Below are 57,671 nucleotides of genomic sequence, written 5' to 3' on the forward strand. Positions count from 1 at the left end.
GCAGCTGCTACGGGTGACCTTTGAGCGTGTTATTGCACAATATCGATCAGCACACTCTTGAAACGCAAATTCGCTTCGAACGCTTCGCGCCCAAGATCCTTGCCGATGCCGGAGCGTTTGTAGCCGCCGGTTGGCAGGATGTAGTCGTTGCTGCGCCCGTAACGGTTGACCCACACCGTGCCCGCTTCCAGACGCCGGACCAGCCGCAACGCACGATTGATGTCAGCGGTGTGCACCCCCGCCGCCAGGCCGTAGGTGGCGTGTGCGGCCAGGCTCAATGCCTGCTCTTCATCATCGAACGCCTGCACCGTCAGCACCGGGCCGAAGATCTCTTCGCAAACCGCCGGGTTCTGGTTGTCCAGACCCGCCAGCAAGGTCGGCTGGTAATAAGCCCCACCCAGCCCTTCGAACAACCCGCCGCCGGTCAACACCTCGGCCCCGGCCTGACGCGAACGCTGGACGATGCCGTCAATACGGCTGGCCTGCAACCGGGAAATGATCGGCGACAGCGTGCTCTCGGAAGACCAGGTCGGCCCCGGGCGCAGCTCTTCGAAATACGTCTGCAAGTGCGCAATGAACGGTTCCATGATCGAACGTTCAATCAACAACCGCGAACCGGATACGCACACTTGCCCGGCGTTGCCGGTAATGGCCAGCGCCACGGTGCGCGCGGTTTTCGCGATGTCCGGCACGTCGGCGAACACCAGTTGTGGGCTCTTGCCGCCCAGCTCCAGCGTCACCGGTTTCGGCCCCACCAGCGCGCAGGTGGACATGATGCTCGACCCGGTCGCCGTGGACCCGGTGAAGGTCACCTTGCCTACGCGCGGATGACGGCACAAGGCATCGCCAGTGATACGGCCATCGCCTTGGACCACGTTGAAAATCCCCGCAGGAATGCCCGCCTGCACCGCCAGCTCGGCAAAACGCAGGCTGGAGAACGGCGTCAGCTCCGACGGCTTGAGCACCACGGCATTGCCTGCGGCCAGCGCCGGGGCGACTTTCCAGGAAGCCATACTCAACGGGAAATTCCACGGCGCGATGGCGGCAATCACGCCGTACGGTTCGGCGATCTGCATGCCCAGCCGATCAGTCTGGGTGGCCGCGACATGGCCGCCGTGTTTGTCCGCCAGTTCGGCAAAAAAACGAATGCCTTCCGCCACATAAGGAATATCCCAGGCGATCACATCTTTATGCGGACGAGTCGAACCCACCGCTTCCAACGGCGCCAGGACGGCGGCATCGGCTTCGATCAGATCGGCCCAACGGCGCATGACTCGCGCCCGTTCCCGAGGTGGACGGCTGGCCCAGTCGCTGCGATTAAACGCCTGCCAGGCATCATTGACCGCCTCATCTACCAGGTCGGCATCGGCGATCGGCAACTGGGCATAGGCCTGGCCGTCCGAAGGCCGGACCACTTCCAGTCCCGGTCGGGCATCGCGGTATTGACCGGCAATAAAGTGAGCGCTGCGCACAGCGATAAGGCGAGGATCGAAGCTATCCATGGAGCACTCCAAAAAGGGACGGCGAGTCGTGAACTCAGGCCTCCATCGTAGAAAAAAAGCCCAAGCATTTGCTGCCGACCTTATGGGGCAATTAAGTAGTAAGTGTGGTCTGTACGCCTTCGACGTGAGGAATCTGCCGAATCTATCCGGCCCCCTTGCCAGGCCTTCACGCAGATGGGATACAGGCACCCTAGCGCCGGAAAACCGGTTGATCGCGCACACTGAAAACGGAGACTCGCCATGTCCGCCTCGCACCCTTCCACTTATGTCTATCGGCCGATGACTGCCGCCGATCTGCCCTCGGCCCACGCCTTGTCCGTGCAGTTGAAGTGGCCCCATCGCCTGGAAGACTGGGCGATGTTGCAGCGGGTCAGCGAAGGCTTCGTGGTGCTCGATGGCGAGCGATTGATCGGCAGCGCGTTCGCCTGTCCGCAAGGCAAATACGCGACCATCGGCCTGGTGATCGTCAGTGATGACTATCAGGGCAAGGGCATCGGTCGCCGGTTGATGGAGCTTGCGCTTGAGGCTTGCCAGTCATGCACGCCGATGCTCAATGCCACCCTCGCCGGCGCACCGCTTTACGCCAGTCAGGGTTTTGTCGAATTCGGCCGGGTTCAGCAGCATCAAGGCCAGGCGCAAGCACCCGCGCTTGAAGCGCTGGCGGACGGTGAAGAATGTCGCCCGCTGCGCGCGGCTGATCAGGTTCGTCAACTGGAACTGGCCAACGCTGGCAGTGGGCTCGACCGCCAAGCGGTGCTTACGGATCTGTTTGATGTGGTCGAGCATTCGGTGGGCATCGAACGCAACGGTCAGTTGCGAGCCTTCGCCCTGTTGCGCCCCTTCGGCCGCGGTCGTTGTATCGGTCCGGTCATCGCCGAAACCCCCGAGCAGGCCAAACGCATGATCGCCGTGTTGTTGGCTGAGGTGCCGGACGCCTTCGTACGGATCGACATTCCAGCGGACAGTGGCTTGGGCGAATGGCTGGAGCTGGCCGGCCTCAAACAGGTCGACACCGTGGCACAAATGGCACTCGGTACACCGCCGCAAGCGGTCAGCGGCGTTCGCCAATTTGCCCTCGTCACCCAAGCCATTGGTTGACTCCGGCGCGCGATGAAACAAGCGCCATCCAACACCTTCTCCCCCCCATTTGCAGGGAGCGTCACCCGCATGTCTCAACCTACCGTTCTGCTGTTGGCTCGCGCCGACGGCAGCCGTATTTCTACGCCTTTCAAAACAGCACCCTTGAGCTCCATCGATCCGTTCATGGACGGTCGCCAGGTCGCCTACACCGGGCCCGACGGCGTATCGGCGGGCATTGTTCACACCAGCAAAACCCTCGATATCGATGACTTTCCGCACACCGAAGTGATCGTGGTCCACGCCGGGCATGTCGTGCTGCAATCCGCGGAGCAGATGCTGGAACTGGGGATCGGTGCCAGCGCCGTGATCGGTCGCGGTACGGCGCTCAAGCTTCAGGCACAACCCGATACCTGCTGGGCCTTCTGCGCCGTCACCAACCCCACCGCCAAACCGACGCCGGGGCTGACCGCACTCGACCCATTGGCAATGCTGTCCCCTTCGGCAGCCCCGGAACCGCAAATACTGATCGGTCCTACGCCGCAGTGCCGCTCCCGCAATGCCTTCGAAGACGACGCCACTGATCTGCGCGTCGGTGTCTGGGATTCGACGCCGTACACTCGCCATGGCCGAGCGCACAAACTCAACGAGCTGATGCACCTGCTCGAAGGCAGCGTGACCTTGCAGGCGCCGGATGGAACCCGCGTAACCGTCAACCCCGGCGATACCGTGTTCGTACCGCAAGGCGCGCCATGCGCCTGGAGCAGTGCGCGGTACGTGCGCAAGGTTTATGCCGTCAAATAGCGCTCACTAGTAGCTCTCGTAGGTGCAGAACCTGTGGGAGCGGGCTTGCTCGCGAAGGCGGACTTACATTCAACACGGATACTGAATGTTATGGCCTCTTCGCGAGCAAGCCCGCTCCCACATTGGATCTGTGGCGTTCGCAAAAAAACGGGCTCACAGCAAATCCTTTGTGGGAGGCTCAGGAGCTCGGCAGCGGCTACAAGGCTGTGCCTCAGAACTTCCCACCCAGCGGATATTCAATCGCCAGACGAATCTGATCGGCATCCAGCTCGGCCTGCGCCGAATTCCCCCGATGGACCGCATGCCGCAGGGTAAACCCAAGGTTTTTCGCCGGTCCCGACTGCACCACGTACTTGGCTTGCAGATCTCGTTCCCAATGTTTGCCGCCCTGCCCGTAACCCAGCCATTTGTAACCACCGCTCGGGTCCATATGACTGCCATCGATGCCGCTGCCGCGCACATACAGTGCGCCAAAGGTCAGGCCGGGAACGCCGTAGCCGGCCATATTCAGATCGTAGCGGGCCTGCCAGGACGCTTCCTCGGGTGCGTTGAAGTCGGACAGCGCCACCGCGTTGCTCAGGTAGATCGCGCCACGGGTCACGTAGTCGTAGGGCGTGTCGCCATCGACCTTTTGGTAACCCAGGCCGAAGCTGTGGGAGCCGACCTTGTAGGTGGAAAGAAAACTCCAGGTGGTGTTGTCGATACGGCCGGACAAGGCTTTGCCGGTGTCTTGGGTTCGATACAGATTGAGGTCGAAGATCAGGTCCTGGCCGGCGGCCAACGGTTGCGTGTACACCGCGCCCAGATAGTGCTGACGCCATGTCTCGTCGTACTCCGCACTGAACAGGCTGGCATTGAGCCCTTTGATCGAGGTGTTACGCACGCCGATCAAATCGAAGCTGTTGCCCTGTTTGCCGTTGGAGTAATTGACCACGAAGCCCTGGTCATGGCTGGTGGCATTACGGTCGGTGCTCTCATTGAAGTGCCCGCCATACAACGTTGTGCCGGGCAGTTCGCGGCTGGTCAGCAGCCAACCGGTGGCGGTCTCGGGCAACAAGCGACTGTCTGATGAACCGAACACCGGGGTTTTCACTCGCTGCTCGCCGTAGCGTAATTCGGTGGAGGAAAAACGCAGCTTGGCCACCGCGCCGCCTCGGCTGAACTCGTCTTTGGGGTGACCTTCGTTGTCGACGCCCAGCAGTCGGGCCTTGCCGGCGCGCCCGCCTCCGCTGTCCAGTTGCCAGCCGGAATACAGGTGCGCGTCCAACCCAAAGCCTACGGTGCCGGTGGTGAAACCCGAGGCCACATCGGCCATCAAACCATAAGCCCATTCCTCCGCCAGATCACTGCGCTGGGCCCTGGGTTTATAGGCATTGCGCGCGCCATTGCTGAGCGAGCCGTGTTCATAATCGCGACGGTCATAGACGCTGCGATTGAGCAGGTTCCATTGGCCGTCCTCTAAAAAACCTTTGGCATTGTCTTGTTCCGAGGCCTGAGCGAGCAGGCTTTGCCCTCCCAAGGCCAAAAGCAGGGCGTGCGTGGTCAATGTCTTCACAGTTTGACTCCTGGAAAATCAGTCGTACGTAGCGGGTCTGCAAGGTGTCCCGCCGAATGGGGGACACCGAAGGGCAATCAGAGGTATTTGAGAATCGCGATGTCGCGACGGCGCTGTTTGAGGTTGGCGAACCAACGCGTCGGGAAGAACAGCAACACCCCGAGAATCACGCTCCACAGCCAGACCATGGGCAGGTCATCGAAGCCGTAATAGGTGCCCTGATTGGCGCCCCAGATGGCGACGGCTACCAGGTACATGGCCTTGAGTACGTACAGGTGCAGCAAATAGAAGAACATCGGCGCACCGCCGTAGATCGCCAGGGTCGCGGTGGACCAGCGATCCTGGGCCTTCTCGAACAACGCCAGAAGGATCAGCCCCAGGCCGAGGGTCGGCATCAGGAACATCAGCGACGGCGGGTACTTCTTCGCGCTCATGAAGCTCATGAACGTGCGCAGGGAGTCACCGGTCTGCACCCAAGGCTTCTCGCCGTAGACGTTCAGGTAACGAATGAACACGAACGCCACCAGCAGGCCGACACCGACTTTCAGCAACCGGGAAATCCGCTCGGCCGGTTCCATGTCCTTGCCGAACCACGGCCCGATGGCCCAGCCCAGCAGAATCACCCCGATCCACGGCAACACCGGATACGTGGTGCGAGCCCGGGTGAACTCGGTGATGTCGATGAACACCCGCTGATGCAGGATCGACCACGGCACGTAGAACGGCGACTCCGGCCCCACGGTCACGCCGTCGAGCAGGTTGTGCCCGACGACAATCGCCACCCCGAGCACGATCAGCCAACCGCGCTTGAAGTGCAGCAACCCGGCGAGCGCGATCATGCAGATGCCGATGCACCAGATCACTTGCAGCCACAACGTTTTGGGTGGGAACTCGGCGTTCCACGCAAAGCAGACGAATGTGAGCTCCAGAAACACCAGGAACAGCCCGCGTTTGAGCAGGAACACTGACGTCTCGTTGGCCGTGTGTTTCTGGCTGTAGAGCCAGGCCGACAAACCGGTGAGGAAGATGAACACCGGAGCGCAGATGGTGCTCAACAATCGGGTGAAGAACAGGTCCGGGGTCACGCTCAAGGCGTCGATCGGGTCGGTCACCTGGCGGTGCAGCAAAAAGGTTTCCCGCACATGGTCGACGAGCATGCAGAGCATGACGAAGCCGCGCAGGGCATCGATGGCGAGCATCCGGGTGTTGGCTTTTGCAGCGCTGGAGGCAAGCGCAGGGGAAACACTTCCCGCCTGCCCTGCCACGCTTGTGAATAGGGTCATATCAGTCACTCATGTCGTGGTCAGTGGACTACCGCTGGCTCAGCCCTGTTTCTTCAGCCTGGCAACTTCCGATGCCGGCAGCTGCGACGGCGCCCGCGGCAAGGGTACCTGACCTTCCTTTCGATAGAACGACAGCGTCGAACTGAAGCTCTTCACGTCAAAGGGTTCGGCCTGGCCCTGGGCATTGATGCGCTCGCCGGCGGTGTGGTCCTTGTATTCGACGGCCACCACATAGGTGCCCTGCCAAGGCAGCTCGAAACTGACCTTGCCAGTCGCATCGGTGCGCCGGGTAAACACTTCACCGGAGCCGGTTTCCAGTACCACGTCTTGATCCGCCAAGGGCTTGTGCGCGTAGAACACCTGGAACTGCGCCTTGCCGGCATCGGCGACACCGGTAGGCACGATATCCAGCGTCAGTTCCGGTGTGCGGGCACGCAAGTCACCGACCCAACGGGTGGCGGGCGTCCAGTAAGCCTTTTGGGTTTTATCGCCTTCATGAAGGTCGAAGATCGGGTAATGCGCGTCCTCGGCCAGCAGCGAGTCATCCACTTTGGTTTGATGTGCCACGGCAAACGCCTGGCGCTGTAAGGTCAGGCTCAACGGCTGAGACTTGTTGCTGATCGACCAGCCCTTGAGTTGCCGGAACCGGTCCATCCCGCCCGGTGTGACTTCCAGCATGTTCTTGTCATATTCCCCGTAGTACAACGCCAGGGGTTGCCCCGGTGGCTGCTCGTACCAGATTTGATGCGCCTCGCTGCTGCTTGCCAGCAGGAAGACGCCGTAACCCAACAGTGCTTTTTTTGCGTGGCTCATTCGCATTTTTTGCGCTCCGATTGGTGTTGTTCAACGGATCGTTGCAGCCCTGCAACGATCGGCCCCTCTCTCTGAACGCATTACAACGCAGGCTATTTTGCGCTTCGTCCCGAATTCATTGCTCATTACGCAAATGAAGACTGTTTTTGCCGCGTAAACAGCTCTTTATGCGGCCTGCGCCAGTGTGAAGCGTGCAGAGAGACTCTGCGGCCCTAATGTCCAATCGAGGTGCACGCCCCGTAGCAGCTGCCGAGCAGCGCGAGGCTGCGTTCGGCTGCGCAGCAGTCGTAAAATCAGGCACCGCGGTCCGTCAGGCACACCGTGCATTCAGGATTCACGACTGCTTCGCAGTCGAACGCAGCCTCGCAGGCTCGGCAGCTGCTACAAAAGGTGCGCCCCAGAGCGGCATCAGCCCGTCGCGCGCCTTTAAAAAAGGCGCGGCAGGCTGCAAGGGCATGGAATGGACGATGGATGTGTTCGCGGAGGGAGTTTCAGTGACGCAGTAATTTGCGCAGCGGCACGCCGTCCTTGAGCACGGGTGATTTGATGACGATGTAGCTGAAGTACTTGGAGATGCCGATGTTCTTGTCCAGCAGGCTTTCGATCACTTCCTGATAATGCTGGATGCTGCGGGTCATGAAACGCACCAGGTAATCGTAGCCGCCACTGATCAGGTGACATTCGAGCACTTCATCGACCAGGCGGATATTGGATTCGAACTTGGCGAAGTCTTCGCGCTTGTGGTCGCTCAAGGTGATTTCGGTGAATACCGTGACCGAGTCGGTGATCTTGGCCAGGTTCAGATGGGCCTTGTAGCTGGAAATGTACCCGGCCGACTCAAGCCGTTTGACCCGTTGCAGGCAGGGGCTGGCCGACAGGCCCACGGCATCGGCCAGGCTGACGTTGGTCATGCGCCCATCCTTTTGCAGCTCAACCAAGATGCTGATGTCGATCCGGTCCAGTTTTACTAAACCTTCCATTGCGTACCTCTTGACTGCCGTTTGTAAGACAATCTTCTAGCAAAATCAGCGCCGTAAAGACAGCTGATGCTGAGCCACCAGATCCGCCATGCTGTTGATGCAGTAATCCGCCGCGCACGGCGTCGGGTGTTTGCCCCGGCCGCGACAGATCAGGCAGACAGCGCCCGCCCCCTGTGGCCGGGCGGAAGGCCGGGTCACCTGGAGGATGGTTTTGGCATCAAGCTCATTGGCCGCCAGCCAATCGTGATCCCGCAGCGGATCGCTGGCCAGAGAAATAAAGTCGTCGGGCATGATTCCCAGGCGCTCGCACAGCAGGCCCCGATCCTCGGCATCGCGATCGCCATGCACCAACAGGCGATAGAACTTGCGCAGGTACAGCATGGCGCCGGGTGCGTCTTCGAACAACGACCAACCCGCCACCGAGCGGGCAAAGCTCATGCCCTCCTCCCAACTGGCTTTCAGCCCCCAGCGCTCGGCCAACTGACGGTGGGCGAAACACAGCAAGCCGCTGAACCCCAGCTCGCCGAAGCGCGGGTACAGCGCATGCACCACCTCGCTGAATTCGGCCAGTATCTGTGCCTTGTCCGGGTGGCCGCCACGGCTGTCGAGCAGCGGCTGCAACGCCGTCCAGACCCCGGAATCGCGATCCACCAGGACCTCATCGCAATCGATCAACAGCGCTCGATAATCAGTCAGCCCCATGGTGTGTAAAGCCTCCGATGATGCATTCCATCAATCCATGCTCCATAAATGCTCACGGGCGATGCCATGTGGCACCGCCCGGAGCAGGCGTGAGCTCAGTTCAAGACTCGTGCCAGCGCCGCGTCGAGAATCTGCAGCGCTTCGTCGACCTGCGCTTCGGTGGTCACCAGCGGCGCGAGGAAGCGCAGCACGTTGCGGTACACGCCACACTTGATCACCAACAAGCCACCGGCTCGGGCTTCGTCGATCAACCGTTGATTCAGGTCGGCATCCGGGGTGCGCGCGTCATCATCTTTGATCAGCTCGATCGCCAGCATGAAGCCGCTACCGCGTACGTCGCCGATACGCGGGTAACGAGCCTGCAAGCTCAACAAGCCCTGACGCAGACGTTCGCCCAAAGCATCACCACGGGCCAGCAACTGCTCTTGCTCATAAGCCTCGATCACCGCCAGCGCCGCCGCGCATGACAGCGCGTTACCGCCGTAAGTGCCACCGAGGCCGCCGGGTAACGGCGCGTCCATGATCTCGGCTTTGCCGACCACACCGGACAGCGGCAAACCACCGGCCAGGCTTTTGGCGACAGTGACCAGGTCCGGCTGAATGCCGGCGTGCTGAAAGCCGAACCATTTACCGGTGCGACCGAAACCGGTCTGGATTTCATCAAGGATCAGCACAATGCCGTGCTTTTCAGTCAAGGCACGCAGGGCCTGGAGAAATTCCGTCGGTGCCGAGAGGAAACCGCCATCGCCCTGCACCGGCTCGATGATGATCGCCGCGACCCGCTCGGGCGCCACTTGGGTGGCCAACAATTCGTCCAGTGCCTTGAGCGCCATGTCGCTGGTCACGCCGCGATAGGCATTCGGATACGGAGTGTGGAAGACCTCCGGCGCGAACGGCCCGAAGTTCTGCTTATAGGGCTGGCTCATGCCGGTCAGCGTGGTGCCGAGCAAGGTCCGGCCGTGGAACCCGCCGCGAAAGGCGATCACCGCCGAGCGGTTGGTGTGGGCGCGGGCGATCTTCACCGCGTTTTCCACGGCTTCGGCGCCGGAGGTGAAGAACGCCGCTTTATAGGATTCCTGACCGCCGATCATTTCGCACAGGCGCTGAGCCAGATCGAGATAAGGCTTGTAGGCCACCACCTGGAAACAGGCGTGGGAGACTTTTTGCAGCTGCGCCTGCACCGCCGCGACCACCTTCGGGTGATTGTGACCGATGTTCAACACACCGATACCGCCGACAAAGTCCAGGTAGCGCTTGCCGTCCACGTCCCACAATTCTGAACCTTGGGCCCGATCGATCACCAACGGGTGCGCGGTAACCAGGCCACGTGGCACGAATTGATCGCGCTGACGGAGCAAATGAGGGGTTTCGTCGACTTTGCTGTTCATGGCATTTCCCATCGTGAGTCCGGCAACCGGGAAGTGGTTGCGATGGTGTTCAGGTTAAGGCTTGCGCGAAACGAACTACGCCGAACTTGCCCCCTGAGAAATTCGGATCGACTGTTTTCACCCCGCCAAACGGCAGATTCCTTCAACCCGCCGAATCTGCCGGTGGATGGCCGATAGAACCTCACACAACGCGTTAACCCCGGTGCTTTCGACAGATCCTGCGCTGGCGTTGCGCGATGATGGGCAGCACCTTCACCTTTCAGGAAATGCCCATGGCCCTGCTGTATAAAGCTGACCCTGTGCGCGGCGAACAGTGGAAAGCGCTGTTCGCCGAACACGCCCCGGATATCGAATGGCGCGCGTGGCCGGACCTCGGCGACCCGAAGGACATTCAGTACCTCGCCGCGTGGCAGGCACCCGACGATCTCGAGGTTGTGCTGCCCAATCTGCAAGTGCTATTTGCCTTGTCCGCTGGCGTCGATCAACTCGACCTCAATCGCCTGCCGGCGACCTTGCCGGTGGTGCGCCTGCTGGACCCCGGCATCACCCGTGGCATGTGCGAATACGCCAGTTTTGCCGTGCTCAGCCTGCACCGGGACATGTTGCGCTATCGCCAGCAACAAATGGCCCGCTGCTGGCAAGCGCACTTGCTGCAACCGGCCGCCAGGCGTCGGGTCGGGGTCATGGGGCTCGGCGCTCAGGCGCAGCAGATTCTGACAACCTTGCAGCCGCTGGGCTTTGCCTTGTCAGGCTGGGCGCGCAGTGCCCATCACATTCAGGGGGTCGATTGCTATGCCGGCAACCAACAGCTGCCAGCGTTCCTCAGACAGTGCGACATTCTCTTGTGTGTATTGCCGCTGACCGAACAGACCCTGGGCATTCTTGATCGCAGGCTGTTTGAGCAACTGCCCCGAGGCGCGGCGCTGATCAACATGGGCCGTGGCGGGCATTTGGTGGAGGGCGATCTGCTTGAGGCATTGGACAGCGGGCATTTGAGCGGCGCGGTCCTTGATGTGCTGCAGCAGGAACCGGCACCGGTGGATCATCCGTTCTGGCACCACCCACAGATTCTGCTGACACCGCACATCGCGGCGATGACCCAGCCAGAAAGTGCCTTTGGTGTGTTGCTGGAGAATATTCGTCGACATCAACGGGGCGAGCCGATGTCGGGCGAGATCGATCGCACGCAGGGTTATTGATAGCCTAATGCCGGTTAGCCACGCCACGACGCACTCTTTGTAGCAGCTGTCGAGCCTGCGAGGCTGCGTTCGGCTGCGCAGCAGTCGTCAAACCCGAACTTGCGGTGTATCAGGCAAATCGCATCAGCCGGATTTACGACTGCTGCGCAGCCGAACGCAGCCTTCGGCAGCTGCTACAGATCGCATTACGGCTTAACTAACCGGCATTATGCTCAGGGTCACCCGTTATGCTCAGTGAGTTCCCAGAATATTGTTATCGCAGGAAAAGGACTGCCCTCCTTTCAGCATCAGTCGTTCCTGCATCCTCTGGCAACGCTCCCGTTCCTGCTGCATCGAACGATCGATACTGATATTGCCGGTTTTCTCCGGTTGTTTACCGTCGCCCAGGCGCACTGTCACCCAGGGCTGTTCCGGCTGGATTTGAAAGCGAGTTTTTTCTTCGATGGGTTTGGCAGGTTTGGCGGCTTCGATCGCGGCCGGTTTTGGCAGTTGATCGGAGGTGACCCCGTAACGGGTCAGAATCGAGCTCTGAGGCAGTTCTGCGGCGGCGGTTGCCGATAACAAGGCCAGCGCCAGACCGAAGGTGTACCTCTTGCTGTTACTCACGTTGCAAAATCTCCTGTACTCAATGGCAGCATGCAGCACCGGCGTTATAGGGATAACGCGTGGATGGGCTGATGGTTTAGTGCCAGATTCCTGTTGGTGCAGGTATTGGAGTTCGAGAGTGACCGGCGGGTCACGTAGACAGGCAGGTTTACCGCGTTATCGTTCATCGCGAGCAGGCTCGCTCCCACATTGGATTTCATTGTTCAATCCCTGTGGGAGCGAGCCTGCTCGCGATAGGGCCCTTACCGGCGCCGCATCACCCTCAAGCGATCACAATCCCCCCACTGGACAAACTGTCCAGCCCGACACCCACCAGGGTCACCGAATCACTGCCAAACGTCAGCAACGTATCCTGCCCCACCGCCGTGGCATGGGCCCGGTAGTCATCGTTCGGCGCAACGCCCTGAATGCCGAGGAACACCAGTTTGTCGTTGGCTTGATAACCCACCACCCGATCCTGGCCAAACGCGCCGCTGAACAGGAACGTATCGACCCCGCCGCCCGACTCCATCAGGTCATTACCCGCCCCGCCGACAAATACGTCGTTGCCGGTGCCGCCGATCAAATGGTCGTTGCCGTCCAGGCCAAACATCCAGTCGCCGGTTGCGTGCGCCTTGAGCGTATCGGCCCCGGTCGTACCCTTCATGCTAGAGGCGTACTGGGTCAGGTTACTGCCGACCGCAAGGCCATTGGCGGTGACGCTGTGGGTCACGTCATCCTTGAACACCCCCCATAGAAACCCCGGCTCCTTGGTGACGATGCTGCCGATATCGCGGGTGATGCTGATGCCGCCATTGGCGTCGCGCACGTACAGGTTGCCAGCACCGTCATTGGCAAAGGTGAAGTTCTTCACCGACTGCTGCAGGTCCAGCACGTTGCTGCCCTTGCCGCCCAACAGGATGTTGTAGCCGCCGCCATCCCTGAAGGTGTCATTACCGTCGCGGCCTTCCAGGTAGTCGTTGCCCTTGCCGCCCTGGATCAGGTCATTGCCGTCGCTGCCGATGATGAAGGTGCTGCCTTTGTGGGTTTCGGCGTTGCGGTTCAAGTCCTGGACCCAGGTGTTGCTGCGCGCCGGGTCCGAGAGGTTGGCGACGATGATGGTCGAGTCTTTGCTGGTCAGGTCGTAGAACTGCGACTCCAGCACCCGGGTCATGCCGTCGCCGTAACCGGTGGGCAAATGCGAGATCCAGGTGGGGATGTTGAGGATCGAATACGGCAGCACGTTCCACGCCGTCGAGGCGTAGTGGTCGTTGAAGCTGACAATGTTATCGGTCGTCGAATCCTTGGCGGCATCGTGCACACCTACCGAGGCCAGGTTGAATGTCGAGCCATCGAGGGCGCGGAACACCGGGTCGTTTTCATAACCGATGTTCAGCACTTTGTCGCTGCTGCTTTGGGTCGGTGAGGCGTAGGCGATGTAGTTGGAATCCTGGTAAAAACCGGACCACTTATCGCTGCTCAAGTCCGCCAGGCTGTTGACCGCCAACCCTCCGAGGCTGTGGCCGCTGACCAGCACGTCCTTGCCCGACAGCCCATTGGCCTGGGCAAACGCTGCAACGTCACTGAGCAGATTGCCGAAGGCTTCACCTACGTAGTTTTTCGCATAATCCTTTGGTCCTAGCGCTGCCATCAGGTCGTTGATCACATCACCGATGGAGTCACCGATCTGGATTTCTCGTGGGCCGCTGGTGCCGCGAAAAGCGATGCCGATTTCGGTGAGATGACCCTGGGCGTCGTACTTGCCGAGGATCTCCACTTGGGCGCTGGTGTAACCGTCCTTCTCGCCGAAGAAGGTTCCGCGAGCGTCGGTCTTGCCGTCATAGCCCAATTGCGCGGCGGTGATCGGCGTCCAGCCGGCTTTTTGCACGGCTTCCAGAGCAGCCTTTTCCGAATCGGGGTTCCAGGGAATGCCGGGAATGACGCCCTGGGAATCGGTGCCGCCAATCAGCGCGGTGACCAGGGTTGCCGGCAAGCCCAGGCCGAAGCCGTTTTGCTGGTAACCGGTGGCGAAACCGTTGTCGAGGTTGTGATAGGAATACAGCGTGATCGCCATGGCGTCGCTGAACAACGCCTTGGAGTCTGCTGTGCCGAAGTTTTTGTAGTCATACACACCCATTGGTATTGCCTCTCTCTTTGTTGGAATTGTCAGAGATAGCTCACAACCAGGACGCCTCACTGACGAGGCGCCCCGGAGCCTTTAGTGCATGCAGCCTTTACGCGAAGGTAATTCCCGAAGCCGAGAGATTATCCAGACCCACGCCCACCAGCGTTACGGCGTAATCGCCAATCTTGAGCACAGTGTCGTTGCCGGCCTGGGTCGCGTACTGGGCGTAGTCATAACCCTGCCCCGCGCCCTGGACGCCCATGAACACCAGTTTGTCGCTGCCCTGGTAGCCATTGATCGCGTCGAATCCGAAGGCGCCGCTGAACAGGAAGGTGTTGTTGCCGCCCCCCGAGGCCTGCATCACGTCATTGCCCGCGCCACCGACGAAGGTCACGTGGCTCTTGTCGCTGCGCAGCAGGTCGTCGCCGGCGTTGCCGAACAGCCAATCGCCATCCAGCGTCGCCGCCAGCGTGTTGCTGTAGCCATCGCCGTTGAGCGAGTGGTTGTAGTGGGTCAGTTCCGTGCCATTGAGCAAGCCATTGGCGGTGACGTTGTAGGTCACCTCCTTGCTGCCCCACCACGAGCCCGATTCCTTGCTCACCAGCGCGCCAATATCGCGGGTCAGGCTGATGCCGCCGTAGGCGTCGCGCACGTACAGCGTGCCGTCGCCATCGTTGGCAAAGCTGAAGTTCTGCAACGGCTTCTGCAGCTCGAAGGTGTTGCTGCCCTTGCCGCCCAGCAGCAGGTTGTAGCCACCGTCATCGCGGAACCGGTCGTTACCGTCTCGGCCTTCGATGAAGTCATTGCCCGCGCCGCCCTTGAGCCAGTCATTACTGTCTGTGCCGATGATGAAGGTGCTACCGGTGTGCGGCTCGCCGCTGCGCCCCAGGTCTTCGACCCAGGTGCTGCCTCGGGACGATTCCGACAGGTTCGACACGATCAGCGTCGAGTCCTTGTCGGTGAGGTCGTAGAAGCGCGAGTCAATCACCCGGTTCAAGCCGTCGGCATAGCCCAACGAACCGTGGGCCGACCAGTTCAACGGATTGAGAATGCTGAATGGCACCAGGTTCTGCGCGGTGGAGGCGTATTGGTCATTGAAGTTGACGATGTTGTTGGTCGCCGACTCCTGATGACCGTCGTGCTTGCCCAGCGAGCCACTGCTAAACGTGGTGCCGTCGAGCACTCGAAACACCGGGTCATTCTCATAGCCGATGTTCAGTACGTTATTGCCGGTGGCGCTTTGGGTCGGCGAGGCGAAGGCGATGTAGTTGGCGTCCTTGAAAAAACCGCCCCAATTATTGCCGCTCAACTCCGCCAGGCTGTTGACCCCTAACCCGCCAAGGCTATGCCCGCTGACCACTACGTCCTTGGCACTCAGGCCATGGACGATGGCAAACGCGGCGACGTCTTTGAGCAAAGTATCGAAGGCGTTTTTCGCGTAGTTCGTCGCGTAATCCACCGGGCCGACCGCGGCCAGCAGATTGTTTTTCATGTCGCCGAAGGTGTCGCTGTACCCCAGGCCGCCGGTGCCACGGAAGGCGATACCGATGCCGATCAGCTTGCCTGCCCCGTCGTATTTACCGAGCACTTCGGCTTCGGCGCTGGTGAAGCCGTCCTTCTCGCCATAGAAAGTGCCTTGCGCCCCGACGTTACCCTGATAGCCCAACGCTGCCGCGCCAATCGGCGCCCAAGCGGTCGCCGGCAGTGGCTGGCCGGTTGGCGTGTAGGCGTAGAGCGTCAGCGCGATCGCGTCGGAGTACAGCGCTTTGCCGGCTTCACTGCCGGCATTTTTATAATCAAACAGTCCCATGTGCTTGCTTCCTTTGCGTCAAATCAGAACTGCCAGTCCAGGGTCAGGCCCACGCCGTGGTCTTTTTCCCGGGAGCCGAGCAGCCCGTTGTAATCCAGGCTCAAACGGGTATCGCGGCCCAGCGCCAATCCGGCACGGGCACCGACCACCGCGGCATCGCGGTCCATGGACACGCTTTGCACGCTGAACGCGGTGTTGCCGTTGACGAAGGCCAAGTGGTCTTCGGAACGGGTGTTGCTCAGGTTGTGCTGCCAGCCGAGCGTGCCGGACAGTTCCAGCTGTTGCTGGTCGGACAGCGCAATGGTTTTGCTCGCCCGCAGGCCAAGGGTCGAAAGCACCACGTCGCGGTTGTTTTCACCCCCCTTGAGTGCGGCGGCGTCACCTTTTTCGCTGAAGCTTTCAGTGTTCAAGTGCACGTAGGCCAGATTGACGAACGGCTCCAGAGCGACCGGTTGCAGGTCCAGGCGATACGCCGCTTCGGTGAACAGTTGCGCGGAGGTCGCATCGCGTTTGGATTTCTGCTTGCCGCTGACACCGTTAAATTGCAGATCACGTTTGACGTCGATGCGATGCCAGCTGTAAGCGCCACCGACGCTCAGGCGCAACGCGTCGATTTCATGGCCCAGGTACGCACCCAAGTGGTAGCTGTCGACCGAGGCCGACGAATGTGTGCCATCGCCCATGCTCAATGAACTGTCGCTATAACCGGTGACGAAACCCAGTCGCGTATCTTCAGTGATCAAGCCATCGACACCGGCCAGCAACCCGCCAATGGAGCTGTTGGAACTGGCGTTGTCATGCCCGCCATCGCTCTTGCCCCAGGCGCCGAGCACTTTGAGCCAGGCGTTGCTGCGGTCATCGGTGGGTGCCCCGGCGTCGAACAAATCGTGCTCACGCAGACGCTCGCCAACCGCATCGCGCAGGTAGCGGCTGTCGTTGATCAGCAGCGTGCCGATTGCCGGATGAATTTCCCCGGAGAGTTGCTGGAACGCTTGTTGCGCGACAGCGGCGGTCGGCGACAGCAGCAGGGTTTCGTAGAGCGGATTGCCTGCGCCCAACTGCTCGGCGGCAGCGGCCACGGCGCGTTGGTTCGGAGTTTGGCCAACGCTGGTGAAGGACGTTGCGTTGCGCACCACCGCCAGTTGAATGCCGCCAGCCGAGTAGTCGAGGGTGCCGCCGAGGAACAGGTAGTCCGGCACCACCGCACCGAAGCGCCCTTCGATCCCGCCGGCCGCTTGCAGGATATTGTACTGATTGCCGAGCAGGGATTTCGCTTCGCTGGTGGTCAGCAATGTCGGGCTGTTTTCCAGAGACAGGCTGACCGTTGCGCCCTCAATGATCGCCTTGCCGCCGGCAATGATCTGGTCGCTGCTGGTGGGTGACAGCTCTACGGCGTAGGTCGAGCCAGGCTCGAAAGTCACGTCGCCCGCCACCTGCAAGGTACCGATGGAATTGCCGGGCGCCACGGTACCGCCGCTTTTCGCGGTCAGCGCCGCGATGCTGCCGTTACCGCCGAGGATCCCGCTGTCATTGACGGTGACGGCCGACAGCAGCGAACCGTTGATAGCCAATCGGCCCTGATTGACCAGGGTCGGGCCGGCGTAGGTGTTGGCGCCGGTCAGCACCAGCGTGCCGATGCCCTGCTTGGTCAGGCCACCATGACCGGAAATGTCATTGCGCCAAACGTCGAGCCCGCAATGCACGTCATTGCACACACGCTCGGTGGGTTTGCCGGCGTCGATGATCGCGCCGATACCCGGCAAGTCCGCGACAAACTGGCTGGAGCCGTAGGCGCCGTCGATGCGGAATTCCTCGGGAATGTCCTGCTCGGTCACGAACATCGCCGGGCCATCGATGCCTTTGCGCAGGTTGATCATGCCCCAGCCGTACAGCGAGTCGACGCCGGGTGCGCCGAGGTCGGTGGCAGTGGTGCGCAGTACGCTGGCGACTTGCGCGCCGGTCATGTACGGGAAGCGTTCCATCAATACCGCCACAGAGCCCGCAACGTGCGGCGCCGCCATGGAGGTGCCGTTGTAATTGGCGTAGCCGGTGGTCAGGTCATCGGCATTGGTGCCGCTGATAATCGAGCTGTAGATGCGGCTGCCTGGTGCCGACACGCAGAAACTCGCGGTGTAGCCGCAGCGTGACGAAAACGTACTGATGTTGTAAGGGTCGGGGCTGCTGGTGTCCGGATTTCTCTGCAACGCGGCGACGGTCATCCAGTTCGGCGCGATCTCCGGGACGAAGTAACCGAGGCCGGCGATGGCGTCCGGGTTGTTGAGGTTGTAGTCGTTGCCGGCGGCGAAGATCGTCACGATGCCACTGCGGGCCGCCGCGATGGCGCCGTCGTAGGCACCGCCGGGTTTGGTCCCGAGCAAGGTCTGGATCTCGTTGAACTGCAGTTGCGCGTCTTGCACGGTGAAGTGCGGGTACGCCGGGTCGCGGCCACCGAGGTCGAAGCGATCCGTGATGCCGATGCCCCAGCTGTTGTTGATGATCCGCGCACCGCTGGCGATCAGGGCATCCCAACCGGCCTTGTACACCGCGCCGTCGTTACCACGAATGATCCCGTCTTCCGGGCCCGGGTCGCCGTTGTCGGCGCTGATGATTTGCGCACCAAAGGCGACGCCGTGCATCGGCCCGCCATCGCGACTGCCCGCGGCGATCCCGCCAACGTGAGTGCCGTGGGCACCGAGTTTGCCGTTGGAGCCCACCGAGGGCGAACCGTCATACAAAAAGGCATCCCCGGCTTTGACCGGAATGTACGGGTCGGTGTATTCGCGGATGCCGCTGGTGACCAGCGTGATCACTTTATTGGCCCCGGAAAACTCCGGGTGCAAGGCGTAAACCGGTTGATCGAAAATCCCCAGTTTCACGCCTTTGCCGGTGTAGCCGGCGGCGTAGGCCTCCTGAGCATTGATCGCCCCCAGGCCCCAGTCAGCGTTGAACTCTGTGCTGCGCCAGCTATCGGGATCGCCTGTCCTGCCGTTTTCCACGTAGGGCGCCGCGTGTGCGGTGCCCAAGGTGGCCAATGCGCAGAGCAAGGCAAGGTTGTTGTACTTGTTATTCATCGAGCTACCGTCCTTAGTTGTGTTGCAAAAATCTTTGTGGCCGCCTTGTCCTGCTGATACACCACGCGTTAGCGCGATCTGTAGCAGCTGCCGAGCTGCGCGAGGCTGCGTTCGGCGGCGCAGCCGTCGCAAACCCTGCCTGCAAGGTCTTCCTGACACACCGCGACAGCTGACTTCACGACTGCTTCGCAGCCGAACGCAGCCTCGCAGGCTCGGCAGCTGCTACAGACAACGCAGGCTTCGGCAGCCGCTACTAAAACTGCCAATTGAGACTCAGCCCGACGCCGTGGCTTTTCTCGCGGCTGGCCAGTTGGCCGGTGTAATCGAGGTTCAACCGAACATCCCGGCTCAAGGCCAGGCTGGCATGGGCGCCCACCAGCGCCGCATCGCGAACCAGTGGCGAGCTTTGCACCACGAACGGAGTGCCGCTGCTGGCAAACGCCAGGCGTTCCTCGGAATCGGTGTGGCTCAGGTTGTGTTGCCAGCCGAGGCTGCCGCTCAGGTCCAGTTGTTGCTGGCCGGACAGCGTCACTGTTTTCAGTGCGCGTACGCCCAGGGTGCTGAGTACCGCGTCACGCCGGTCGCCACTGCTTTTGAGCGCGGCGGCGTCACCTTTCTCGGTGAAGCCCTCGGTGTCGAGGTGCACGTAAGCCAGGTTGGCGAATGGCTCCAAGGCCAGTGCTTGCAGGTTCAGGCGATAAGCCGCTTCGCCGAACACCTGGGTGGTCCCGGCGTCGACCTTGGTTTTCTGTTTGGCACTGACGTCGCCGTATTGCAGGTCACGTTTGACGTCGGCTCGATGCCAGCTGTAGGCGCCGCCGGCACTCAGACGCCAGGCGCCCAGTTCGTGGCCGGCATAGGCGCCCAGGTGATAGCTATCGACTTGTGCTGATGAATGAGTTCCGGAGCCCATGCTGACCGAACTGTCGCTATAACCGGCGACCAGGCCGACACGGGTTTCGTCATCGACAGCGCCATCGACACCGGCCAACAAACCGCCAATCGAGGTGGTGTAGTCGGCGGTATCGTGACTGTCATCGGTCTTGCCCCAGGCGCCCAATGCCTTGATCCAGCCGTTGTTTCGGGAACTGTTGGCGTTGTTGAGACGCTCACCCACTGCGTCGCGCAGATAACGGCTGTCATTGATCAACACCGAGCCCAGCGCCGGGTAGATTTCCCCCGACAACTGCTGGAAAGCCTGTTGCGCGGAACTGGCGGTCGGCGACAGCAGCAGGCTTTCGTAGACTGCGTTACCCGCGCCAAGCCCTTCCACTGCGGCGGCGACAGAACGCTGATTCGGCGTTTGCCCGACGCTGGCGAAGGTCGTGGCGTTACGTTCAACGCTGAGCTGAATACCGGTCGCGGCGTAATCGAGGCTGCCGCCGATGAACAGGTAGTTGGGCAACACCTCGCCGAACTGGCCTTGAATGCCGCCCGCCGCTTGCAGGATGTTGTACTGATGGCCCAGCAGGCTTTGCACTTGTTGGGTGCTGAGCAAGGTCGGGCTGTTTTCCAGGGACAGGCTCACGGTGGCGCCGCTGATCGTGGCCGTTCCGCCGGCAATAATCTGGTCGCTGCTGGTGGGGGACAGTTCGACGGCATAAGTCGAACCCGGCGCAAACGTCACATCGCCGCTGACTTGCAGCGTACCGATGGAATTACCGGGCGCCACGGTGCCGCCGGAATGGGCGGTCAACGCAGCGATTCGTCCGTTACCGCCAAGGGTGGCACTGTCATTGACAGTCACCGCCGACGTCAGCGAGCCGTTCACCGCCAGCAAACCGCCGTTGACCGTGGTCGGGCCGCGATAAGTGTTGTCACCGGTCAGCATCAACCGCCCGGCACCGGACTTGATCAGGCGGCCTTCGTAGACTCGGTTGGCGGCGGCGGAATCGCGAGTTGTGCCCACTGCGTAATCGGTCTGATCCTGCTGACTGGCGCCAACCGGAACGCCGCTCTCCCAGCCCTTGTCCTTCAACGTCTGTTGCCAGGCGCTGCGTTCGGCGGTGTCTTCGGCCTGACGCTGAATCAGCGCCTTGTCCGAGATGTCATTGCTCCAGACATCGCTTTGCCCTGCCCCCAGATTGGCGTCGAACGACCCGAGCAATTGCCCCGGCCCGCGCATCGCCCGTTCGAGGTTAGCCACACCCCAACCGGTGCGCGTACTCGGTGCCTCGGTGATCGAGCCGTCGAGCTGGGTCGCGGTGGTCAGCAGCACCTCCAGCGCCTGCTGATTGCTCATGTACGGATAGCGTTCCATCACCAGCGCCAGTGCCCCGGTGGCATGCGGTGCAGCCATGGAGGTACCGGACTTGATCGCGTAACCGCCGCCGGGAATGGTGCTGTCGACCTTCGCGCCCGGCGTGGTGATGCACCAATACTTGGCGATCCCGCACTGGTTGTATTTCTGCTGATTGCTTTGATCCAGTCCCGACACTGCCAGCCAGTGGCCTTCCAGGTCCGGCTGAAAATACGGCAAGGCTGAACGCACGCTGGCATTCGGGTAGCCGCTGTTGCCGGCGCTGAACACGTTGATCACGCCACGTCGCGAAACGTCGGCGGCGGCGTCGAGCCAGGTGCCTTTGTTCCAGTGCTGGGCGTAGGCAGCGTGCAGGTCGTCGAGGGTTCGGTAGCTGACGTCCGGCGGCTGACTGCCCCAGCTGTTGTTGATCGCGCGGACACCGGCATCCGCCAGGGCGTTATAGACCGCGGTGAAGTAGCGTCGGTCGGGGTTGGGGCCGAACAGGAAACTGTCGTTCTTGTTGGTGTTGCCGACGTAGATTTGCGCGTTGTACGCCACGCCGTGCATGCCAGTGCCATCCCGGGAAGCGCCCATGGTGCCGGTGACGTGGGTGCCGTGGGAGTCGTTGTTGGTGTTGAGCGTGCCGTCGACGTTGAACGCTGAGCCGTCAACATAGCTGCCGTTGGCCGTCACCGCGTGATAACGGTCTGCGGCAAATTCGGGATGGCTGGAATCGAAACCGGAATCCAGCGCGCCGATTTTCACGCCCTTGCCGGTGATGCCGGCGGCATAGGCTTGATCGACCTGCATGCGCGCCAGTCCCCAGTCGCGCTGAAACTCTGTCGAGCGCCAACTGGCGGGGTCGCCGGGTTTGCCGGTTTCCAGATAAAGCGCCTGGGCTGGGCCTGATACTGATGAAATCAGGAGCAATAGCGTGCCGACCGACATCGGCTTGATCTGTACGTCCATGTGCATGACATCTCGCTTTTCTTGTTTTTGTAGGAGCTGCCGAAGGCTGCGATCTTTTGATCTTGCGGCGTCTTGCTGACGCTAAAAGATCGCAGCCTGCGGCAGCTCCTACGGGGATATGCGATCTTCCTTGGTCTTACTGGGTCCTTGGGCCCTGGCCAAAGGCCTCATCCACCTTGGCCAGGTCCTGGTCGCTCAAGGTTCCGGCGTAGTAATGCAACTTGGTCCAGGCCATCAAATAGTCGTAGCGCGCCTGGGCCAGATCCCGGCGGGTGGTAAACAGTTGTTGTTCGGCGTTCAGCGCATCGAGGTTGACCCGTTCGCCGCCCAAAATGCTTTGTCTGGTCGAGATCACCAGCGCTTCGGCCGACACCAATGCCTTCTGATAAGCCCGCAATTTATTGACCCCCGACAGGCAGGCGCTGAACTGGCGGCGCAACTGGATCAAGGTCTCCCGGGTCTTGCCATCCAGCTCGTATTCGGCCTGTTCCATGGTGCGGCTGGCCTGCCGGGTCGAGGCCGAGACGCCGCCACCGGCATACAGCGGCACGTTGACTTCGATGCCGATGGTGTTGGTGTCATAACGCTGGTTATAGGTGTTGCCGCTTTCCGATTCGTTCTGGCGCACCGAGGCATAGGCGCTGACTTTTGGCAGATGACCGGCGCGGTTGCGTTCCACTTCGTAGCGCGCCACTTCCACCGCCTGGCGCTGGGAGGCCAGGTTCGGGTTGTTGGCCACCGCCATCTCGTGCCAGGTGTCGTAATTGGCCGGTTGCAGGGTGAAGGTCTGGAAGTTCTGATCCAGTGGCGTCAGGTCGGCAATATCGATGGCCGGCACGCCAATCAGTGCGCCCAGCTCACGCAAGGACGCATCCTGTTCATCGCGCGCCTCGATTTCCTCGGCGGTCGCCAGTTCATAACGTGACTCGGCTTCGAGGATATCGGTGCGCGTGCCTTCGCCTTGGCGGAACATCTGCTCGTTCTGCTGAAACTGCTGCTCGAAGGCTTTTTTCTTGGCCCGTGCGATATCGATCTGGTCCTGAGCGAACAGCGCTTTGGTGTAATTCTCCAGCACGCGAACCAGCAGTTCCTGGCTCTTGCCACGAAAGTTTTCGTCAGCGAACAGCGATTGCGCCACGCCTTTGCGGTACGCCGCATAAGCCTCGTAATCGAGCAGCGGCTGTTGCAGGGTCAAGGTCGAGCCGTAACTGCTGTAGTTGCGGTCCTCGGTGAAGTCTGGTCTCCCCTCATTAATTTGAGTGACCTTGGAGGTGTTACGCCCCTTGTTGTAGTTGTAACCGATCCTGGGTAGCAGCCCGGAGCGGCCGATGGCACGGTTTTCAAGGCCCGCGTCACGCTCCTTGATGGCGCCGAGAAACACCGGATCATTGCGTAACGCTTGCTCATAAATGTCGAAGGGCCCCATGGCCATCGCACTGTTGCACGTCAGCAACGCCAGGGTCGCTGCGAGCAGGGAAAGCTTATTCATACAGCCGAACATCCTTATTCCTCGGTCAACGCGGAGCCTGCCCGGTCGAGCAGCGGTTTGAACAGATAGTTGAGGAGTGAACGTTCACCGGTACGCACGAACATTTCCGCCGGCATGCCCGGCTTGATCACCAGACCGTTGAGTTTTTCCATGGCTTGGTCACTGACGCTGCTGCGCAGCACGTAGTACGGCACACCGGTTTTCTCATCGACCATCTGGTCGGCGGAGATCAGGCTGACTTCGCCGGGGACTCGCGGGGTACGGCTCTGGTTGAACGCGGTGAACAGAATGTCCACCGGCAAGTGCGTGCCGACCTTGTCGATCAAGTTGATCGGCAAGTGCCCTTCCACTTCCAGGCGGGTGCCTTGCGGGACAATCTCCAGCAGCGTGTCGCCCTGACGCACCACCGCGCCTTCGGTATGAACCCCAAGGTTGACGGCGATGCCGTCGGCGGTGGCGATGATTTCGCTGTGTTGCAGGTCGAAGCCGGCGGAAGTCAGTTGCTCTTCCAGGGTCACGCTTTTGAGTTGCGCGTCGGCCAGTTGGCTGCGGACTTCCTTCTGGTATTCCTCGCTGTGCTGTTGCAGTTTCAGCCGGGATTCCAGGATGCCCTGCTCCACCCGACCGCTTTCGCCGGTGTTTTCTGCCAGCTGTTGCTGCACTTGCGACAACTGACGCTGGTAATCCATCAAGCGGTTGCGCGGGATGTAGCCGTTGTCCGCCAAGGGCTGAAGATTACTCAGCTGTTGTTGCAGGGAACTGGCCTGGGCCGTCAGGTCTGTGCGCGCACGGCGCATGCCGGCCAGTTGCGCGCTGGCGCCTTCGATGTTCGCGCGCAGGGCCGCTTGCTCACGGGAAAAGGCTTCGCGACGGCTGCTGAATAATTGCCGTTGGCCTTCGAGTACCAAGGCCAGACGCGGGTCAGGATCGTTGCTCAGTTCGGCGGGAAAACTCACCTGTTTGAGGTTGTCCCGTTCGCTCTGCCACCGTGCCAGGCTGGCCCACGCCATGCGGTATTGCGCTTGCAGCGATTGCACGTCGGCCGCGACCTGGGTCTGGTCGAGGCGGAACAGCGGCTGGCCCTGCTTCACCACTTGGCCTTCGCGCACCAGAATCTGGCTGACCACACCGCTGCTCATCGATTGCACGGCTTTGCGCTTGCCCGAGACCACCACGGTCCCCTGCACCGGAATGCCTTGATCGAGCGGCGCGAGACTCGCCCACGTGAAGAAACTGCCGGCACCGACAATCGCCAGAATCCAGCCCATGCGGGCGAAGAAACGCGCGTCGCGCTCAGGGCGTTCGGCGATGTAGTCGTGTTCCATCGTCGCTTCGCTGTCGTCGTTCATGCGTGTGCTGCTCATACACCCGAATTCCTTGTCGTGGGCTGATACTGGCGGCTCATGCTGAGCCCGCCCGGTGCCTGTGCAGGTTTTTCACGTTGCTGCTCCTGAGCGCCGGACAGCGCCTTGAGCACCTCCTGGCTTGGACCGAAAGCCTGCAAACGACCTTCGTTGAGCACCAGCAACTTGTCGGCCTGGGCCAGGGCCGAGGAGCGATGGGTGACCAGAATCACGCTGGTGCCCCGGGCCTTCATGTGCGCGATAGCTCCGGCCAATGCCGCTTCGCCAACGGTGTCGAGGTTGGAGTTCGGTTCATCCAGCACCACCAGGCTCGGATTGCCGTACAGCGCGCGAGCCAAGGCCACACGTTGCTTCTGGCCACCGGACAAGCCACTGCCGTCCTCGCCCAGCACGGTGTCGTAGCCTTGCGGCATGCGCAGGATCAGTTCATGGACGCCGGCCTGTTGCGCGGCTTCGACGACTTTTTGCGGATCCGCCTCACGGAATCGAGCGATGTTCTCGGCGATGCTGCCGCTGAACAGTTCGATGTCCTGGGGCAGATAACCGATGTAAGGGCCGAGGTCGTCGCGGTTCCAGCGATGAATGTCCGCACCATCGAGCCGCACCGTGCCGCCCAGCGTCGGCCAGACGCCGACCAGCACCCGCGCCAGGGTCGACTTGCCCGAGCCGGAAGCGCCGAGTACGCCCAGCACTTCCCCGGCGCCCAGGTTGAAATTGACTATGTGCAAAGTCGCAGCCCGTTGCCCTGGCGGGCCGGCGCTGACTTGCTCGAAGGTGATCTGGCCTTTCGGCGCCGGCAGCGCCATGGTTTCGTCACTCGGCGGGAAAGCTTGTAGCAAGGCATCGAGACGGCGGTAAGCGAGTTTGGCGCCGCTCCACTGTTTCCACACGGCGATCAACTGATCGATGGGACTCAGTACCCGGCCCATCAAGATGGAACCTGCGATCATCATCCCGGCGGTCATGTCACCCTGAATCACCAGTAAGGCGCCCAGCCCCAGCACCAGGGATTGCAGGCACAGGCGCAGGGTTTTACTCAGGGAGCTGATAACCGCGCCGGTGTCACTGGCCTGATTCTGCAAGCCGAGAAAACGCGAGTGCACCTCAAACCAGCGCTTGCGCAAGACACCAAGCATACCCATGGCCTGAATGGTTTCCGCGTTGTGCAGGTGACTGGTGGCCAGTTGGCTGGATCTTTGGGAAAATCCCGCGGCTTCGCCCAAGGGCTTTTTGGTCATGGCCTCGTTGAGGCAGGCCAGCCCGATCAGCAGTACCGCGCCCGCGGTGGCCAATACGCCGAGCCAGACGTTGAACAGAAAGATCACAAACAGATACACCGGAAACCACGGTGCGTCGAAGAAGGCAAACAGCGCCGGGCCGGTGACGAATTGGCGAATATGGGTCAAGTCGCCCAGGGATTGCCCCGCGTTGCCCTCGCCCTTGAACAGGTTGCGCTCGAAAGCGGCTTGATACACCCGCAGGTTGAAGCGGCGCTCCAGTTGGCTGCCGATACGGATAACAATGAAGCTGCGCACGATCTCCAGCAAACCGATAAAAGCGAAGAACCCGACCACCATCAACGACAACATTGCCAAGGTGGTTTCGTTTTGCGAAGACAGTACCCGGTCATAGACCTGCAGCATATAAATCGACGGGACCAACATCAGCACATTAATCAGTGCGGTAAAACACCCGACACTGATCAGGATGCTCTTATAGTCGCCCAGTGCCTTGAATAACGGTGCAGTGGCCGGGCTCTTCGCCATCTTCATTGGTTTTTCCTGAGGTATTAATCCTCGCCTTACTTGACGAGGTTCCAATTAACTGTCCGCACATGGGTCGAGACATTCTTTTGCCGGTGATCGTTTTGCACATCAATAACAACCCTTTGAGTTCTTCAAAGAGTTCCGGCTATTGATTGGCTGCTTATAACGGCAATAACTATTTTTATATCCAGCCAGGCACTCTTTACTTAATGCGCAGTGCGCTCGAGCGTAATGATCAGACCTGACTTCAAGGTGCTTTTATAAAACCCCTCATGCTGTAGGCTGAAAAATACAATTTTCGAGCCTTCTTTACCGGTCACGGCAATGCCATCCGGTTCCGGGAACCAGCCAATCGCCGACTGGTTCAGCCAGGCACCGAGGCAGTCCGCCCCCTCACCCAGGGTCTGGTTCAACTTGAGCTCGATCGAGCAAACATTCGACGGTTTGTCTTGCAACGCCTGGGACTCGGGCGAGTCTTGCGCGGTGATCAAGGTGGCCTGCCATTTCCCGGCGAGTTCCGACGGGTCGGCTAATTTAAGACTGCGTGCCATGGCTACCTCTCCAAGAAACATCATCAGCGTCGCCAACAGCCACGCGGCTGCTTTGTAGGTAAAAGCGTTCTGGATCATAGGGCGTTTTACTCTGGGTTGTAGCCTTACTCATAACACTTGCCGTTCAAGGGACAGAGAGCGGCGCCTCAAGCGCCGCCCTCCTTTTTACCTTGAATCAGGCCACAATGTCCGAGAACGCCGCCTGGCCAACGGTGCTGACCAGGAAGTCAGCCACGCCGTGCCCGGAGAAGTCCACCGACAACAGGCTGTTACCGCCCGAAGTGGTCAACACTGCATCGCCTGCCGCACCGGTGAACGAGTTCACGAAATGCAGGCCCGCGCCGTTAGTGATGCCGGTCAGGTCGATCTTGTCCAGGCCACTGACAAAATCGAGGATCTGGTCGACCGCACCTGGCTTGGAGTCGCTGCTGGCCGCGAACACAAAAGTGTCCGAACCCGAACCGCCCCACAGTTTGTCCGAACCGCCCGCGCCGAAGAGGATGTCGTTGCCGGCACCGCCCTTCAGTTCGTTGGCCACGCTGTTGCCGATCAGCAGGTCGCTACCCGAACCGCCAATCGCGTTTTCGACGGTGACGCCCTTGGCAATGGACACGTTGCCCACCATGCCGCCAACATCGGAGAACGAGGCTTCATTTAGGTTGATCTTCTGGTTTTGGGTAAAACCGGAGAAATCCAGGGTGTCCTTGCCGCCCGCATCCCAGACCGAGAACACGACTTTGTCCGACGACGAAGACGCGCTCAGGAAGTCGCGACCGGCGTTGGAGTTGAAGCCGTAGGTGGTATCACCGGTACGGGTGGTGGTGTTGGCACCGTAGAGTTTCTGAATGGCGGCGATATCGTCCATCAGCGGGCCGGACGCATAGGCTTCCACACCACTTTTGCTGAAATTCTGGTCGGTATTGCTCTCGCTCCAGTAACTCATGACGCTGTAACCGCGGGTGTCTTCGCCGTAGGTCGCGTCATTGTAAGTAGGTGCGCCTTCACCAGCGTTGTAGTCGCCAGGGTGAGCGAGGCCCAGGGTGTGACCAATTTCGTGGGTCAGGGTCTGACGGCCGTAGTTGTTCAGGTCCGGCGTCTTGTTGACGTTATAACCACCCCCCGTCAGATACCACGACGTACCGTCATAACCCGCACCGGTGCCAGGCAGGTAGGCGAATGCTGCGGCGCCATCCTGACCACCACTGTAGTTACCGAAGGTCATGTGACCGTCACCGCCGAAGGACTTCTCGGTGAAGGTGACATTGGCCACGTCGGCCCATGATTGCATGGCGAGTGCGGCCTGTGCTTTCTGTTGCGCGCTGAACTGACTGAACCCGGTGATACCGTGCTTGTTCATGGTGCTCGACGACGCCGAGGTCAGGAACGTGTAGGTGAGTTCGATTTTGCCGCTGCCGTCCTTGTCCTGGTAGGCAGCGCCGTCGCGCAGCAACTGGGTAGCAGCCTCGTCGACGGAGAAGGAGGGTTTGCCATTGACCGTGAGATTGCCACCCCGATCATACTGATGGCTGAAACTATCGATCTGGTTGTAGGCGGAACTGGGGGCAGCCAGCGCTTGCAATGGCGCAAAGGCCTGTTCGGCAAGATCAATAGCGTTGTCTTTTACTTTCGACATAAACACACTTCCTTGTTTAGCAATGGAACAGTTTTTTGTCCGATACGACAATCTCTGGCGAGATCGTCCTATCACTCGCCCAATGAAGGCGTATAAAAACTGACACAATTTGAAATCAAACGTCTACATTTTTTTTGACGTCAAATTGAGTGGTTCCGGCGAACTCCAGTAAACAGTGCGTGTGCTGTCGAAATATAGTTTGTAGTTGAAGGTTTTGGCCGGATTGTCCGACAATTTGCTATTTAAATATTAAATATAAGTAAGTTGTTTTTCTGTAGATGAATTCGCATTTTTTGGACTTCTTAGTGTGAGTGCCAGTGTATCGCTATCAACTCCAGTTTTTATTGGATGGCCTATTGTCACGACTGCTGCGCAGCCGAACGCAGCCTTCGGCAGCTGCTACAGCGCCACGATTCTTGTAGCAGCTGGCGCAGCCTGCGTTCGGCATGGACATCACTGCGCAACGGCCTATTGTCACGACTGCTGCGCAGCCGAACGCAGCCTTCGGCAGCTGCTACAGGTCTGCGGTGCGCCACGATTCTTGTAGCAGCTGGCGCAGCCTGCGTTCGGCATGGACATCACTGCGCAACGGCCTATTGTCACGACTGCTGCGCAGCCGAACGCAGCCTTCGGCAGCTGCTACAGGTTTGCGGTGCGCCACGATTCTTGTAGCAGCTGGCGCAGCCTGCGTTCGGCTGCGCAGCAGTCGTAAAACATCACAGCCAACACGCATCCCACAGTGGATAATCATGAACACGTGTCACCAGTCCCGCTCGAACAGGATTGGCGACGACATATCGAGCTAGCTGTTTCACGTCCTCCTCCCGGCGAACCGCTCGATCGTGATAGCCCTTCTGCCACAAACGACCGCTTCGCCCCAGCGCCTGATTAATGGCCAGACCACTACGAGATTTGATTCGGCACATCAGCTCGGCCAACGTTTTACCCCGAAGCTGTACCAAACAGTGCATATGGTCTGGCATCACCACCCACGTCAAAAAGTCTGCCCAGTGCTCCTCCTGAGCCAGATGTAATTGTTGGGCAACCAGCCTCCCCATGCGCCAATCGGTAAAAATTGGCTGCCGTTCGTGAACGACGGCTGTTAACAAGTAGATGCGTCCAGGCTCCGAATAACGCCCAATGCGCAGATGACCAGCTTTCGAACAGACAGGCATTCCATTGCCTCCTTGTCTATTGACAGAAGGCATGGAATCTAAACCGTTGCAGTCAACCCGACCGGCGCCAATGGCTACAAGATATGACCGCTCAGCTACCCGTACGAATCTTGTTCCACACCCGCGTCCGCACGCGTTTCCAGCCACGGATAAACCTTGCTCAGTTTTGCACACAGGCTGGCAACATCAGAGCGTCGCCGTTCAGTGCATGAACCCTTCCATGAACCCCGCAACCCCACTGGCCAGTTTGCGACGCCAGGGCGCGGTAGTCGGGTTGGCCAGGGTCTGGTCTTCGTAGACGAAGCTGCGGATGATCGCGTTGTAGCCCAACCAGCGGCAGGGCTCGGGCTCCCAGGCTTTGAGCGCGTCGAGACCACCCTGAGCAATGACCCACGGCTGGCGGACCAAATCGGTGTCGCGCTGAAGAATCAGGTCGGCCAGCGTCCGCCCGCCGAGGTTGCTGGCACCGACGCCCTCCCCGCCATAACCGCCGGACAAGGCGATGCCGCTGACCTGATCGCAGAGCATGTGCGGCTTGAAGCGCCGGGACATACCCAGGTTGCCGCCCCAGGCATGGGTAATTCGGACGTTCTTGAGCTGCGGAAAAAGTTCGCTGAACAGGTAGCGACGCAACTCTATTTCGCTGGCGGTCAAGTCGAAGTCATGGCGCAACTTGCCAGCAAATTGATAGCCACCACGGGCACCGAACACCAAGCGGTTATCCGCCGTGCGCTGGCCATAGGTGACTTGTCGGCTGCTTTCACTAAAGGCCTGACCGTGGCTGAGGCCGATTTCGTCCCAGGTCGCGGCGGACAACGGTTCGGTCGCCACCAGCAAACTCTGGACCGGCAACTGGTAACGGTCCAACGGTGGCAATGTGGCCGCATACCCTTCTACCGCCGGCACGATCCAGCGGCTGCGAACCTGAGCCTTGGCCGTACGCAAACTGCCCGACTGCCATTGAATAACCGGGCTGTTCTCATAGATGTTGACCCCCATGCGCCCCACCGTCCGTGCCAGACCTCGGACCAACTTTGCAGGGTGAATGGTTGCGACATGCGGTGCATAGATACCGCCATAAGGTTTGGCAACTCTGATCTGTTGCGCCAATTGCTCGGGACTGAGCCAGCGATAGTCGCTTTCGGTCAGCCCCTGGCGGTAGAGCGTGTCCAGATAATGACGCAGGCTGGCTTCCTGCTCTGGATAGCGCGCAGCACAGTAAAGCACCCCGCCTTTGCGATAATCGCAGTCGATGCCTTCTCGTTCGATGACGATCTCTACTTCATCGGGGATGCCGTGCAGCAGTTCGAAAGAGGCGCGCCGTTGTTCGGCCGGTAAATCGGCGAGCAAGCGATCTTCGCCCAGCAGGTTGCCCATCAACCAGCCACCGTTTCGGCCCGAAGCACCAAAACCCGCGATGCTTGCTTCGACGATGGCAATGTTCAGCTCCGGCGCCAGGCGTTTGAGGTAATACGCGGTCCAGAGCCCGGTGTAACCGGCACCAATGATGGCCACATCGACGTCCAGATCCTGCTCCAGTGCCGGGCGTGCCAGCAATGGCTCCTCAAGTTGATCCATCCACAAACTGATCGTGCGCCACGCCGACATGCAAGACTCCGCTGCTCAAAACTTCGATGGTGTCGATCCTGGGGCGCGGGTCTGTCCAGATCCCGGTGTTTCCAGCGCAGGTGGTAACGCATCAGTGGCCTGGTTTGCAACGGGCCATCATCGGCGTGCGTAAAAGACTCTACGAGAAAAAACCGAGCTTGCCGAAGTTATCGCCAGGCTTCAATGGCCCCCGTGGAATGCCCCCGCCAGTATTGGCCTTTCGCCATAAAATCGGTGTCTCGTGATCTGCGTCAAAAGAAAATGAACCAATCGCTAAACGGACTGAAAAAATCCACATGACTTTCACATCTGGATGCTACTTTTAAAGACAGTCACCGGTTGAGCCATTGAAGGTTCTTCCCTCCTAACATGAGCTAAAGGAAGCGCTCGATGATTAAGGTGGGCAACACATGAATAAAGGTTCCTTCAGCAAAGTCACTTTTCCAAATGCCTGCCAGCTGATGCGCTGGCATTTTCATCCCATGGGTTTCGAAGCGACCATGGATGCGCCGGGCAGTATGGTTGCGCGGCTGTTCGACCGCGCCAGTGGTGAAACCATGATCGCCATTGCCGGCATTCCTTGCGCAACGGTCATGAATGCGGCGGACGTAGAACGAATCATTGAAGCTGTGGAAGATGAGCTGGAGGCGTTCATTCCGCCGCAGGCGCTCAGGAGTTATGCCTGAACGACCAGCGTTTCACAAAACATGTGGGAGCGGGCTTGCTCGCGAATGCGGTGTGTCAGGCAACATTAATGTTTACTGACACTCCCTCTTCGCGAGCAAGCCCGCTCCCACATTGATTGCGTTTAACCGATCCGCATGAACGCCTGAGCCAGATCGGCACGCAGGTCTTCGACATCCTCAACCCCCACCGACAAACGCACCAGCGCATCGCCGATGCCGAGTTGGGCCCGGGTTTCGACGGGGATACTGGCATGGGTCATGATCGCCGGGTGCTCGATCAGGCTTTCCACCCCGCCCAGGCTCTCGGCCAGGGCGAAGATCTGCACACTCTCAAGGAAACGCCTGGCACCCGCCAGGTCACTGTTCAAATCGAGGGAAATCATGCCGCCGAATCCACGCATCTGCCGCCGCGCCAGTTCGTGCTGTGGGTGCGATGGCAGGCCCGGATAGTAAACGCGCGCCACCTGCGGCTGACGCTCCAGCCATTGCGCCAGCTCTAGCGCGTTGCTGCAGTGGCGTTCCATGCGCAATGCCAGGGTCTTCACCCCGCGTAATGTGAGAAAAGCGTCGAACGGCCCGGCGATCGCCCCCACCGCGTTCTGCAGAAAACCCAGCCGCTCGGCCAGCTCTGCGTTTTGCCCAACTACCGCGATGCCGCCGATCACGTCGGAGTGACCGTTCAGGTACTTGGTCGTCGAGTGCAGCACGATATCGAAACCCAACTCCAACGGCCGCTGTATCCACGGGCTGGCGAAGGTATTGTCGGCCACACAGATGATGCCTCGCTGACGGCAGACACGCGCGACGGCGGCGAGATCCGTGAGGCTCAGTAAAGGATTGCTCGGCGTCTCGACCCAGACCATCCGCGTGTCGTCCTGCAGCGCCGCTTCGAAGGCCGCCAGATCGGTCAGATCGACAAAACTGAAACGATGCCCGGCACTGCGCCGTCGCACCTTGTCGAACAGCCGGAATGTACCGCCGTACAGGTCATTGCCGGAGACGATATGGGCGCCGACGTCGAGCAGTTCGAGGACGTTGGCGATCGCCGCCAGCCCGGAAGCGAAGGCGAAGGCCCGAGTGCCGCCCTCGAGGTCCGCCACGCAACGCTCCAAGGCGAAGCGCGTCGGATTGTGCGAACGCCCGTAATCGAAACCCTTATGCACACCGGGGCTCTGTTGCAGATAGGTGGAGTTGGCGTAGATCGGCGGCATCAGCGCCCCGGTGGAAGGGTCCGGTGTCTGTCCGGCATGGATCACACGGGTGGCGAAGGCACGTGGTTTGGCGGTTTCATCGTGCTGACTCATGCAAGGGATCTCCGCAAGTGATTGAGCATGTCGACGCGAGTAATCAGGCCGTGGAAGCCCGAAGTGTCGGCGATGATCGCCACCAACCCACGATCGAGCACCGCTTCCAGCTCAGCAAGACTGGCGCCGGGAGGCAGGGTTTCGAGCTTGTCGGTCATCGCGCTGGTCACGGTCATGCGAAAGTGCGTAGCGTCTTCGTGCACGCCAAACAGAATATCGGACTCGTCGATGACCCCGACCAGCCGCTGCCCATCCACCAGCACCGGCAGTTGCGATACATCCGCCAGGCGCATGCGCTGGAACGCCGTGAGCAAGGTGTCGTCCGGCCCCACGCTGACCACCCGGCCATCCTCGAAGCGCCGCGCAATCAGATCACGCAAATCGCCGTAACGCTTGCGCGCCAGCAGCCCCTGATCGTTCATCCACTGGTCGTTATAGACCTTCGACAGGTAGCGGGTGCCGGTGTCGCAGACGAAACTGACTACCCGCTTCGGCTCGGTTTGCTCGCGGCAGTAACGCAGTGCCGCAGCGAGCAATGTACCGGTCGAAGAGCCGCCAAGAATGCCTTCGGCGCGCAGCAGTTGGCGGGCATGATCGAAGCTTTCCTCGTCGCTGATCGAATAAGCCTTACGCACGCTGGACAGGTCGGCAATCGACGGAATGAAATCTTCGCCAATGCCCTCCACCGCCCAGGAACCGGGCGTACCCAAGGTGCCGCTGCGGCTGTATTCGGCCATCACCGAGCCGACCGGATCGGCCAACACCATTTCCAGATTCGGTTGTACACGCTGAAAGAAACGGGTCAGCCCGGTCAACGTGCCGGCCGAACCGACGCCGACAACGATGGCATCCACATCATGCTGAGTCTGCGCCCAGATCTCCGGAGCGGTACTGCACTCGTGGGCCAGCGGGTTGGCCGGGTTGTTGAATTGATCGGCGAAGAAGGCGTCGGGAATGTCCCGCGCCAACCGCGCAGCGACGTCCTGGTAATAATCGGGATGACCTTTGCCGACATCGGAACGGGTGATGTGCACTTCGGCGCCCATGGCCTTGAGGTGCAGAACCTTCTCGGTGGACATCTTGTCCGGCACCACCAACACCACCCGATAACCCTTGGCCCGGCCGACCAGGGCCAGGCCCAGGCCGGTGTTGCCGGCGGTGGCCTCGACGATGGTGCCACCGGGGCGCAAGCGACCATCGCGCTCGGCGGTGTCGATCATCGCCAGGCCGATGCGGTCCTTGATCGAACCGCCGGGGTTCTGTGATTCGAGTTTGAGAAACAGTGTGCATGGGCCGGTATCGAAGCGGCTGATACGCACCAGCGGCGTATTGCCGATCAGTTCGAGCACGGCGGGACGGGAGTCATTCGGCATGTCGTCACCTCGCTGCATGTATCCGCACTGGATGGACAGCGACCTGCGGCGAATCATTGCGCGCCAGTCGCAAGCAAAGCCTCGCTTTGGACCATAGGCCGGGATTGCGCCCCCCGCAACTTTTCGCAGCCAGTCGGTACCTCTTCAGCCATGCCTGCCTTTGTGGCGAGCGAGCTTGCTCGCGCTGGGTCGCGTAGCGGCCCCAAAAATTCGGCAAGCGCCCATTTTTTTGTGAGTGCTACGCACTCAAGCGGGAGCAAGCTCCCTCGCCACAGGTTTTCTGCTCAAGACTCTCTGAATGGTCAGGCAGACACTTTTCCCTGACGGTGATCAGCGAAGAACGCCTTACCCTTGCCAATCCGGTCGGAGGCCTTGGGCATATTCGCAGCCGAGGTATCCTGGCCATCGACATACCAGTAGCAATGGCTCACGGCCCGAGTGATGCCCACGTAGGCCAGCCGCAAGATCTCGTCTTTCTGTGCACTGTCGTAAGCTTCGCTGTCGCCGGCCTTGCCGAGTCCGGCCATGCGATAGACCTGGTTCTTGTAGGGTGAACTGGTCAGGTGCTGGCAATCGCCCAGCAGAAATACCGCATCAGCCTGCAGGCCCTTGGCGCTGTGATAGGTCAGTTGTTTGAGCCGTCGAGCGTCGTACGGCAAGCTGGAATCCACATTAACTACAGACTGAATATGCTCTTCAATCAATGACTTATCGCTGCTTTTTCGATAAAGCATCAAGATTGAATCGCCCTTTCTATAGTGCTCGATCAGGCGCTGGGCCATGCCTTGGTCATCCCGGTCGAGAATATTCACTGGCAGCAGCGCCTTGGGTTCACCGCTGGCCTTGGCTTTCTTGCCAGCGATCGCCGGAGCCGCGCGGACAATATGCTCCGCCGCGTCGATGATGTGCTGATGGCTACGGTAGTTGTCACTGAGCATCACTTTGGTCGTGCTCGGCGACGGGAATTCCTTGTTGAACTCCATGAAGTAAGTCGGCGAACTGCCGCGCCAACCATAGATGGACTGCCAATCATCACCGACACAAAGCAATGACGAACGCTGGGCGCCGCGCCCCACATGCATGGCCGGTCCGCGACTGCGGATTTCCGCCAGGCTGGCGCGAATCCACGAAACGATCTGCGGTGATACGTCCTGAAACTCGTCGATCATCAAGTGCGACATGGGCCTGAGCAGCTCATCGCTCAGCAGCTTGAGATTCTCCGGTGAATGTTCACTGAATAAGGCGAACATCCGGTTGTAGGTCATCACCGGCGGCGATTGATCCAGCAGATGATCTTCCAGCGCTCGCCAGAACAGGCTCAAGGCCTCGAAGAAGAACCGGTCCGGGTCATCCTTGGCGAAACTCATCTGGCCCACGGCATTCGGCACATCCAGGCCGAGGTTTTCAATAAACCCGGCCGCCGCAACAAAACAGTCCAGCAACGGCGCGGAGCCGAGCTCGCCCTTGACCTTGTAATCGAAGCCGGGCCCAGCGCTGGCGTCCCCGGCAAGCGAGGCCAAAACACGCTTTGAAGATTCATAACTATCTAGCCATATCAAAGGCTTACGGCAGAAAGCTTGAAACAGGGTGCGCTTTACCGCCCATTCTGCGCGCACTGAAAGTTTGGCATTTGGACGGCTGACCTGGGGATTTTCCCGGGGATCGAAACCCAGCACCACCCAGGCGTCCAGCGTCGGAATGTAGCCGTGACAATGAAAGGTCGAACCGTTGATATCGAAGGTCTGACGATTCGGCTCGATGCCCTTGATCGGCCAGGCGCCGGCGCGAAACCATAAGTCTTCGATTGTGTCGCACAGTTCTTCATCGCGCTTGGCGGCGAGTTCAGTCACCGCCATGCGCTTCTGCACGTCCGGGTGATCACGCTCCAGTTCCTTGAGCTGCAAGGCATGACGAGACAAAGGCTTGATCAACTCGCGGAAACGCTCATCGCGGGTGTGCAGGCTGTGATAGCAGGCGTTGAGTTGCTGGCGCTGGGCATCGTTGATGCGCAGGTCGAAGGGGTTGCTGTCGACCTCCTCATCGCCGCCTTGCACGCGGTGACTGAGGTTTTCGAACGCTTGCAGCCGCTCGAAACCCGGCAGGCTGCGAACCATCGGCAGGATGCGCGAATGGAAAGTGCGCACCAGATCGCGCGCTTCTTTAAGGCTGATTCCCCGGCCCCACACTGCAAACAGCTCGATCAGCTTATTGATGAAGTCCTTGCGCGATTCGCGGGTGAAGGTCACCACGGTCATCGAACTCAATTCAAACCCCAGGTAATGGCTGAGCAGCAGAATTCGCAGCACCAGGGTGGTCGATTTGCCCGCGCCCGCCCCGGCGATCACCGAGGTCGACGGTGTGTCGCTGAAAATCATCTTCCACTGGGCAGCGCTCGGCTGGGCATGCGCGGGCAGCAATCGCGCCACGTCGGCCTTCATGCGCTTCTTCAACTCAGCACTCAATGACAGCCGCCAATCGTCGAACAGATTGTCATCGACGTTGGGCGGTCGATGCTCGGTCGAGCGTGAGTCGCGAATCAACAGAACCTGCCGACCTTCCTCCAGCCCCTCGAGTTTGCCTTCCTTATAGCCGTAATCCACCCCGGCGCTGTGACCGCTGCGAAAACCGTCGGCTTGGCCGTGCAGCCAGGATGCACGGTGTTGCGCGCGCAGACGGGTAAGGCCGTGGCCAAAGAACCGGGCGGCCAGGCGCTTGAACAAAGGCATCTCGGCCAAGGGGCGAAGTTCGGGAGGAAGATCGGGGGTGTGTTGCGGCACGCGGACGGACTCCAGGGTGTGAGGCTGTTGAGGGCTATGGTGTCTGCATTTGCCGCTGAGTTCTAGTGAAATGCTTACAGGTCATTGGCTTATGCGATGAAGTGAAGGCTGGATGAGAATGTTTCGAGGTTATTTGATATCAACTAATTCGATTGTATTGAGGCATTTTTTACGCTTTTTATCGATTGGTGCCTGATAGATCATGCTCGCCATCAACCACCGGTTCTCGTCTGTGGCTCAGGCGCTCTGCCCCATGACGAACCTTTTCAGGAGACGATCATGCTTGAACTCAGACCCTTCAATTCGCTGGGCGGCGCGCACCATGGCTGGTTGGATGCCCATCACCACTTTTCGTTCGCCGAGTACTACGACCCCAAACGCATGAACTGGGGCAACCTGCGGGTATGGAACGATGATGTGATTGCTCCCGGAACCGGGTTCCCGCAACACCCACACCGGGACATGGAAATCATCACCTATGTTCGTGAAGGCGCGATTACCCACCAGGACAATCTCGGCAACAAGGGCCGCACCGAAGCGGGCGACGTTCAGGTCATGAGTGCCGGCACCGGAATCGCTCACAGTGAGTACAACCTGGAAGCGACCGAAACCCGGATCTTTCAGATCTGGATCATCCCCAACGAAGCCGGTTCGGCACCGTCGTGGGGTGCCAAGCCATTCCCCAAAGGCGAGCGCGAAGGTTTTGTGACCCTGGCCAGCGGCAAGGCCGGCGACGATCAAAGCCTGCACATTCGCGCCGATGCGCGCCTGGTGGCGGCGAACCTGAAAGCCGGGGAGTCTGCGGAGTATCACCTGGACAGCGGCCGTCGGGCTTATCTGGTTCCAGCCACTGGGGTCATTGAAGTCAATGGCTTGCGTGCACAAGCTCGAGACGGTGTCGCGATTGCCGAGGAACGGGTGTTGCGCGTTACGGCGATTGAGGACAGTGAAATTGTGTTGGTGGATGTGGCTTGATGGGGTAAATGCAGGACGAAAAAAGAGGTAACCGTTGATGGTTGCCCCTTTTTTCATTTTCATTTGTGGCGAGGGAGCTTGCTCCCGTCCGGCTGCGAAGCAGTCGTAATCCAACCGGCGACGTGTACCTGTTACACCTCGCCAACCGATTTGGGGCCGCTTCGCGCCCCAGCGGGAGCAAGCTCCCTCGCCACAGGGCCCTCAATCACTTCGCAGAAATCGCGCCATCCACCAGTGTCTGAGCTTCCGCCACCAACTGCTTGAGGTGGTCGTCACTGACAAAGCTTTCCGCGTAGATCTTGTAGATATCCTCTGTGCCCGAAGGACGCGCCGCGAACCAACCGTTCTCGGTCATGACTTTCAGACCGCCAATGGCCTGGTCGTTGCCCGGCGCATGGCTGAGGATGCTCTGGATCGCTTCGCCCGCCAGTTGAGTCGAGGTGACCTGGTCTGGCGACAATTTGCTCAGCAGCGCTTTCTGCTCAGGGTTGGCCTTGGCATCGACCCGTACCGAGAACGGTTCGCCCAGTTCATCAGTCAACGCGCGATAAGCCTGACTTGGGTCACGCCCGGTGCGGGCAGTCATTTCAGCCGCCAGCAGCGCCGGAATCAAGCCATCCTTGTCAGTGCACCAGACACTGCCATCCTTGCGCAGGAACGACGCGCCGGCACTTTCTTCGCCGCCAAAACCGAGGGAGCCGTCGAACAGGCCGTCGGCAAACCATTTGAAGCCAACCGGCACTTCGTACAGACGGCGGCCCAGGCGTTTGGCGACGCGATCGATCAAGCCACTGCTGACCACGGTTTTACCCACGGCCGCATCGGCGCGCCACAGCGGACGGTTCTGGAACAGGTAATCGATCGACACCGCAAGGTAGTTGTTGGGTGCCAGCAAGCCACCGGACGGGGTCACGATGCCATGGCGGTCGTGATCCGGGTCACAGGCAAAGGCCACGTCGAAACGCTCTTTCAGACCGATCAAACCTTGCATGGCGTGGCTGGACGATGGATCCATACGAATCTGCCCGTCCCAATCGACGGTCATGAAACGGAATGTCGCATCAACCTGTTTATTCACCACCTCCAGGTCCAGGCGATAGTGCTCGGCAATCGCCGACCAGTAGCGCACCCCTGCTCCGCCCAGCGGATCGACACCCAGACGCAGCTTCGCATCGCGGATGGCGTCGAAGTCGATCACGTTGATCAGGTCAGCGACATAGGTGTTGAGGTAATCGTGACGATGGGTGGTGCTGGCCTTCAGGGCCTGCTCGTAGCTGATGCGTTTGACGCCGGCGAGTTTGGCCGCCAGCAGTTCGTTGGCCTTGGCTTCGATCCACTTGGTGATGTGGGTATCGGCCGGGCCGCCGTTGGTAGGGTTGTACTTGTAGCCACCGCTTTGTGGCGGGTTGTGAGACGGGGTGATGACGATGCCGTCTGCCAGGCCCGAAGTTCGACCACGGTTGTAGCAAAGAATCGCGTGGGAAATGGCCGGCGTCGGCGTGTACTCGTCGCCTTCGGCGATCATCACCGTCACGCCGTTTGCCGCCAGGACTTCCAGGGCGCTGGCACCGGCCGGCGTGGACAGCGCGTGGGTGTCGATCCCGACGAACAATGGACCGTCAATGCCCTGGGCTTCGCGGTACAGGCAGATCGCCTGGCTGATGGCCAGAACGTGCCATTCGTTGAAACTCAGATCGAACGAGCTACCTCGGTGTCCGGACGTGCCAAAAGCGACGCGCTGGGTAGAAATGGCTGCATCGGGCTGGCCGGTGTAATAGGCCGTTACCAGTCGCGGGATGTCGACCAACAGTTCTGCCGGTGCCGGTTTGCCCGCAAAAGGACTGAGTGTCATGCAAAACCTCTGAGAAAGAGTGGTTCGGGAATAGAGCGCAGTTTACTGACAGTTTGCTCCGGGCGCGATGTTATCGATTGTCAGGTTCCGAGGAGGGTTTGCGCCTCGGCTCAGTCGATCGATTCCAGGCGCAAGGCATCCGCCAACAGACCCAACGCATCGGCGAGGTCGTGGTGACCACCGAAGGTGTGGCTCAGGCGCAAGTGCTGTCCGTGCAGGCCCTGCAGGCTGAACAGCTCCCCCGGCGCAATCACCACATGCTGCTTGAGCAAACGCTCGAATACTCGACGCACATCGACCTGGCGCAACGAACGAATCCAGATTGTCGCCCCGCCCCGGGGCTCAACGAAGTGCAACGCATCGGGCAGACGCTCTTCCAGCAACCGAGTCATCTGCACCATGCGTTCCTTGAGCAGTCGACGCAACACCAGCAGGTGTTGATCAATGCGTCCGTTGCTGTACAGCCGCGCAATGGCTTTCTGACGAATCAGCGACAAGCGAAACACTCGCAGCAGAAAGTGCCGTTGCAATTCGGCGCGCAGCTGTCGCGACAGCAGATAACCGAAGGGCGCCTCCGACCCGATGATTTTCTCGAATGTGGAGAACACGATCAGCCGATCCGGGTCCAGCAGATCACGAAACCGCAGGCCGCTCGGCTCGAATTCGAGCTCGCCGTAACAATCGTTTTCCAGCACCCAACTGCCGTGTCGCTCCAGCAACTGTGCGGTGATTTGCCTGTTGCCGTCAGGCGCCACACTGCCCCGGGGCATATTCAGCCTCGATGAAAGCATCACCAGTCGCACCTGCTCAGTCTCAAGCAGCTGCTTCAACTGCTCAGGATCCAGGCCGCCATGGGCTTGCAGCGGCAGCTCGACAACCTGCACGTCCGCGTCTTGAAACAGGCGCAAAATAGCCCAGTCGCACGGTGACTCGACCACCACCACAGCATCCTTGAGGCCAAGGACAGCGATCAATATTTCCAGTACGCCACGCAGATCGGCGCCGATATAGACGTCATCGGCATGCCAGCAACGGGTCGGTGAGGTGGTGTAGCGTGCCGCCAGGGCCGTGCGCAGTTCCAGCTCGCCGCAGGGTTGCGAAGACGGTTGCGGCTGGCGCGGATACTGGCGCAGCAATTCTCTCTCCAGTAACAGCAACGGGCTATCCAGGGGTTGTAATAACGCCGGTTCATCGGCGCTAAGCACCAGCATGCCGGGACGCCTGGCGTTGACGTAAACCGTTTCGAGCAGGTCCTTGCCGCTACCGGGCATGCCGATTGAGGACACGGGGAGTGCGTAGTAGCCTGATTTGGCCACTGAATAGACGCGCCCTTCCTTTTCCAACAGCGAATAAGCGTACTGAATGGTCGAGATCGACACACTCAGGCGGTGCGCCAACTGCCGCAATGAAGGCAGGCGCACTTGCATGTCACTGCCCGGCTCATTGATCAGGTTAGTCAGGTAACGGTACACCGCCTGATACGCAAAATCGGTATCTCGTGGTCCTTTCATGGGTAATGGCCGAACAGACTACGAACGTCGTGACGCATCCTTGCCGGATCCGTCGAACCAGTGACTTTCACCGGCCCGTCGACCATTCGCCAGACACAGTCGTTTCACTGCCAGGCTCCACGACTTCAGCTTGCCCACCCACCTCGACGCTTTCCAGGCCGAGAGCCCTGCCCTCATCCCGAACCACCGGCCCCATGCGGTAAAGCGTACTGATCAGACTCACGGGCAACCCGCTGACATCGACCATCCATTGCAGAACCTGCTCGGGAGCCGGGCCGCCCTGCATCGCCCGGTGCAAGTCCGGCAACGCGACGAGCATGCCGGGATGGCACTGACGGAGAAAATGCTCAAGCGCCGCGCCGTTATCGACAAACGGGGCAAACAGTAGACACACCAGTTGAGCCTCGCTCAAACCGAGGCTCTTTTGTGCTTCAGCCGATGCCAATGCGCGCTGATCGGTCATCGTCATCGGGTTGCCGAAGGTTTCCATAGCCTGTTCGCAAAAGCGCTCTGGAACATGTTTGCGGCGCATCATCACCAGCGCCCGCTGCAGGTACTCACCAATGCCTTCCTCGTAGCTGCGACCCTGTACAAAGCACGCTTGCAAGCCACGAAGATGCGCGGATATCGACAAGCTGACGTAGCCGTTATCACTGAGCTGGGCCGACAACTCGTCAGGTTGAAACCCGAGGAAATCGGTGAGCAGTGGCCAGCGCTCTTCCAGGTTGCTGACCAGCATGTCGTGAATATCGATGAAGGTCGTGCGGCGACAGGCTTCAAAACGTTCGGCGGGACGCCACGCCGCCTGGGCAGCCTCGGGATAAAACTCGCGGTAGCAATCGCTGCCCAATTCATCGAGTCGCGCGAACAGACACTCGTAGCCCGTTTCGTGACGGTCCGGCGCCTTGAGCCCGGCCTTGGCCGCCGCACGATTCAACCCCTCGAGAAACTGCTTCTGCAGACGGGGCGTATCGCTACTGATCAATGCGTCGACACCCTGGTCCCAACGGGCGATTTGTCCGTAAAACTCGCCGGTCGCCAGATACCCGTCATCCCACAGATCAAGCGGCCCGTCCCAGACTCGGCGGTGCCCGACCATCAGCAGATTGAGCCGATTCGACTCACGACCGGCTTCGGAGATCGGCGCCAGATGATTGAACGGCAGGACTTCGCGATTATCGACCATCAACACTTCGACCCGGGGATCGTCGTAGAGAAACAATGCACTGCAGCTGCGATGGATGTTTTCCAAGGCTGTCGAGGCCGCACCGTTCAAGCGCAAGGTCGCCACTCGCAGCTGAAACGTCGCCGGTGCCCGACCGGCAATACTCAGCTGAGCGGCACGCAGTAGCGCCAGGGTGTAGCAGCTGTCGCGGGACCCGGACTGGATCGACAGCACCTTGTAATCGCCGATACGTTCCAAACCTCCTGCGGACATCACCAGGCGCTGAATCAGCAATTGCAATGCCGTGCGCTCGGCGCGAGAGAAAAAACCCAGCAAGCGCTGCAGCATTTGCTGATAAACATAGTTCATTGCCTGATCATGGGTAGCGGTCATCATTATTTACCTGTGACTCAAAAGTGCGATGCCACGCAAATAACGAGGTGTATTGCGCAACAGGTTGTTTGTCATGAATGGAGTGCCGGCGCTGTTATTCAAATGCTAGCACTTAAGCATTGTGTAATTATTTGAAATGTTTGAACGCTACGGGTAACCCAGGGAGATCAATATCGGCGCGATGCCCCGCAGAACGGGCGCCTTGGGCTCTCGCGGGTTTTCCTAGGAAATTTCCGACAGCGTCCCACAGACACTTAGCACAAGAAATAAAGAAAGAAGTTGCCCACGAATGTAAGACAACTGAGCGACGCCGCATTATTTGTTGAGCATATATTGCCGGCGCGCATTGAGGAGTTTCAGGCTGATACTCGGCCATGACTCTTTCCTTGAGATGAAAGTAATCATTCAATTATCAGGGCTTACATAATGATTAGAAGATACAGATCGAGAGCAAAAACCAGTTCAGTTGCTGAACCGGCCCACCGACAGATCGATGGCACGTCTCATTTGGGAGTGACTGCCAGCAGAAGAGTCCGTATTCGCACGGACTCTTGGCAGAGGAAGGGCTCAGGCAGGCTCGACCTGAAGGGCGACCCGTTCGCGGCATGGGCATTCGTCCATGTAGCGGTGTGCTTCGACAAACTCTGAAAACGGGAAGACCCGGGTTTTGAGCGGCAGCAGCACGCGGTCTGCGGTCAACTGGTTGATGTCGCGCAGGGCACGCTGCAATGCGACCTGGTCCTGAATGATGCCCAGTTCCGGCTTGCCGGTGAAGTTACCGATGCAGTGCACGAAAAACTGAATGTTCTTCTGGAACGCCGCGCAGGCCGGGAACGGCGTCTGGTTACCTCCTTGCAGGCCATAGAGCACCAGGCTGCCCCGAGGGGCGAGCACATCGCCGAGCAGCGACATCTGCGGCCCGCCGAGGCCATCGAACACCACATCGACGCCGCGGTTATCGGTAATTTTGTTGATCCGCATCAGCAGATCTTCTTCTTCGGTAACGATGACTTTCTCGGCGCCCAGAGACAGCAGGTATTCACGCTCATCCGCGGTTTTGGTCGCAGCAATCACCCGCACACCAAGGGCTTTGCCCAGTTGCACGAACGATGGCCCGGCACAGTGGCTGGCGTCGGTCACCAGAGCGAATTGCCCGGGTTTGACTCGCGCCAGGTCGGCGTAGGCAAAATAAGCGATCAATAGCGGCGTGTAGTGCACGCTGGCTTCGATCGGGCTGAGCACGTCCGGGTAGCGGGTCAGCGCCGTGCGTGGCAGAACGATCTGTTCGCCGTAAACCGGGTAGTCGTTGGGGCTCTCGGCCGGGAAGCTGGCGACCTTGTCACCAACGGCCAAATCATCGACGCCTTCGCCGACCATAGTGACCACACCAGCCATTTCATGACCCAGGCCAGAAGGCAGACGAGCATGGGACGAAGCCAGGTTCTGGCGCCAGAGAATGTCATACCAGCTGATGCCTATCGCTTCGACGCGCACCTGCACTTCGCCCGGCGCAGGCAGAGCGGCCGCATGCTCTTCGCATTTGAGCACCTCGGCTGGACCAAACTTGTGAAAACGGATCGTGCGGGACATCGCAAACCTCGTCAAAGTAACCTCTAATGCCCTGAACTCTATCTGGGCTTTCTACCCAAGACCATCAGTGGCTATTAATAGTCGACATGCCTGTCATTGATTCCGCAGCGACGGCGACATCATCCAATGCCGTGAAAAACCGAAGCAGCCTTTCAGAAAAAACTGAATTACCCTGTGCAGAGTACCAGTCTTTCCCCGTAAGATTCATGCCGGCCATTGTTCTCATATGGCCGCTCACGTCAAGTTTGCTGAATCTGCCAGGACTCCAGATGAATCGTAATGACCTGCGTCGTGTCGACCTGAACCTGTTGATCGTTTTCGAAACACTGATGCACGAACGCAGCGTGACCCGCGCTGCGGAAAAATTGTTCCTCGGCCAGCCGGCCATCAGTGCGGCGCTCTCGCGCCTGCGCGGGCTGTTCGATGACCCGTTGTTCGTGCGTACCGGCCGCAGCATGGAGCCTTCCGCCCGAGCAGTGGAAATCTTCGCCCTGCTCTCTCCAGCCCTGGATTCGATTTCCACCGCGGTCAGTCGTGCGGCGGAATTCGACCCGGCGACCAGCACCGCGGTGTTCCGCATCGGCTTGTCGGATGATGTTGAATTCGCGCTGCTGCCAATGCTGCTCAAACGGCTGCGCGCGGAATCGCCGGGAATCGTGCTGGTGGTGCGTCGGGCCAACTACATCCTGATGCCAAGCCTGCTCGCCTCGGGCGAGATCTCCATTGGTGTCAGCTACACCGCCGACCTGCCGGCCAACGCCAAGCGCAAAGTGCTGCGCCGCAGCATGCCGAAGCTGTTACGCGCCGACACGGTACCGGGACCGTTGAGCCTGGATGACTTCTGCGCCCGCCCCCACGCGCTGGTTTCGTTCGCTGGCGACCTGAGCGGCTTTATCGATGAAGAGCTGGAGAAGCTGGGGCGCAAACGGCATGTGGTGCTGGCGGTGCCGCAGTTCAATGGGCTGAGCACACTGATCAGCGGGACTGATATCGTGGCCACTGTCCCGGATTACACCGCTGAAGCGTTGACTGCAGCCGGTGGCGTGCGGGCGGAAGATCCACCGTTGCCGGTGCGCAGTTTTGAGCTGCACATGGCTTGGCGTGGGTCGCAGGATAATGATCCGGGGGAGCGGTGGTTACGGTCGCGGATTCAGATGTTCTTTGGGGACCCCGATAGCTTGTAATGGAGTTCCAGTAAATTCCATAAAACTGTTTTATAACAATCGCTTATTGGTAATTTAGGTCCACTGCCGCCTGTCTAAATCCAATGGATTCCACGACTCATGGGGGCATAATTGGGGGCAAATTTCGGTTCCTTAAAAAGGATGCCCCCACCGATGCCCCCAGATAATGCGGTTGTTTTCAAACGAAAACTCAGCGATGCCTTGATCCGCTCGCTGACCGAACCCGGCAAACACGCCGATGGCGAAGTCCCTGGCCTCTACTTGGAGGTAAGGGTGTCGAGCAAGGTCGGCAAATCCCCTTCCAAGTTCTGGCGCTTGAAGTATCGGCTGAATGGCAAGGAAAACCGCTTCTCAATCGGCGCTTACCCCGAAATCGGCCTGAAAGAAGCGCGCGACATTGCCCGCGGCGCACGCCGCGACGTGGCTAACCACACCGCTCCGCTCAAGGCCAAGACCGCCAAAATCGAGGCGCATCTCCTCAACGAGGTGCGCACCTTCGAGTATGTCGCCAAGCAATGGTTGGCATTCAAGTCTGCCGAACTGGTGACTAAATCCATCTCAGGGTTTAGCGGAGCGCTGAACAACCACATCTTGCCTACCATTGGTAAAAAGCCGGTCACCGAGATCAAGCTGGAGCACATCACCACGATCATTACCGAGCTGCGCCGCCAGCGCACAATGGCGATGGCCCGGCGCGTGCGCACCATCATCCGTGCCGTCCTGGGGTTTGCTGAAGGGCGCGGCTGGGTTGAACGCAACGTAGCGCTCAGCAACATTGAGGAATTGAAGATCCGCCATGTCGTCACCAACAACCCGGCCATCGAAAGGCCAGCCGACCTGGGCAGGTTTCTTCTGCGTCTGGACGACTGGAACGACGGCAGCGTTGCCTCCGCAATGCGCCTGCTGATTATGTTGCCGGTCCGCCCAGGCGAACTGGTGCAGATGCGCTGGGAAGATGTCGACTTGGTGGGCGCCGATTGGCGTTATGTGGTGAGCAAGACCAAGCATCTGGACAAGAGCAAACACATCGTGCCGTTGCCTGAGCAAGCCTTGGTTCTGTTACGCGAGCTGCATAAAATCCGCGTGGTGGATGAAGAAGGCAAAGGCTGGGTGTTCGTCTCGCCGGTCTATCCGGGACGTCCCATAAACCCAACCTCCATGCTCAAGTCCTTTCAGCGTATCTGGCCAGAGTACGACATCACTGCCCACGGCTTTCGCGCCACCTACCGGACCATTGCCCACGAGCACTTGGGTATTGATCCAATCGTGCTCGAACTGTCGTTATCCCACCGGATGCCAGGAGCGCTAGGGGCTGTGTATGCGCGGGCGCAACTGCTGGTACAACGCCGGGAAGCGGCTCAACAATGGGCTGACTATTTAGACCAGCTGCGGCAAAACGCTGCGCGAGTGACCACAGATTGACGATATAGCAAAAACAGATCAGGAGATTGGAGCGGGAGATGAGACTTACGACTAGCGTCTCTATCCGAGAATAGCCGAGGCATCGCACTTGCTACCAACAGCCTGAAACACGACGCGCGGTGGCCAGCTTCATTTGGTGAAGCCACCGGCGAGATTGACAGCCTGTTGGACGACCTCGCGCGGCGGACCAAAAAGTCATCCTGCGAATGCAGAGCAGCCTCCAGGTGTCGCAAACCAGCGTGTAGCACATCCAACAGGCCTGCGACAGTTTCTATAAGAGCCGCATCTCGGTGGACTCGGTCCGCCACTCCCCCCAAGAAATCACTACGGCCGCAGAGTAGCAGCACCAGGTGGCCGACAACATCAACCGGTACATCGCGCAGAACCATGCCGATGCACAGTCGGTCGAGGAATTACCCACTTGGCGCAGACCGGTTCAGGCCGTCTGACCGATATTTCCGTGCAGCTTAAGGGACTGCTGGGGCGGTTTAGGTTCTAGCTCATTTGAGGTGCCGATCCAAGGACGGCTCGCCGCTCAGGACGATACAAACGAAAAGCCGCGATGGGCCGCACAGCGCTCATATTCTAAAAGACACTCGAAGTCAGCCTCAGTGGCCGGCAAGACTATCCTTGATAGCCAGCGCTCGAGAAACCTCAGGAAGCTGTTTCAGCGCTTCGTTCATTGCGTTCCTGATTGAATCTGCTTCCGTCGCCGTTGGGCAACCGGGATGAATTTCGTGTTCAAGCGAACGGTTTACGCGGGAGAACAGGTCACCTGCCACTGGCTCATCGCTGACATCGATGAACGCGGTCATGCTAAAGCCGAAGTCAGGATAATGAATGCTGAAGGCATCACTGTGATGGAGGCAACAACTTCTGGTGTGCTACCTGGAACTGAAGAGTGTGAATGCCTCAAGCTGATGCTTTCTGAAAGAGATCCCACCAACGTTGCTGCCAAATCCATGAATTGATGGCTTAGAAAATGGCTCGCTGAAGTGAGGCGTCCTTGCCCCGTTGTCACGAATTTATGCAGCCTTCAGCGTTCTAAACCGAATATTCAATACTATCGGCTCGGCCCAGCACCTTCGAGAACATGGGATTGATGTAGTCGTAGACCTTCCAGGCGTCGGCCAGAACTACCAGGATCATGTGTTGGCTCCTGCTGATGCCGTCCTCAAGAATCCAATCAGCCTGATGGGGCAAGATCAAGGCTGGCGTACTCTCTCCAATGGCTTTCAGTAGTTAGTCACCTAACAATACCCCAAAAAACCACAACTTGAATTAAGAGTCAGGGAGCCCCTTGTATACGAGTCTAGGTTCGCGGCCCTGATGTATTCGCCCTCCGCCAAGAGTGGCGTTTCAAACCACCACAATTGCGTTCGCAAAGTTTTGGCTCGGTAACTTGGGTTTACTTCGATACCGATCCCGACTCCTTCGATTTTGAGCAGATCCAGAATGACTGATCGAGCGCATGAGGCCGCATGTCCTGGTTGGTGCTCGGGCGGCCGGACTCAGAGTTACCCAGAGGTAGCGGGTGTCACCGCAGGCACCGTACACAGCTATCTGAGCGGCGACGGTGGAAGGTGAATGCCGTACGCCTGGGTCGACTGCACTGTTGCCCGCCCAACAGTGATGCTGAACCGATATTGGCTGAGCAACACTTGGCCGCTGCGAGGGGCGTTCCCCGCTGATATCGGCCTGCCAAGGCCAGCCAAAGGCGACTCACCCGGCACTGGCGGCCAGACAAAACCTTAAGCTAATAACCAAAAAGTATTTATTGGATGTTTTTTAGATCACTTACATTTAATTCATGGATGCCGCAGTGTTGCCCGGTAAACAGCAGCGCCATTGTTGCTCAGGCAACAGTCGCTCAACAGTTAGCTGCCCGGGCAACAGCAGCCGAGATAACAAGTTGATCCATCTTATTGTTTTTAATAGTTATTTTAACCTTGGAACAACTCTTGCTCTGATGGCTGCACATCCCGCAACTCGAACAGGAACAGACCCCATGAGCACCCCACTTAAAGTCGTCGCCGTTTCCGGTGGAACCTATCGTCCGTCGCGCACCCTGGTGCTGGTCCAGGCCATCGTTGCCGAGCTGAGCCAGTACCTGCCAATCGAAAGCCGCATCATCGAACTGGGCGACATTGTCCGCCCACTGGGCAGCGCCATGTCCCGTCAGGAGCTGCCGGAAACCGTTGAGTACGAGTTGAGTGCGATTGAGTCGGCGGACCTGCTGGTTGTGGCCGCACCTGTCTACCGAGGCGCCTACCCGGGCCAGTTTAAGCACCTGTTCGACCTGATTGGCCAGGACGCATTGATCGACACCCCGGTGTTGCTGGCCGCCACCGGTGGCAGCGACCGGCATGCGCTGGTAATCGATCATCAGTTGCGCCCGCTGTTCAGCTTCTTCCAGTCGGTAACCCTGCCCCTTGGCGTGTATGCCTCGGAGGCCGATTTCACGAATTACCAGATCAGCAGCGAAGCGCTGAAAACACGCATCCGCCTGGCAGTCGAACGGGCCGCACCGCTGTTCACCGCCAATGCCGCCGACTTGCGGAAAACAGCCTGAGGACAGCCTGTGACCGCTATCCATACATCCAGACTTGAAACCCCGCTGCAGATCGCCCGGACGCTCGCCGCCGAGTTTTCCCGAACCGCCGCCGAACGCGACCATCTGGGCGGCACGCCGAAAGCCGAGCGCGACGAGTTGCGCCGCTGCGGTCTGCTGGCGATGAAAATTGACCAGCAATACGGTGGCCTTGGCGCCAGCTGGAGCGACACCCTGGAAGTGGTGCGCGAGTTCGCCAGGGTCGACAGCTCGATCGCCCATGTGTTCGGCTTCCAGCACTTGATGCTGGCCACGGTACGGCTGTTTTCCCGGCCCGAACAGTGGCAGCCCTGGTTCGAACAGACCGCGCGCAACAACTGGTTCTGGGGTAATGCCCTTAACCCGTTGGACACCCGCACCTTGTCAAAAAAATTTGCAGGCTATCGCGAGTTTTCCGGGCGCAAGAGTTTCTGCTCCGGCGCCTCCGATTCAGAAATGCTGATTGCCTCGGCGCTGGATGAATCCACCAGCGGCAAGCTGTTGATCGCCGCCATTCCCAGTCATCGCACCGGCATCACCTTGCACGGCGACTGGGACAACATCGGCCAACGGCAGACCGACAGCGGCAGCGCCACCTTCGAACGGGTGCGTGTGGAAGAGAATGAACTGCTGCTAGATCCCGGCCCGCTGAGCACGCCCTTTGCCTGCCTGCGCCCGCTGATCGCCCAACTGACCTTCGTCAATATCTTCCTCGGCATTGCCGAGGGCGCATTCGAAGAGGCCCGCAATTACACCCTCAAGGAAACGCGCCCCTGGTTCAAGGCCAACGTCAGCCAGGCCAATCAGGACCCCTATGTCCTGCGCCATTATGGCGAGTTCTGGGTCGGGCTGGAAAGCGTGCGCCTGCTCACTGAACGCGCCAACGCCCTGCTCGACCAAGCCTGGAGCAAGGAGCACCGGCTCGGCGCCGAGGAGCGTGGCCAACTGGCCTTGGCCATTGCCACCGCCAAGGTCGCCGCCACCCGCACCGGCCTGGACCTGACCAGCAGCCTGTTTGAAGTGACTGGCGCCCGCGCCACCCATGCCGCGCTGCGCCTTGATCGTCACTGGCGCAACCTGCGCACCCAGACCCTGCACGACCCCGTGGACTACAAGCTCCATGAACTGGGTGACTGGGCGCTCAACAAGACGCTACCCACTCCGTCCTTTTACTCATAGGCCCCACCATGCAACTACTCACGCTGCCGCCCTCACCAGCCCTGGCCACCTCGATACGCGCCACTGCGCAAGTCTTCGAAGACCCGAAATCACAGGCGCTGCTGGCGCACCTGCAACAGGTCGCGCCCAGTGACGCCAGCGTGTTGATCATCGGCGAAACCGGGACCGGCAAGGAACTGGTGGCCCGTCATCTGCACAACCTCAGCGCCCGTCGCAACAAGCCGTTTATCGCGGTCAACTGCGGCGCGTTTTCCGAAAGCCTGGTGGAGGCCGAACTGTTCGGCCACGAAAAAGGCGCCTTCACCGGCGCCCTGAGCGCCAAGGCCGGCTGGTTCGAGGAAGCCAACGGCGGCACGCTGTTCCTCGACGAGATCGGTGACTTGCCGATGCCGATCCAGGTCAAGTTGCTGCGGGTGCTGCAGGAGCGTGAAGTGGTTCGCCTGGGTTCACGCAAAAGCATCCCCATCGATGTACGGGTGCTGGCTGCGACCAACGTGCAGCTGGAAAAAGCCATCAACGCCGGGCACTTTCGCGAAGACCTCTATTACCGGCTGAACGTGGTCAGCCTGGAGCTCAGCCCGCTGCGCGAGCGACCGGGCGACATCCTGCCGCTGATCCGCCACTTCATCGCCGAGTACAGTCGTCGGCTGGGTTATGGCGAAGTGGTGCTGGATACCGAAGCCGAACAGAAGCTGGTGAATTACTCATGGCCGGGCAATATTCGCGAGCTGGAAAACGTCATTCACCACACCCTGTTGATCTGCCGTAACAATCTGATCCGTGTCCAGGACCTGCACCTGTCCAACCTGCGTATCGAACGCCAGGACGCCAGCAATACCGTCCAGGACGACAGTGCCGACGCCCTGTTGCAGCAAGCCTTCCAGAAGCTGTTCGAGGAAGAAAGCGGCGCCCTCCACGAGCGGGTCGAGGAAGCGCTGCTGCGCGCGGCCTATCGCTTCAGCCACTACAACCAGGTACACACCGCCAGCCTGCTGGGGCTGAGTCGCAACATCACCCGCGCGATGCTGATCAAGGTCGGTGAGCTGGTGGTGAACAAACGCCGCCCGGCACAAGACGCCCGGACGGTCAAAGTGGTCAACCTGTCGATCTGACTGGTGCTAGCGGTCAAGCAGCTGCTCCTTTACCCGCTGTCCCGCCCCCCAGATAGAAGTCCTGAATATCACTGCGCGCGGCCAACTGCCCGGTCGTGCCTTCGCTGACGACCCGGCCGCTTTCCAGCACGTAGCCGTACTGGGCGTAACGCAGAGCCAGGTTGATGTTCTGCTCGGCAATCAGGAAGCTCACGCCGTCGCGCCGATTGAGCTGATGGATCATCTCGAAGATCTCCTCGACGATCTGCGGTGCCAGGCCCATCGAAGGTTCGTCCAGCAACACCAGCTGTGGCCGGGCCATCAGCGCCCGCCCGAGCGCAACCATCTGCTGTTCACCGCCGGAGGTGTAGCCGGCCAGGCTTTTGCGCCGCAGTTTGAGGCGCGGAAACTGGCTGTAGATACGCTCCAGATCGGCCTTCAGTTGCCCGCGGGACACCTGACGCGCAAAGGCACCCGTCAGCAGGTTTTCCTCCACGGTCAGTTGGGCAAAGCAATGCCGGCCTTCCAGTACCTGCACCAGGCCGCTGGCAACCAGGCTATGGGGCGTGCTGCGGGTGACATCCTCGCCTCGATAAATAATCCGCCCCTGCACCACCTCGCCCCGCTCGGCCCTCACCAGATTGGCGGCGGCCTTCAAGGTGGTGCTTTTGCCAGCACCGTTGGCCCCCAGCAACACCACGATCTGTCCTTGCGGCACCGCCAGGGATACCCCGCGCACGGCGAGGATTGCCTGTTCGTACAGGACTTCAATCGCGTCGATCTGCAAGATCGGTACTTGGTTCATGTTGCTCTCCCCCAAAGAAACCGGAACGCCTCCCGATTCACATCTCAGCTGTCCTGACTGCAATCGCGCGGTGTGATGCCCTTTTCCTTGGCGTACTGGTGCGACGAGGCTTCAATGATCGGTCTGAGCAAGGCACGGTCGGCCTGCACCCAGTCACTGATCAGTTTCCACTGGCTGCCATCCCACCGCTGGAAGCGCACCGCACCGCCCCCTTCATGGTCCGAGCATGACAGCTGCAAGGGTTGCACCAGGCCCAGTGCACCCAGCTCCTTGAGGCGGGCATCGTCCAGCTTGAGGTGCTCGAGGCCCCAGCGCACCTGCTCGCCGGTGAGCGGCTGCTTGCCGAATTTTTCCTGGGCAATGCGCACGGCCTCAACGTTGAGAATGCCGTTCACCACCCCCAGGTTGTAATACACGGTGCCAAAGCGTTTCGGATCAGCCAGGTCACCATTGCCCTTGGCCACCACCTGCTGCTGGATGCCTTGCAAGACCGGGAAATCGGTGCCCGAGGGGTGCGTGGTGATCGCAATAAAGCCTTTGGCGGCGGCACCGGCCGGGGCGGCATCGTCCTCGGAGTTGCTCCAGATGTTGCCGATGATGTGATCCACCGGGAAGCCGACTTTCTGCGCGGTTTTCAACGCCACCGGGTTCATCACGCCCCAGCCGCGCAGAATCACCCAGTCGGGTTTTTCCCGGCGAATGTTGAGCCATTGCGACTGCTGCTCGTTACCCGGATGGGGCACTTCCAGCAGGGTCAGCTTGAACCCGTACTTGTCGCCCAGGGTCTGCAACACCTCATTGGTTTCCTTGCCGTAGGGCGAGCCGTGAAACAGGGTGACGATCTTCTTGCCCTTGAGCTGGTCCAGCCCCCCGGCCTGCTGGCCGATGTAGTTGATGATCGCCGAGACTTCGGAGTACGGGTTCAGCTGCAAGGGAAAGGCGTAGGGGAAAACGCTGCCGTCAGTGGAGTCGGTGCGGCCGTGGTTGATGGTGATCAGCGGCAGTTTGTCCGCGGTCGAACGCTCAAGGGTGGCATAGGCGATGCCCACCGACAGCGGGTTAGTGGCGGCAGCCGGCGCACCATTGAGGCCTTTTTTCAGACGCTCGTAGCACTCCACGCCCTTCTCGACCACGTACTCGGTTTCGCACTCGCTCCAGGTCAGCTTGACGCCGTTGACCCCGCCATTGGCATTGACGTACTTGAGGTAGTCGATAAAACCACCAAAAAACCCGGTACCACCGGCGGCATAAGGACCGACCCGATAGCTCTGCAGCGGGAAGTACTGTTCGTTATCCGCCTGCGCGGTCAACGTGGCAGTGCTCAGGCTGACAGCCAGGGCGAGGCTACTTAGTAGAGATCGTTTCAACATCAATGTTTTCCTTATCAAGTAATCAAGTGAAGGGTCAACCAAAGGGATTCAGAGCAATCGGCACTTACGCCGAGTCGCTCAGTAGCGCAGCGGCCACAACCGAGCGCGCTCGCGGAACTTCTGCCAGAGGCGCGCCAGGCCCTCCGGCTCCTTGATCAGGAACACAATGATCAGGGCGCCAAATACCATCTTCTGCAGGTTTTCTATCTGTCCGGCATCGATCAGCCCGGCCGGCAACAAGGCCACCAGGTTCGACAGCAGCACCGGAAACAACACGATGAACGCCGCGCCGAGGAAGTTGCCGAGGATGCTGCCCAGGCCGCCGATAATGATGATAAAGAGGATCTGGAAAGATCGATTCAGGTCAAAACCGTGGGGCTCCACGGTCCCCAGGTAGGTGAAGGCCCAAAGCGCCCCGGCCACCCCGAGAAAGTACCCGCTGATGGCAAACGCCAGCAGCTTTGTCTTGAACAACGCAATGCCCATCACCGCAGCAGCGGTGTCCATGTCACGCACCGCCATCCAGTTACGCCCTAGCTCGCTGCGCACCAGGTTCTTGCCCAGCCAGAACAACGCCACCACCACGCCCAGGGTCAGCAGGTAACGCCCCACCGGCGAGTTCAGATCCACACCAAGAATCTCCAGGCGCGGTGCGCTGATCACCCCCGAAGCACTGTTATTGGAGAACCAGCTGAAGCGGGTCAGCGCCCAGGTCACAAAAAACTGCGCGGCGAGGGTCGACACCAGCAGATAGAAACCCTTGATCCGCTGGCTGGGCAGACCGAATAGCACCGCCACCAGCGCTGCCACTCCCCCGCCCAGGGCCATGCTGAGCAACAACGGCGAGCCCGGCACCCGCAGTTCAAAGTTGTAAGTGGCAAAGGCGCCCACCGCCATGAAGGCCGCCGAGCCCAGCGACAACTGCCCGGCGTAGCCGGTCAGCAGGTTCAGCCCCAACCCGGCCAGTGACAGCACCAGAAACGGAATCAGAATGGCGCTGAACCAATAGTCGTTACCCAGATACGGCACACCGACAAAGGCCAACAGCAGCAAGCCGACCAAGCCGTAACGCTCCTGGCGCAGGCAAAATACCCGGCGGTCCTGGGCATAGCGAGTACTGAACTGACCGGCTTCCTGATAAAACATCACGCCTCTCCTTAAACCCGCTCGATTGCGCGTTCACCAAATAACCCGGCCGGCCGCACCAGCAGGAACAGCAACGCCAGCACATAGGGAAACCAGTTCTCGATACCACCGCCGATGACGGGGCCCAGGTATACCTCGGCCAGCTTCTCCGAGGCGCCGATGATCAACCCGCCGGCAATCGCTCCACTGATCGAGGTAAAGCCGCCGATGATCAGCACCGGCAAGGCCTTGAGCACCACCAGCGACAGCGAAAACTGCACCCCCAGCCGCGCGCCCCAGAGTAGGCCGGCCACCAGACCGACAAACCCGGCCACCGCCCACACCAACACCCAGACCCGTTGCAGACGGATGCCCACGGCCAACGCCGCCAGCGGGTCATCGGCCACAGCACGCAACGACAAACCGATACGGGTTTTGTTAAACAGCAGCGAAAGCGCCAACACCAGCAACGCGGCAGTCACGGCTGCAAAAATGTCGAACGGCGACAGCAGCATGCCGCCCAGTTCCAGGGGCTCGTCACTGATGCCCAGTTCCAGGCCATGTACCTGGGCGCCCCACAGCACTTGGGCGAACCCTTCGATCACGTAGGACAAGCCGAGGGTCGCCATGAACAAGGTGATCGGTGAACGGTTGACCAGCGGGCGCAACACCACCCGCTCCACCGCCACCGCCAGCAGCACCATCGCCGCCAGGCTGATGACAAACGCCAGCCAAAACGCCGCCCCGCGCTCCAGCAGGCTGACAAAGGTCAGCGCCGAAAACAGCACCATCGCACCCTGGGCGAAGTTGAAGACGCCGGACGCCTTGTAGATCAGAACAAAACCGATGGCCACCAGGGCGTACATCACCCCGGCCAACAGCCCGCCGATCAGCACCTCGAAGAAAAATTCCATGAGCCTTCCTGTTTTGCGGGCAAAGAGTCCCCTGCCACCCGATAGCTGGCGGCGCTGTCGACTCGGGGGTTAGTGGCGCGTGCCGAGATAAGCGGCAATCACCTCGGGGTTTTGCCGCACCTCATCGGGCGGGCCGTCGCCGATCTTGAGGCCGTAGTCGAGCACCACAACGTGATCGCTAATGCCCATGACCACGCCAATGTCGTGTTCGATCAACACCACGGTGGTACCCAGCTCACGGTTGATGTCGACGATGAACCGGCTCATCTGCTGCTTCTCTTCGGTGTTCATCCCGGCCATCGGTTCGTCCAGCAACAGCAAGCGCGGTTCGGAGGCCAGGGCACGGGCCAGTTCCACCCGTTTCTGCAAGCCATAGGGCAGCTTGCCGACAAGGGTGTCGCGCCACTGTTGAATGTGCAGAAAATCGATGACCCGTTCGGCCGCCTCCCGCTGGCGGTCGTCTTCGCCCGCAGCGCGGCCGATGCGCAGGGCCTGCTCAATCCAGCTGCTGCGACGCTTGAGGGTGCGTCCGGTGAGCACGTTGTCGAGCACACTCATGCCTTTGAACAAGGCGATGTTCTGAAAGGTGCGGGCAATACCGCGCACCGCCACATCATGCGGGCGCATGCGCCGGTGCTCTTCTCCGGCAAAGCGGATGCGTCCCTGCTGGGCCT

At 60.0% G+C, this 57,671-nt stretch carries 41 protein-coding genes and 2 pseudogenes (1 of these 43 running past the window's edge); 12 read left to right on the top strand and 31 right to left on the bottom strand.

Annotated elements, in window-relative coordinates:
- Window positions 1–29 precede the first annotated feature (29 nt).
- Window positions 30–1,502, bottom strand: a complete 1,473-nt coding sequence (locus IB250_RS15095) for an aldehyde dehydrogenase family protein (protein WP_192344686.1) — start codon at window positions 1,500–1,502, stop codon at window positions 30–32.
- A 240-nt stretch (window positions 1,503–1,742) separates the two neighbouring features.
- On the opposite strand from IB250_RS15095, the gene IB250_RS15100 reads away from it, so the two are divergent.
- Window positions 1,743–2,600: a GNAT family N-acetyltransferase gene (locus tag IB250_RS15100; protein WP_192344687.1), complete on the top strand. Its 858-nt coding sequence runs from the start codon at window positions 1,743–1,745 to the stop codon at window positions 2,598–2,600.
- Window positions 2,601–2,669: 69 nt separating this feature from the next.
- A complete protein-coding gene (locus IB250_RS15105; protein WP_192344688.1) occupies window positions 2,670–3,383 on the top strand; it encodes a cupin domain-containing protein in 714 nt (237 codons plus the stop codon).
- Window positions 3,384–3,594: 211 nt separating this feature from the next.
- Here IB250_RS15105 and IB250_RS15110 read toward each other — a convergent pair whose 3' ends face one another.
- The 6 genes from IB250_RS15110 to gabT all read right to left on the bottom strand — a co-directional run bounded on the left by IB250_RS15110 (window position 3,595) and on the right by gabT (window position 10,104).
- A complete protein-coding gene (locus IB250_RS15110; RefSeq protein WP_192344689.1) occupies window positions 3,595–4,938 on the bottom strand; it encodes an OprD family porin in 1,344 nt (447 codons plus the stop codon).
- Between the two features lie 77 nt (window positions 4,939–5,015).
- The gene (locus IB250_RS15115) at window positions 5,016–6,221 is read right to left on the bottom strand and encodes a DUF1624 domain-containing protein (protein ID WP_192344690.1); all 1,206 of its coding nucleotides are present in this window, start codon (window positions 6,219–6,221) and stop codon (window positions 5,016–5,018) included.
- A gap of 39 nt (window positions 6,222–6,260) precedes the next feature.
- Window positions 6,261–7,034 carry a DUF4198 domain-containing protein gene (locus tag IB250_RS15120; protein ID WP_225603514.1) on the bottom strand — a complete coding sequence of 258 codons (774 nt, stop codon included), beginning with the start codon at window positions 7,032–7,034 and terminating at the stop codon, window positions 6,261–6,263.
- Window positions 7,035–7,525: 491 nt separating this feature from the next.
- Complete coding sequence (locus IB250_RS15125) at window positions 7,526–8,014, bottom strand: Lrp/AsnC family transcriptional regulator (protein ID WP_008055821.1); 489 nt, start codon at window positions 8,012–8,014, stop codon at window positions 7,526–7,528.
- 45 nt (window positions 8,015–8,059) lie between these two features.
- Window positions 8,060–8,716: a 2-haloalkanoic acid dehalogenase gene (locus IB250_RS15130; protein ID WP_192344692.1), complete on the bottom strand. Its 657-nt coding sequence runs from the start codon at window positions 8,714–8,716 to the stop codon at window positions 8,060–8,062.
- Window positions 8,717–8,811: 95 nt separating this feature from the next.
- Window positions 8,812–10,104 (bottom strand): 4-aminobutyrate--2-oxoglutarate transaminase, encoded by a 1,293-nt coding sequence (gene gabT, locus IB250_RS15135; protein ID WP_192344693.1) that lies wholly within the window; start codon window positions 10,102–10,104, stop codon window positions 8,812–8,814.
- Window positions 10,105–10,376: 272 nt separating this feature from the next.
- Between gabT and IB250_RS15140 the strand changes: the two genes are divergently transcribed.
- Window positions 10,377–11,303: a 2-hydroxyacid dehydrogenase gene (locus tag IB250_RS15140; RefSeq protein ID WP_192344694.1), complete on the top strand. Its 927-nt coding sequence runs from the start codon at window positions 10,377–10,379 to the stop codon at window positions 11,301–11,303.
- Window positions 11,304–11,534: 231 nt separating this feature from the next.
- Here the strand turns inward: IB250_RS15140 and IB250_RS15145 are convergent, their stop codons facing one another.
- The 12 genes from IB250_RS15145 to IB250_RS15200 all read right to left on the bottom strand — a co-directional run bounded on the left by IB250_RS15145 (window position 11,535) and on the right by IB250_RS15200 (window position 31,691).
- Window positions 11,535–11,909 (bottom strand): hypothetical protein, encoded by a 375-nt coding sequence (locus IB250_RS15145; RefSeq protein ID WP_192344695.1) that lies wholly within the window; start codon window positions 11,907–11,909, stop codon window positions 11,535–11,537.
- A gap of 262 nt (window positions 11,910–12,171) precedes the next feature.
- The gene (locus IB250_RS15150; protein ID WP_192344696.1) at window positions 12,172–14,025 is read right to left on the bottom strand and encodes a polyurethanase; all 1,854 of its coding nucleotides are present in this window, start codon (window positions 14,023–14,025) and stop codon (window positions 12,172–12,174) included.
- Between the two features lie 97 nt (window positions 14,026–14,122).
- On the bottom strand, window positions 14,123–15,823 hold the full coding sequence (locus tag IB250_RS15155) for a polyurethanase (RefSeq protein WP_192344697.1): 1,701 nt from the start codon (window positions 15,821–15,823) through the stop codon (window positions 14,123–14,125).
- 23 nt (window positions 15,824–15,846) lie between these two features.
- Complete coding sequence (locus IB250_RS15160) at window positions 15,847–18,894, bottom strand: autotransporter serine protease (RefSeq protein ID WP_192344698.1); 3,048 nt, start codon at window positions 18,892–18,894, stop codon at window positions 15,847–15,849.
- 253 nt (window positions 18,895–19,147) lie between these two features.
- On the bottom strand, window positions 19,148–22,105 hold the full coding sequence (locus IB250_RS15165) for an autotransporter serine protease (RefSeq protein ID WP_192344763.1): 2,958 nt from the start codon (window positions 22,103–22,105) through the stop codon (window positions 19,148–19,150).
- A 136-nt stretch (window positions 22,106–22,241) separates the two neighbouring features.
- On the bottom strand, window positions 22,242–23,606 hold the full coding sequence (locus tag IB250_RS15170) for a TolC family outer membrane protein (protein WP_192344699.1): 1,365 nt from the start codon (window positions 23,604–23,606) through the stop codon (window positions 22,242–22,244).
- A 2-nt stretch (window positions 23,607–23,608) separates the two neighbouring features.
- Complete coding sequence (locus tag IB250_RS15175) at window positions 23,609–24,958, bottom strand: HlyD family type I secretion periplasmic adaptor subunit (RefSeq protein WP_192344700.1); 1,350 nt, start codon at window positions 24,956–24,958, stop codon at window positions 23,609–23,611.
- Window positions 24,955–26,730, bottom strand: a complete 1,776-nt coding sequence (locus IB250_RS15180) for a type I secretion system permease/ATPase (protein ID WP_192344701.1) — start codon at window positions 26,728–26,730, stop codon at window positions 24,955–24,957. Before IB250_RS15180 ends, IB250_RS15175 begins: the two co-directional genes overlap by 4 nt.
- A gap of 200 nt (window positions 26,731–26,930) precedes the next feature.
- Window positions 26,931–27,353, bottom strand: coding sequence for an AprI/Inh family metalloprotease inhibitor (locus IB250_RS15185; protein WP_192344702.1), 423 nt, complete (start codon window positions 27,351–27,353; stop codon window positions 26,931–26,933).
- Between the two features lie 97 nt (window positions 27,354–27,450).
- Complete coding sequence (locus IB250_RS15190; protein ID WP_192344703.1) at window positions 27,451–28,908, bottom strand: serralysin family metalloprotease; 1,458 nt, start codon at window positions 28,906–28,908, stop codon at window positions 27,451–27,453.
- Between the two features lie 716 nt (window positions 28,909–29,624).
- The gene (locus tag IB250_RS15195) at window positions 29,625–30,083 is read right to left on the bottom strand and encodes an REP-associated tyrosine transposase (RefSeq protein WP_192344704.1); all 459 of its coding nucleotides are present in this window, start codon (window positions 30,081–30,083) and stop codon (window positions 29,625–29,627) included.
- Window positions 30,084–30,284: 201 nt separating this feature from the next.
- The gene (locus tag IB250_RS15200) at window positions 30,285–31,691 is read right to left on the bottom strand and encodes an NAD(P)/FAD-dependent oxidoreductase (protein ID WP_192344705.1); all 1,407 of its coding nucleotides are present in this window, start codon (window positions 31,689–31,691) and stop codon (window positions 30,285–30,287) included.
- 410 nt (window positions 31,692–32,101) lie between these two features.
- Between IB250_RS15200 and IB250_RS15205 the strand changes: the two genes are divergently transcribed.
- On the top strand, window positions 32,102–32,377 hold the full coding sequence (locus IB250_RS15205) for a DUF1652 domain-containing protein (protein WP_123494656.1): 276 nt from the start codon (window positions 32,102–32,104) through the stop codon (window positions 32,375–32,377).
- A gap of 122 nt (window positions 32,378–32,499) precedes the next feature.
- Here IB250_RS15205 and IB250_RS15210 read toward each other — a convergent pair whose 3' ends face one another.
- From IB250_RS15210 to IB250_RS15220, 3 genes are all read right to left on the bottom strand, one after another.
- A complete protein-coding gene (locus tag IB250_RS15210; RefSeq protein WP_192344706.1) occupies window positions 32,500–33,681 on the bottom strand; it encodes a cystathionine gamma-synthase in 1,182 nt (393 codons plus the stop codon).
- Window positions 33,678–35,054, bottom strand: a complete 1,377-nt coding sequence (locus tag IB250_RS15215) for a pyridoxal-phosphate dependent enzyme (RefSeq protein WP_008069858.1) — start codon at window positions 35,052–35,054, stop codon at window positions 33,678–33,680. The genes IB250_RS15210 and IB250_RS15215 overlap by 4 nt, the downstream gene beginning before the upstream one ends.
- Window positions 35,055–35,356: 302 nt before the next feature.
- Window positions 35,357–37,831 carry a UvrD-helicase domain-containing protein gene (locus IB250_RS15220; RefSeq protein WP_192344707.1) on the bottom strand — a complete coding sequence of 825 codons (2,475 nt, stop codon included), beginning with the start codon at window positions 37,829–37,831 and terminating at the stop codon, window positions 35,357–35,359.
- A gap of 279 nt (window positions 37,832–38,110) precedes the next feature.
- Between IB250_RS15220 and IB250_RS15225 the strand changes: the two genes are divergently transcribed.
- The gene (locus IB250_RS15225) at window positions 38,111–38,806 is read left to right on the top strand and encodes a pirin family protein (RefSeq protein WP_192344708.1); all 696 of its coding nucleotides are present in this window, start codon (window positions 38,111–38,113) and stop codon (window positions 38,804–38,806) included.
- Between the two features lie 205 nt (window positions 38,807–39,011).
- Here the strand turns inward: IB250_RS15225 and pgm are convergent, their stop codons facing one another.
- The 4 genes from pgm to IB250_RS15245 all read right to left on the bottom strand — a co-directional run bounded on the left by pgm (window position 39,012) and on the right by IB250_RS15245 (window position 45,317).
- A complete protein-coding gene (gene pgm, locus IB250_RS15230; protein ID WP_192344709.1) occupies window positions 39,012–40,658 on the bottom strand; it encodes a phosphoglucomutase (alpha-D-glucose-1,6-bisphosphate-dependent) in 1,647 nt (548 codons plus the stop codon).
- A gap of 110 nt (window positions 40,659–40,768) precedes the next feature.
- Window positions 40,769–42,169, bottom strand: coding sequence for a PLP-dependent aminotransferase family protein (locus IB250_RS15235; RefSeq protein ID WP_192344710.1), 1,401 nt, complete (start codon window positions 42,167–42,169; stop codon window positions 40,769–40,771).
- A gap of 67 nt (window positions 42,170–42,236) precedes the next feature.
- Window positions 42,237–43,727 (bottom strand): hypothetical protein, encoded by a 1,491-nt coding sequence (locus tag IB250_RS15240; RefSeq protein WP_192344711.1) that lies wholly within the window; start codon window positions 43,725–43,727, stop codon window positions 42,237–42,239.
- Window positions 43,728–44,294: 567 nt separating this feature from the next.
- Window positions 44,295–45,317: a zinc-dependent alcohol dehydrogenase family protein gene (locus IB250_RS15245; protein WP_192344712.1), complete on the bottom strand. Its 1,023-nt coding sequence runs from the start codon at window positions 45,315–45,317 to the stop codon at window positions 44,295–44,297.
- Between the two features lie 269 nt (window positions 45,318–45,586).
- Between IB250_RS15245 and IB250_RS15250 the strand changes: the two genes are divergently transcribed.
- The 7 genes and pseudogenes from IB250_RS15250 (at window position 45,587) to IB250_RS15280 (ending at window position 52,804) form a co-directional block, all read left to right on the top strand.
- Window positions 45,587–46,501, top strand: a complete 915-nt coding sequence (locus IB250_RS15250) for a LysR family transcriptional regulator (protein WP_095631404.1) — start codon at window positions 45,587–45,589, stop codon at window positions 46,499–46,501.
- 153 nt (window positions 46,502–46,654) lie between these two features.
- Window positions 46,655–47,923 carry a tyrosine-type recombinase/integrase gene (locus IB250_RS15255; RefSeq protein WP_192344764.1) on the top strand — a complete coding sequence of 423 codons (1,269 nt, stop codon included), beginning with the start codon at window positions 46,655–46,657 and terminating at the stop codon, window positions 47,921–47,923.
- Window positions 47,924–48,064: 141 nt separating this feature from the next.
- Window positions 48,065–48,422: pseudogene (locus IB250_RS28930) on the top strand (chemotaxis protein); the annotation flags it as partial.
- A gap of 220 nt (window positions 48,423–48,642) precedes the next feature.
- Window positions 48,643–48,894: pseudogene (locus IB250_RS15260) on the top strand (acyl dehydratase); the annotation flags it as partial.
- 1,037 nt (window positions 48,895–49,931) lie between these two features.
- Entirely contained in the window at window positions 49,932–50,495 is a 564-nt protein-coding gene (gene msuE / locus IB250_RS15270; protein ID WP_008073835.1) for an FMN reductase, read from the top strand.
- 9 nt (window positions 50,496–50,504) lie between these two features.
- Window positions 50,505–51,692: an acyl-CoA dehydrogenase family protein gene (locus IB250_RS15275; RefSeq protein ID WP_008073834.1), complete on the top strand. Its 1,188-nt coding sequence runs from the start codon at window positions 50,505–50,507 to the stop codon at window positions 51,690–51,692.
- 8 nt (window positions 51,693–51,700) lie between these two features.
- Complete coding sequence (locus IB250_RS15280) at window positions 51,701–52,804, top strand: sigma-54 interaction domain-containing protein (protein ID WP_008073833.1); 1,104 nt, start codon at window positions 51,701–51,703, stop codon at window positions 52,802–52,804.
- A gap of 13 nt (window positions 52,805–52,817) precedes the next feature.
- Here IB250_RS15280 and IB250_RS15285 read toward each other — a convergent pair whose 3' ends face one another.
- The 5 genes from IB250_RS15285 to IB250_RS15305 form a co-directional block, all read right to left on the bottom strand.
- Entirely contained in the window at window positions 52,818–53,588 is a 771-nt protein-coding gene (locus IB250_RS15285) for an ABC transporter ATP-binding protein (protein WP_192344714.1), read from the bottom strand.
- A 44-nt stretch (window positions 53,589–53,632) separates the two neighbouring features.
- Window positions 53,633–54,958: an ABC transporter substrate-binding protein gene (locus IB250_RS15290; RefSeq protein ID WP_192344715.1), complete on the bottom strand. Its 1,326-nt coding sequence runs from the start codon at window positions 54,956–54,958 to the stop codon at window positions 53,633–53,635.
- A gap of 78 nt (window positions 54,959–55,036) precedes the next feature.
- The gene (locus IB250_RS15295) at window positions 55,037–56,104 is read right to left on the bottom strand and encodes a branched-chain amino acid ABC transporter permease (RefSeq protein ID WP_192344716.1); all 1,068 of its coding nucleotides are present in this window, start codon (window positions 56,102–56,104) and stop codon (window positions 55,037–55,039) included.
- Window positions 56,105–56,115: 11 nt separating this feature from the next.
- Complete coding sequence (locus IB250_RS15300) at window positions 56,116–56,997, bottom strand: branched-chain amino acid ABC transporter permease (protein WP_192344717.1); 882 nt, start codon at window positions 56,995–56,997, stop codon at window positions 56,116–56,118.
- A 69-nt stretch (window positions 56,998–57,066) separates the two neighbouring features.
- On the bottom strand, window positions 57,067–57,671 hold the 3' portion of the coding sequence (locus IB250_RS15305) for an ABC transporter ATP-binding protein (RefSeq protein ID WP_192344718.1). The gene runs 187 nt beyond the window's last position; 605 of the gene's 792 nt are visible here — the last part of the coding sequence; its start codon lies beyond the right edge, outside the window — the gene reads right to left on this strand; it ends in the stop codon at window positions 57,067–57,069.

Source organism: Pseudomonas sp. PDM09 (assembly GCF_014852305.1).
Lineage (GTDB): Bacteria > Pseudomonadota > Gammaproteobacteria > Pseudomonadales > Pseudomonadaceae > Aquipseudomonas.

Coding starts and splice junctions, on each gene's coding strand:
- IB250_RS15140 (WP_192344694.1), top strand. CDS start 10,377: ATGGCCCTGCTGTATAAAGCTGACCCTGTGCGCGGCGAACAGTGGAAA.
- IB250_RS15105 (WP_192344688.1), top strand. CDS start 2,670: ATGTCTCAACCTACCGTTCTGCTGTTGGCTCGCGCCGACGGCAGCCGT.
- IB250_RS15095 (WP_192344686.1), bottom strand. CDS start 1,502: ATGGATAGCTTCGATCCTCGCCTTATCGCTGTGCGCAGCGCTCACTTT.
- IB250_RS15150 (WP_192344696.1), bottom strand. CDS start 14,025: ATGGGTGTGTATGACTACAAAAACTTCGGCACAGCAGACTCCAAGGCG.
- IB250_RS15240 (WP_192344711.1), bottom strand. CDS start 43,727: ATGACCGCTACCCATGATCAGGCAATGAACTATGTTTATCAGCAAATG.
- IB250_RS15280 (WP_008073833.1), top strand. CDS start 51,701: ATGCAACTACTCACGCTGCCGCCCTCACCAGCCCTGGCCACCTCGATA.
- IB250_RS15180 (WP_192344701.1), bottom strand. CDS start 26,730: ATGAAGATGGCGAAGAGCCCGGCCACTGCACCGTTATTCAAGGCACTG.
- IB250_RS15300 (WP_192344717.1), bottom strand. CDS start 56,997: ATGGAATTTTTCTTCGAGGTGCTGATCGGCGGGCTGTTGGCCGGGGTG.
- IB250_RS15125 (WP_008055821.1), bottom strand. CDS start 8,014: ATGGAAGGTTTAGTAAAACTGGACCGGATCGACATCAGCATCTTGGTT.
- IB250_RS15100 (WP_192344687.1), top strand. CDS start 1,743: ATGTCCGCCTCGCACCCTTCCACTTATGTCTATCGGCCGATGACTGCC.
- IB250_RS15170 (WP_192344699.1), bottom strand. CDS start 23,606: ATGTTCGGCTGTATGAATAAGCTTTCCCTGCTCGCAGCGACCCTGGCG.
- IB250_RS15290 (WP_192344715.1), bottom strand. CDS start 54,958: ATGTTGAAACGATCTCTACTAAGTAGCCTCGCCCTGGCTGTCAGCCTG.
- gabT (WP_192344693.1), bottom strand. CDS start 10,104: ATGAACAGCAAAGTCGACGAAACCCCTCATTTGCTCCGTCAGCGCGAT.
- IB250_RS15215 (WP_008069858.1), bottom strand. CDS start 35,054: ATGCCGAATGACTCCCGTCCCGCCGTGCTCGAACTGATCGGCAATACG.
- IB250_RS15210 (WP_192344706.1), bottom strand. CDS start 33,681: ATGAGTCAGCACGATGAAACCGCCAAACCACGTGCCTTCGCCACCCGT.
- IB250_RS15295 (WP_192344716.1), bottom strand. CDS start 56,104: ATGTTTTATCAGGAAGCCGGTCAGTTCAGTACTCGCTATGCCCAGGAC.
- IB250_RS15245 (WP_192344712.1), bottom strand. CDS start 45,317: ATGTCCCGCACGATCCGTTTTCACAAGTTTGGTCCAGCCGAGGTGCTC.
- IB250_RS15285 (WP_192344714.1), bottom strand. CDS start 53,588: ATGAACCAAGTACCGATCTTGCAGATCGACGCGATTGAAGTCCTGTAC.
- IB250_RS15155 (WP_192344697.1), bottom strand. CDS start 15,823: ATGGGACTGTTTGATTATAAAAATGCCGGCAGTGAAGCCGGCAAAGCG.
- IB250_RS15175 (WP_192344700.1), bottom strand. CDS start 24,958: ATGAGCAGCACACGCATGAACGACGACAGCGAAGCGACGATGGAACAC.
- IB250_RS15250 (WP_095631404.1), top strand. CDS start 45,587: ATGAATCGTAATGACCTGCGTCGTGTCGACCTGAACCTGTTGATCGTT.
- IB250_RS15225 (WP_192344708.1), top strand. CDS start 38,111: ATGCTTGAACTCAGACCCTTCAATTCGCTGGGCGGCGCGCACCATGGC.
- IB250_RS15190 (WP_192344703.1), bottom strand. CDS start 28,908: ATGTCGAAAGTAAAAGACAACGCTATTGATCTTGCCGAACAGGCCTTT.
- IB250_RS15115 (WP_192344690.1), bottom strand. CDS start 6,221: ATGACCCTATTCACAAGCGTGGCAGGGCAGGCGGGAAGTGTTTCCCCT.
- pgm (WP_192344709.1), bottom strand. CDS start 40,658: ATGACACTCAGTCCTTTTGCGGGCAAACCGGCACCGGCAGAACTGTTG.
- IB250_RS15165 (WP_192344763.1), bottom strand. CDS start 22,105: ATGGACGTACAGATCAAGCCGATGTCGGTCGGCACGCTATTGCTCCTG.
- IB250_RS15235 (WP_192344710.1), bottom strand. CDS start 42,169: ATGAAAGGACCACGAGATACCGATTTTGCGTATCAGGCGGTGTACCGT.
- IB250_RS15205 (WP_123494656.1), top strand. CDS start 32,102: ATGAATAAAGGTTCCTTCAGCAAAGTCACTTTTCCAAATGCCTGCCAG.
- IB250_RS15130 (WP_192344692.1), bottom strand. CDS start 8,716: ATGGGGCTGACTGATTATCGAGCGCTGTTGATCGATTGCGATGAGGTC.
- msuE (WP_008073835.1), top strand. CDS start 49,932: ATGAGCACCCCACTTAAAGTCGTCGCCGTTTCCGGTGGAACCTATCGT.
- IB250_RS15200 (WP_192344705.1), bottom strand. CDS start 31,691: ATGTCGGCGTGGCGCACGATCAGTTTGTGGATGGATCAACTTGAGGAG.
- IB250_RS15120 (WP_225603514.1), bottom strand. CDS start 7,034: ATGAGCCACGCAAAAAAAGCACTGTTGGGTTACGGCGTCTTCCTGCTG.
- IB250_RS15185 (WP_192344702.1), bottom strand. CDS start 27,353: ATGATCCAGAACGCTTTTACCTACAAAGCAGCCGCGTGGCTGTTGGCG.
- IB250_RS15195 (WP_192344704.1), bottom strand. CDS start 30,083: ATGCCTGTCTGTTCGAAAGCTGGTCATCTGCGCATTGGGCGTTATTCG.
- IB250_RS15255 (WP_192344764.1), top strand. CDS start 46,655: ATGCCCCCAGATAATGCGGTTGTTTTCAAACGAAAACTCAGCGATGCC.
- IB250_RS15160 (WP_192344698.1), bottom strand. CDS start 18,894: ATGAATAACAAGTACAACAACCTTGCCTTGCTCTGCGCATTGGCCACC.